This window comes from Hafnia sp. (assembly GCF_036648275.1).
Lineage (GTDB): Bacteria > Pseudomonadota > Gammaproteobacteria > Enterobacterales > Enterobacteriaceae > Hafnia > Hafnia alvei.
In genome coordinates, this window is sequence record NZ_JAVXIQ010000025.1 from 1 (window position 1) to 54381 (window position 54381).

Here is a 54381-nt window from a genome sequence, read left to right on the forward strand (position 1 = left end):
GTCTCTCTTTTGTGGTTTTAATCGCTCTCAATACCCTTATGATTTAGGGTAAATATCTGGACGTAGCTCAGTCTTAGAAACTCCGCCGTGGGTTTCTTTTTCTAGATGCAACCGTCCCACTGTAAGACTTCTAGTTTTGATAGAACTGCTAAAGAGACGTATTACTTAGGCTGCTAGCAGATTTTGTTTACTAATGTCTAAAATTTCAGATGCGCTGTACTTACCACCTGAAATGCTTTCAATTTGCTGTGCGTATTTGGTCTTTCCAAAAAACTCAGTCTTGGGGAGGAAGCCATTTTTAAGCCATTTATAAACAGCTCTTTCACTAACTCCACAAGCCTTAGCTACTTCAGGAATACCAATACTTTTGATTGGTTCGTCTAGGGTTTGCATAGGCCATCCTTTTTCGTACTTTCAGTTCGAATTATGATTGAACTGAAAGTTTTTGCAAGTGGTTTACTATCGTACTCATGGTACAAGTCGAGAAAGTGCGTGAAGAGTTTGCCCAGCGGCTAGCGCAGGCCTGTAAAGATGCTGGATTAGATGAACATGGCCGCGGGATTGCTATCGCTCGAGCATTGGGTGTTTCATCTAAGGGGGTAAGTAAGTGGTTTAATGCTGAATCTCTACCCCGCCAAGCGAAAATGAATGAACTTGCCAAGTTCTTGCGAGTAGATGTCATGTGGTTGCAACACGGAAATCAGGCACTCGATCGCAATGTAACAAACCCCATCCCTTACTCTCGCGGGAACTTGTATCCAGTGATTAGCTGGGTGAGTGCTGGAGCATGGGCTGATGCATGCGAACCGTACACGATTGATCAAATAGATGAATGGTACGAGTCCGATGCGAAAGTTTCTGGTTCTGGCTTTTGGTTGCGGGTCCAAGGCGATTCAATGACTGCCCCTACAGGACTTAGCATTCCAGAGGGAACGCTTGTCCTCATCGATACAGGTAGAGAACCAGGCAATGGGAGCTTAGTTATAGCTAAGTTAACCGATGCAAATGAAGCTACGTTTAAGAAATTGATTCTTGATGGCGGGTGTAAGTACTTGAAGGGATTGAATCCTGCATGGCCTCTCATACCAATTAATGGTAACTGCAAAATCATTGGCGTAGCTATAGAGACAAAACTTCGACTGGTTTAGCCCAATGGACTGAGGATACGTTCTAGGTGGTTGGAATTAAAACCTTGCTGAAAAAACTATGATTAAAAATGGTAACTATATGAATATAGCAGACAAAAATAACTTCAAAGAAATACAACCAGCTAAAGATTATATTAATGCCTACGCTGAAGTTGCAGGTTGTACCATTTTCCGCATAAATGATACCGATAGAATGGCTAATTTTATGTTCATAGTAAATGAACCAGTCCCCTATGTAGACATTCGTGGAGAAATCAGCAAGCAGGACTACGAAAAGAAGAAAGTAGCCTCAATAACAATGACATATAAACAGGCGGAGGCCTTCTATTTATCCCTGAAAAAACAGTTTGAAGGTAACTAATTATGGCCTATCCGGCTGATAATAGTGTTGGAAAACCTTTTTTTGGGTATATGACTAGTAGTGGACCAGTGATAGTATCCCATCCTGAACTTACATCTTTAGATGTTTTCCAAGTCATAGAAGGCTCTTATACTTCTAGTGGAGGAAAAACTACCAATAATGGGGGTGGAGGAATGGAAAAACGTCTAGCAGTTCTCGAGGCTGAAGTTTCTCACATCAAAACAGATGTTGCTGATATTAAATCTGATCTGAAAAAAGTGCAGACTGAAACCTCAAATCTGAGTAGAGATGTTGCTGTTATTCTGCAGAAAGTAGTTGATATCGATTCAAATATATCAAAAAAACCCAGTTCAAGTGAAATGACAGCAGCGATAGCATCAGCCACAAATAAGCAAATAATTTGGACTATTGGCATAGCAATGGCCATCTTAGGATTTGCAAAGTACATTTTCTAACCCCGCCGCTGAGTGGGAGTGGGGTTTTATTGCACTCACTCCTTCATTACCTCCGCAGCCATTAGATACGTCGCTCTTCTCTTTTCGTCATACTCCATCTGTGCGTAAGATTCCAACATCGAAATGATGTACTCCTTCTTCACTTCTTGCTCGTAAGACACCAGATTCAGCGTAGCCTTTCCCACAGCTTCGCATAAGTCGTTGTAGCCAATCGCATTCTTATCCATACGTCCTCCTATTTTGATTACTTTATCATCTGCTAGCCAAAATATTCGCTAAATAAAAAAATAAATACCATTAACTTTCAAACACTTTACCCAAAAGTACACAAACAGAATATATTGCGTACTTATGGTACTTGAAATTTATGTACTATTAGTTCAATATGATTCCATCTACACGACATGAAGCATTAACTAACAGGAAAGTTAGGCGCACAACTAAAAGAGCGCTGGCATGAAAAACATATCTCGCAGCCATTAAAACGAAAGCCGGGACGGATGGCAGAAACGCGGTAGTGCTCTTTTAGTTGTGGTGTAGCTCAGTTGGTAGAGCGTCGCAAGCGTTCATAGCGTAGCGGGTACGCGCTGGTTCAAGTCCAGCCACCACAGCTCATTTGTGTGGAGAATTATTAGAGATCCTATCTGTTTGTGTGAATTTTCATTAATTCGCACCGGGGAAACTCATATCTAAAAAACGTGTGGAGAAATAATCGTGAGCGTATTTAACCTAAAGAATTTAATCATTTACCGCGTAAGTCGTGACTTTCGCTTTAGCCCAGAGAATATGGCCACTCAGTTGCAGCCGATGGCATATTCCCCCTGTGGCAGCCAAGACATGGCAAAAACAGGCTGGGTTTCACCAATGGGGAATTTTAGCGATAGCCTTATTCATTCAATCTCCGGCCAGCTAGTTCTATTCATGCGTCGAGAGGAGAAAATATTACCGGGTACCGTTATTAAACAGCACCTGCAATCCAAGATTGAAAAATTGGAGGGAGAGCAAAATCGCAAATTAAAGAAAACAGAGAAAGACTCTTTGCGGGACGAAGTTCTTCACACCCTTCTACCTCGAGCATTCAGCCGCTTCACAACCACCGTTATGTGGATCGATACAAATAGTGGTTTGGTGATCGTTGACTCTAACAGCTTCAAGCGAGCAGAAGATGCCTTAGCTCTATTGCGTAAAAGCCTTGGTTCACTACCTGTAGTACCTCTCACTATGGAATCGCCTGTTGAGTTAACACTCACTGAATGGGTTCGATCTGGCAGCTTACCTGCTGGCTTTGCTCTCCAAGATGAAGCTGAGCTTAAAGCTATTTTGGAAGAAGGCGGCGTAATCCACTGCAAGAAACAAGACCTCATCTCGGATGAGATTAGCAGCCATGTTGAAGCCGGAAAATTAGTTACCAAGCTCGCACTTAATTGGCAAGAACGCGTCCAGTTTGTGCTTACTGATGATTGCACCATCAAGCGAGTGAAATTCACTGATTCAATTCTTGACCAGAATGACGACATTGATCGTGAGGACTATGCCCAGCGCTTTGATGCAGACGTCATGTTACTTACTAGTGAACTCGGAGAGCTGATTAAGAACGTGATTAATTCGCTCGGCGGCGAAAGCACAAAGTAACCCAATTAAGACGTTGTTTTAGTGTGTGGAGAAATAATCGTGAAACTAAATGAATTACCCCCAAAGACGCTAATTAAGCAAGCGCATGCATCGATTCGATCTAGTGACTTGGCCCGGCTATCTGTCTGTTTCCGGTGATATGGGGGAATGGGTATTCACACGCATACATGACATGTTCGACTTCTTTGTAGGTCGTGATGCGGGCATAAATCCTCGCTATTGGTCCGAAAAACTTGCAATGGGTGCCGGTGGCAGTGGTCTAGATAAGCACTGTCTTGAGTTCGACGATGATGCATTTGCCAAAGAATTGGATGAATGGCACGAATCATGGCTTGAGGATGAGGAACACGACGCCAGCGAAATCGAAGATGTGAAGCAAGGTATATCAGAACTGAAAGGAGAGCATTTCAGTGATTCGCAAGCAGCTTATAACGCCGTGTTCGAGTCCGATATTCCCGGCTTATATGCCTATGAGCTATTTGAAGGCAACTCATGCGAGCGCTACTCACATCACTACTTATGGATTTGTTATGCCGTTGCATGGGGTATTGAGCGATACAAAGGCCAAAAGCTGGCGAATAAAGCCATGAATAAATTTTTATCCATTCGCGGGGTATAGAGCAATGTCTGAATTAACAACAGAACGTTTAGAAAAAAGAATCAAAAACTGTATCGAAGTCGGGAACGGCTGCGTGATGTTGCCTGTCAGCGTGGCAGAGGAGCTATTGGCGTTCAGGAAAGCAGCTGAGAAGCTTGTTCGTTGTAAAGGCCGCTATCACTCCGAACAGAATTACCGCGCCCTAGCTGCATTGTTTGGCATGACTGTTCCTGACTTGCCTCCATTACCAAGCGATGAAGCCTCAATAATACCTGTAAGCGAGCATAAGTGGATAAGCGTGGATGATGGTATGCCTGAGAATTGCAACACCGTTTTGGTTTGTAGTAATCGCGGGATCATTTGGTGTGCGGAAGTTGAAGATGGTGATTTTTATCCCGATGAGTTTCCAAATCTTCCCCGAGAAGGCTTTGAAATTACCCACTGGATGCCATTACCCGCAGCACCAGTACAGGAGCAGAACAATGGATAACACAACTCTTCAAGCACCAGAAATAGAAGAATGTTCGAGCTGTGGCAACGAAGCGCCAACCTATACAAAAGACTGCCCACATTGCGGGATGGAGAAATGCGACCAATGCGATGCGGGTGACGATACGAGCTGCATAAATTGTGAGGGTGAATAATATGATTAACACTATCGTGATCGATACCGAAACTATGGATGTGCGCCCTTCTGCTCTCATCCTATCCATCGGCGCTTTTGCTTTTGATGTTGCCGATCTGGAAGGTACTCGCGAATCTATACTGGCTGTAAGCCGCGATCCTGAGCTTTCTGACTATTCAGCTAATGCGTTCTACTGCCTGCTTGATGCTAACGACCAGCTGATGCTGGGGCGCTCTGTTTCGAAAGATACACAGCATTGGTGGATAAATCAGAACCAAGACGCGCAGGAAGCATTATCCGGCGATCGTGAGTCGTTAGCTGACCAGCTGCTTAATCTGAATAGTTGGATTGCTCAACATACTGGCGCCACGATTTACTTTCGCGGTACCGACTTTGATGGCTCGATTCTAGAAAGCGCATACCGTTCCTGTCGCATGGAATGCCCGTGGAAGTACAACGGAAAGCGCGACGTTCGGACGTACATCGATGCGCTCACTGGTGGCAAAAAAGGTTATGTTCCTGACCACCAGCCATACTTCCAGATGATTAAGCACAACGCGCTTCATGACGCGATGAATGATGCCGAGCAGATGGCAATCGCTAAAAACTGTTTTGCCGCCGTAGTTAAGGTTGCATAGGCATATAGGAGGAGTTAATGCAGGAACTCACCAAGCAGCAACGTGCCGTGCTAGACGTTATAACCAATTACATTAATCGAAATGGGATATCACCAACGGTTAGTGAAATTTCGGAGGCTATGGGGTTCAAATCCCCAAACTCCGCCACTTTGCATCTTAAGGCATTAAAGAAAAAAGGTGCTATAGCAATCCGAGATAGGACGTCACGAAGCATTACAGTGATTGACAGAGAAAATAGCCCGCTGAGCATTCCAAGTGTTAACGACAGTAACTATTGGTTTGATGGAGTATTCCAGCATAGACGCTATGAGCGTGATGTGTATAGAAGCCTAGAATTAGCTGGAGTAATCGTGGATGTAAAAGCTAGCCGTGTGGAGAATAAAACGTGAATACAATCTTTTTACTAATGGCTGAATATGAAACAGCCTCAATCCCACTTTCCATGATTGCTGACAAATATCTTGGGATGAAACCAGAAACAGCGGCGGTCAGAGCAAACGAAGGCGCATTACCAATACCAACCTTCCGTTTGGCTGATTCAAATAAAGCACCTCGAATGATTCACTTACAGGATTTAGCTGAATTCATCGACCACCAGCGAGCCATAGCACGCCAAGAATTGAAAAAGTGCCAAGTAAAGTGATGGGATAAGGCGGCTATTATTGGATATTCAGGGGTGCTTTTTGGAAACATCAGCACCCCAATAGCACACCATAATAATGTAACTCATTGTTTATATTAAATGCTTTATCCGGTGGCAAGTCGGGGCGGTATTATCCGGTATCTTTCAACAGATTGGAATTGATTAAAGACAAAAAGAACGCATTCAGCGCAAACGATTACCCTTACCCACTCATTTATAGGCATTTAGTGACGTTTAGGTTTTGCGATAGCGGCAAGATATCCGATTACCTATATAAAATTTTTGAACTTAAAAGAATAAAAAGAAATTTTTAATAACTTATTTTGCCTGTTAGGGTGAAATGGAATTTAAATTTAACATTCCATTTACGCTTATCTGGAGCCTTCTATGGTTATTGTTTCTCTGGCTGGCAGCCCAAAACAGCCATCACGTTCTTCCGCACTACTGGCGGTTGCTCACCGCTGGCTCGCTCGTCATAACGTAGAAATCGTGCATTTTAGCCTGCAAGATTTCGTGGCCGAAGATCTCTTATTCGCCAATTTTAATAGCCCACAAATACTGGCGTTGAACCACGCCTTGAGCCGAGCAGACGGTCTTCTGGTCGCGACACCGGTTTATAAGGCGGCTTATTCTGGAGCCTTGAAAAGTATTCTAGACCTGCTTCCCGAACGTGCGCTTGAACACAAAGTGGTGCTTCCGCTTGCTACCGCAGGCTCGTCTAATCACTTTTTAGCCTTGGACTACGCACTCAAACCCGTCCTCAGTGCGTTAAAAGCGCAAGAAGTATTACATGGTGTTTTTGCGACCGACGTACAGATTGATTACGCCTCGCGGGAAGCCACGCTGGAGGCGGCTCTGGCAGAACGCTTAGAAGAGTCACTCAGCACATTTTATGCCGCCATTCAGCGCAGGGGGCTATCTCTAACCGCAAAAGAACACGTGACCAGCCATGAATAAAAAAAGCCCCGCGATAGATGCTGCGGGGCTTCAGTTTAGTGCTTTAGGTCAATCGTTATGCATTGAGCGCTTTGGTGATTTTCTCAAACAGATCGCCAGACAGATTTTCCAATCCTTTCAGCTCTTCCAACGATTTACGCATCAGAGCCTGACGGCTTTCATCATAGCGTTTCAAGCGGATCAGCGGTTCGATCATGCGCGCTGCCACCTGTGGGTTGCGGGTATTCAGATCTTTTAAGATCTCGGTTAAGAACGCATAGCCCGAACCGTCTGCCGCGTGGAATGCTGACGGATTAGCCTGTGCAAATGCGCCCACCAGCGAGCGAATGCGGTTTGGATTGCTCAGCGTAAATGAACGGTGTTTAAGCAGCGCTTTTACATTGTCCAAAACTAACGCTGACGGACTGGTCGCTTGCAGCATGAACCACTTGTCCATCACCAAACCATCTTGATGCCAGCGTTCGTCAAATTCAGCCATCAGGCGGTCGCGGCACGGTAGTTCAGCGCCAACGGCAGCCGACAGTGCGGCTAACGAGTCGGTCATGTTGTTCGCATTTTCATACTGACGTACCACTAATTCATCGGCCAGCACCACGTCTTCGCCAAAGGCTAAATAGCGCAGGCAGACGTTACGCAGCGAACGTTTGGCAATATCAGCATGGTCGATGCGATATTCAGGCGTACGGTTATTGTTGTAAACCGCTAGCCATTCGTCCGCCATTTCTTTCGCCAGCAGACGCGTGATTGCCGCATGCACCGCACCGATCGCTTCAGGATCGATGATGCTAAACAGCTCGGCCATTTCATTTTCAGATGGCAGCGTCAGAATTTGGGCCGCCAGTGCCGGATCCAAGGTTTCATCCAATAGCACCGCGCGGAACGCATCAACAACATGCATTGGCAGCGACAAAGGCTGATTCTGTTGGAATTTCGCAACGTTGAGGCGCACATATTTTGCCAACAGCATTTGCGCCGCATCCCAACGCGAGAAATCATTGCGCGCATGCTGCATCAAGAAACTTAGCTGCTGATCGCTATACGGATACTCTAATTTTACCGGCGCCGAGAATTCACGTAATAAAGAAGGGATTGGCTTGTGCGGAACGTTATCAAACGCGAAGCTTTGCTCCGATTCCGTCACGTTGAGCACGTTACTCACCGACTCACCGTCAATCATCAACGGGATCACATTACCCTGCGGATCGTAAAGCTCGATATCCAGCGGAATATGCAACGGTAACTTATCGGCCTGTTCGGAAGTCGGTGGGGTTTGCTGCGTGACGTAGAGACGATATTGTTGATGCTCGGCATCATACTCATCGCGCACGCTAAGCTCTGGTGTGCCCGCTTGGCTATACCAACGACGGAACAATGTCAGATCAACACCCGAAGCATCTTCCATCGCCTGAACAAAATCATCACAGGTCGCCGCACTTCCATCATGACGTTCAAAATAGAGCTTCATGCCTTTCTGGAAGTTTTCTTCACCTAATAGCGTATGCATCATACGAATAACTTCAGAACCTTTTTCATATACGGTTAGCGTATAGAAGTTATTCATCTCGATGACTTTATCAGGACGAATCGGATGCGCCATTGGGCTGGCATCTTCTGCAAACTGCGCACCGCGCATCACGCGGACGTTATCAATGCGGTTTACCGCACGTGAACCTAAATCTGAGCTGAATTCTTGATCGCGGAAGACGGTTAAACCTTCTTTCAAACTCAGTTGGAACCAATCACGACAGGTGACACGGTTACCGGTCCAGTTATGGAAATATTCATGTCCAATAACCGCTTCAATGCCCAGATAATCTTTGTCAGTCGCGGTTTCCGCTTTAGCCAGAACATACTTGGAGTTGAAAATGTTCAGGCCTTTGTTTTCCATCGCGCCCATATTAAAGAAGTCGACGGCAACAACCATATAGATGTCGAGATCGTACTCTAGGCCAAAGCGGGTTTCGTCCCACTTCATTGCATTTTTTAGCGATGTCATCGCCCAACCAGCACGATCTAAATTACCGCGGTCAACGTAGAGCTCTAATGCAACGTCACGGCCGCTTTGTGTGGTAAAGCTATCGCGCAGAACGTCAAAATCACCGGCAACCAAAGCAAACAAGTAGCTTGGTTTTGGGAATGGGTCTTCCCATTGCACCCAGTGACGCCCATCCTGCAACTCACCTTGCGCAATGCGATTACCGTTAGACAGCAGGAACGGATAGCGTGCTTTATCCGCCACGATACGCGTGCGGAAGCGAGCCAGAACATCTGGGCGATCGAGATAATAGGTAATATGGCGGAAACCTTCGGCTTCGCACTGGGTACACAGCGCATCGCCAGAAAGATAAAGGCCTTCCAATGCGCTGTTTTTGGCCGGATGAATCTCATTCACAATCGTCAACGTGAATGCTTCCGGTAGATTTTCAAGAATGAGCTGATTCTCTGATTCGCGGTAATGCTCCCAAGGAGCATCATTCACGCTGACACTTTTTAGGGTGAGATCTTCACCGTTGAGAATAAGAGGTGCCTGCGCGGCACCCTGACGTTTAACCTGACTGACTGCGGTAACCGTGGTTACCTCTGCGTCCAAATCAAAATCCAGAGCTAGATCGGTGATCGTATAATCTGGCGCTTGATAGTCGTGACGATACTTGGCTTGAGGTTGTTGTGTCATAAATACCCTTGTAGGCTTCGCCGATGATATACCCAAATAATTTCAGATGACGGTATCGCGGTAGACCGCGTCATTGCTGGGTAGCCACTGACTAAAAATCAGCACCCTAACCAACCATTAACTAAACTGTATCACACCGATCAAAAAATCGAAGCTCTGCCTAGAAACTCCGGTGCGTTTGCCTGTTATTCACGCAAGTGTCATCAGAAGCGCCCCATGAGAAACCAAGCGTCGTGCCGCTTTTAGACCGTAAGCAATAAAGGCTAGCTAAACATTGGGCATAATGGAGCAAGATTATTCTCAGTCCTAAATACTTACTCTGAGTAGCGATATTCTGACATAATGATCAGAGTTACCGTTTAAAGTTTCTTGTTCATTACGCCCGCCTTAGCGGCCAGTGAGACATTCAATGAGCTCCTCGAAGTTCTAAACCAGAAAACAGCGTGCATGAAGCTAAAAAACCTTATCTACATTTTCACCACGGCCTTGGTGTTCTTTTTTGGTATTTTTATCTATAGCTCATTGCATAAAGCACATGTCGATTTCGCACAAAACCAGCAAAACCTCTATAAAGTTAAACGGCTACGCGACCTAACTGAAGTTTTTCAATCTGCACTTTTAGTTCATCGATTAAAGCGCATCAGCTTCATGAGCGATGCAATTACACAAAGTGAAATCCTTGATGCAGAAAAACAGGTCAGATTGCATGCCGATGCACTGGTTTTGCCTCCTTCAGACAAATCCGCAACAGAATTAGAAAAACAAACCCATGAGATGTTTAATCGAGCAAAATTCTTCGTCTATCGGCTAACCGCCAATGATAATCAGGAATTATCCGCTGTCGGCCATTTGATGCAGGCACAGCTTGATTTGAAGAGCTCCTATTATATAACCGAGCTCAATAAGCTTTATTTTTTGTACGTCTATAACACCACTCTATCCGATACGCATTCGTATAAATTTATTGAAAGCGTTCGCTTGAATAATCGTTTAACACTCACCGCAACCGAACTTATCGATCAGTTAGTCGATATCAAAACGGATGAAGTAAAACGTAATCAGTCTTACTTACGCTCGATAGAATTAATTGGTGTATTGGACTCACTGCGCTCGCGGGTCGATTTTATTATTGCTACAGCGCCAGATGAAGCGCAGCCCTCAGCAAATATTGATGAACTATTAAACAAACTCAGCAAAGAGAGCATGCAGCATCTCACCGCAGATCTCACTAGCGTAATGCAAAGCCGTTCATCTAATGCGTTCGATGGTTTCTATCGCTATATCATCGGTATTGATAAAGCCTCTGCTATCTTTGTGAATAACAGCTATGACCTTGAGTTACATGAGTTAGAAAAGAAAATAAGCGTTAGCCGAGTACAACTTTACGGCATGATTTCATTATGCTGGCTACTTGCTCTGTTCATCGTTATGCCGATATTGGTTTTTTCATCCAAAATAAGCCTATGGCTGACGCTCACCAATAAAAATATCATGAAGTTATCTCGGGGCGATCTCGACATATCTCCAGATAATTCGATCATGACCGGAGAGCTATCGGCCATATCCGATGCCATCAATCAGCTACGCCAGAATCAAATAGAAAAGCGCCTGCTAGAAACTGAAAAGCAGGAACTTATCAATGAGCTACTCGAAGCATCTTCAACCGATCCGTTGACCAATATTTATAATCGCCGCAAATTCTTCAATCAGTGCAGTCAGATCACCGAAGATGACTATCCTCTCGCGTTCTGTCTTATTGATATCGATAATTTTAAAAGATTGAATGACCGTTATGGTCATGACGTTGGCGATTTGGCACTCATCGCCTTTAGCCAAATGCTGGAACAATCGCTGCCAAAAAGTACGGTTTATTGCCGCTACGGTGGAGAAGAATTCGCTATCTTAATTAAATATGAAAATATGCAGCAATCGATGAGAATTATTGATGTCGTGCGCCATCGCACCGAAATGCTGAGTATTGCCATCCCAAATAAGCCTAGCGTTGGCTTTACCATTAGCTGTGGATTAGCCCGTCTTGATGACTATCAAAATATTAACCACTCTATAAAGCAAGCCGATGAAGCACTCTATTACTCTAAGAAACGTGGAAAAAACCAAGTGAGTTTTTATTCGCCAAATGGATTCATTAGCTTTGATGCTAACGATAAAAATGGCTGATATTTGTGCAGGAAACGAGACTAAGATCAAGGTATGAATATTGTACAATTGCACAGCAACTTAATCGGTGCTACTGCAAATGGCACGTTTAATCCTCGACCTATCACATGCCATATGGTGTTATGAGGCTTCAATCTCGGGATAAACTAGGTATACTCCTCCGACTTTGCCGACTATCCCGAACGTGGAATATCCCTGACGAGGATGCAGTAACGCGCCATGACTCAACATGCTTCCCCGATATTAACTTCATTATTGGATACTGACGCCTATAAGTTGCATATGCAGCAGGCCGTGTATCATCGTTACCGCAATCTCTCCGTAGCGGCTGAATTCCGTTGCCGTGGCGACGAGTTACTGGGCAGTTATGCCAACGAAATTATTCAGCAGGTTGCTCTAATGGGCAATCTTGCGCTGACAGATGAAGAATATAACTATCTCAGCACCTTACCTTTCTTCAAAAAAGATTATCTGGACTGGTTGCGCGATTTTCGCTTTAACCCGCAACAGGTCGATATCCGTGACGAAGACGGCCATCTCAATATCCGCATCACTGGCCCTTGGCGTGAAGTGATTATGTGGGAAGTGCCGCTGCTCGCTGTTATCAGTGAAGTGGTACATCGCGATCGCTCACCGCAGGCAACGGCAGAAATGGCCGTGGCACAGCTGCGTAAAAAGCTCGATTCATTTAAACAGCTGAGCGCAGATATCGATCTTTCTGGCTTTAAGCTGATGGATTTCGGCACACGCCGCCGTTTCTCACACGACGTCCAACGAGCCATTATTGAAACGTTGAAAACGGATTTCCCACATTTAGTGGGAACCAGCAACTATAAGTTTGCCCAGTTGCTGAATCTGGCACCGATGGGAACTCAGGCTCATGAATGGTTCCAAGCCCACCAGCAGATTTGCCCGATATTAGCGAACAGCCAGCGAGCAGCCCTGCAAGCGTGGTTAGATGAATATCCCGATCAGCTTGGCATTGCCCTGACCGATTGCATCACGATGGATGCTTTCCTACGCGATTTTGGCCCACAGTTTGCCAACCGCTACCAAGGGCTACGCCATGACTCCGGTGAACCGGTTGAATGGGGCGAGAAAGCCATCGCGCATTACCAGAAGCTGGGTATTGATCCGATGACAAAAACGCTGGTGTTCTCCGATAATCTCGATCTTGAAAAAGCCTTGGAGCTCTATCGTCATTTCCATAACCGCATCAATCTTGGTTTCGGTATCGGTACACGTTTAACCTGTGATATTCCAGAGGTTAAACCGCTAAATATTGTGATTAAGCTAGTTGAGTGCAACGGTAAGCCCGTCGCCAAGCTGTCTGATAGCCCAGGCAAAACTATTTGCCACGACAAAGCTTTCGTTAAAGCGTTGCGCAAAGCATTTGATTTACCGCTGGTAAAAAAAGCCAGTTAAATTACTTAGCTTAATCGTTAACGTAACCAATATTATGAGGGCGTATGCAACGCCCTCTTTTTTTGCCTAAAAAACGCCAATTCTGACTGATAAAATCGATTATTCTTCTTTTTTTCATTCAATCCCCCAATATCTCATCAAGTTCTTGCGATTTGGCTGCGATTTCTTCTTGTGTCTGTTTGCATGACAAGTAACATAGCAACATGCCCGTATTATCTGGGCTGTAGGTTATTTATCATCCAAGATCAATAAAAGAGAGAAATCTATGAGCGTAGTGCCTGTAGTCGACGTACTGCAAGGTCGTGCCGCGGTAGACACTGAAGTCACCGTGCGCGGTTGGGTACGTACCCGGAGAGATTCTAAAGCTGGTATCTCCTTCCTCGCCGTTTATGACGGCTCCTGCTTTAATCCGTTACAGGCCGTCGTTAATAATTCTCTGCCGAATTATGAAAGTGATGTTTTACGCCTGACCACGGGTTGTTCGCTGGAAGTCACCGGTAAAGTCGTTGCATCACCGGGTGAAGGTCAGAGCTTCGAAATTCAAGCCACCGAAGTGAAAGTCGTGGGTTGGGTTGAAGATCCAGACACATACCCAATGGCGGCAAAGCGCCACAGCATCGAATATCTGCGCGAAGTTGCTCACCTACGCCCACGCACCAACCTTATTGGTGCGGTTGCTCGCGTTCGTCATACGCTGGCGCAGGCTATTCACCGTTACTTCCACGAAAACGGTTATTTCTGGGTTTCTACCCCACTGATTACCGCGTCTGATACCGAAGGCGCTGGCGAAATGTTCCGCGTTTCCACGTTGGATATGGAAAACCTGCCGCGCACTGACGAAGGTAAAGTCGATTTCGGTGAAGACTTCTTTGGTCGTGAAGCATTTCTGACCGTATCCGGCCAGCTAAACGGCGAGACCTACGCCTGTGCACTGTCTAAGGTATATACCTTTGGCCCAACGTTCCGTGCAGAAAACTCCAACACCAGCCGCCATCTGGCTGAATTCTGGATGGTTGAGCCTGAAGTTGCATTTGCGGATCTCGACGATATCGCAGGGGTTGCCGAAGGAATGTTGAAATACGTCTTCCAAGCCGTACTTGATGAGCGTGCCGATGACATGGAATTCTTCGCTCAGCGCGTAGATAAAGACGCCATCGATCGCCTGAAGCGTTTTGTCACCTCCGACTTTGCTCAGGTGGATTACACCGACGCAGTAGATATTCTGCTTAAATGCGGCAAGACCTTCGAAAACCCTGTCTACTGGGGCGTTGACCTGTCTTCGGAGCATGAGCGTTATTTGGCTGAACAGCACTTTAAAGCGCCGGTGGTAGTGAAAAACTATCCAAAAGACATCAAAGCGTTCTATATGCGTATGAACGAAGATGGCAAAACCGTTGCTGCAATGGATGTGTTGGCACCAGGCATTGGTGAAATCATCGGTGGTTCTCAGCGTGAAGAGCGTTTAGACGTTCTGGATGCACGTTTAGAAGAAATGGGCCTGAATAAAGAAGATTATTGGTGGTATCGCGATCTTCGTCGTTACGGCACCGTGCCTCACTCTGGTTTTGGCCTTGGATTTGAGCGTTTAATCGCCTATGTGACCGGCGTTCAAAACGTTCGTGACGTGATTCCATTCCCACGCACACCAAGAAACGCAACCTTCTAATTAAGTAATAAAACAACATTTCAACGTTTTGATCACAAAAAAGGGGCCAGCAATGCTGGCCCCTCTCTTTTTTAAACTTAGACCCCTGTCACAAAGTTCCCAAACTTTTACATTTTGAAACACATTCTTGCGTTCTGTTACTCGAATTATAGTTTTGTATCATTTTCGATGTAGATTATCGCTCTAGTGAATGGAACACTGCGATGCAGACACAGGAAGACACCATACTTTCTCTTTTAGTTCCGTAAGTGATGAAATAGTTCCGCGCAGAATTAAATTAGGCAGTGGCAGGTGTCAAAAAAAAATAACTCCTTTAGAGGGTAACAATGATGAAACGCAATATTCTTGCAGTAGTGATCCCAGCGCTGTTAGCAGCCGGTGCAGCAAACGCAGCTGAAATCTATAACAAAGACGGTAACAAGCTGGATCTGTACGGTAAGATGGTAGGCCTGCATTATTTCTCCGATAACAATGGCGACAACGGCGACAAATCTTACGCTCGTCTGGGCTTTAAAGGCGAAACTCAGATCAACGACCAGCTGGCTGGTTACGGTCAGTGGGAATACGAATTCAAAGCAAACCGTGCTGAAGGCGCAGGCGCAACCTCTGGTGACAAAACCCGTCTGGGCTTTGCTGGTCTGAAATTCGGTGACTACGGTTCATTCGATTATGGTCGTAACTACGGCGTATTATATGACGTAGAAGCATGGACCGATATGCTGCCAGAATTCGGTGGCGATACCTACACCAACTCTGACAACTTCATGGCTCAGCGTGCAACTGGTGTTGCAACCTACCGTAACAACAACTTCTTCGGTCTGGTAGATGGCTGGAACTTTGCTGTTCAGTATCAGGGCAAGAACGACAACAATACTGCAAATGGCCGTACTACCACCCAAGCACAGAATGGTGACGGCTACGGCCTGTCAACCTCTTATGACTTCGGTATGGGCATCAGCGCAGCTGCAGCATATGCGTCTTCTGACCGTACTACTCAGCAAGTTAATGCAGGCAAAACTGTTAATGGCAACGTAGCTGGCGGCGATAAAGCTGACGCATGGACTACTGGTCTGAAATACGACGCTAACAACGTATACCTGGCGGCTATGTATGCGGAAACTCGCAACATGACTCCGTACGGTAACAATGGTATTGCAAACAAAACTCAGAACTTCGAAGTTGTTGCACAGTACCAGTTCGACTTCGGCCTGCGCCCATCCGTTGCTTACCTGCAGTCTAAAGGTAAGGACCTGAACACTAACGTAGATGGCAACAAAGATCTGGTTAAATATGTTGATGTCGGCGCGACTTACTACTTCAACAAAAACATGTCTACCTATGTTGATTACAAGATCAACCTGCTGGATGACAACGATTTCACCAAAGCTAACGGCATCGCAACTGACGATATCGTAGCTCTGGGTCTGGTATACCAGTTCTAATCTGACGGCAACCTCGCGGTTGTAGCAGAAGATAATCAAAGGCAGAGCTTCGGCTCTGCTTTTTGTTGTCTAGGATTTGACTCCACTCATCACTGATGATTTATACCCCGTTTTTTAGTCCGTGTTCTACTGCCCTATTTCCTGCCTAATTTTCTGGTTTTCTTCTTATTTTTGGTGCTTTTATCGGCATTGAAGCATTCAGGTAACAACTTTGTATTCTTTTTGTGGCAAACGGTTGGCAAGCTCGCGGCGTAGCGGTAACCTGATGGTTCTCTGGCTCAATCCCACACATGGAAGCTCTTACATGTTTGAAAATATCCCAGCCGCACCAGCGGATCCGATTTTAGGTCTTGCCGATTTATTCCGTGCCGATGCCCGTACCAACAAAATCAACTTAGGTATTGGTGTCTATAAAGATGAAACAGGTAAAACACCGGTTCTGACCAGCGTTAAAAAAGCTGAGCAGTATCTGCTGGAAAACGAAACCACGAAAAACTATCTGAGCATCGATGGTATTCCTGCTTTCGCGACCTGCACGCTGGAATTACTGTTTGGTAAAGAAAGCCCAATCATTCAGGACAAACGTGCTCATGCAGCTCAAACCCCAGGTGGGACTGGTGCTCTGCGTGTGGCCGCTGATTTTATTGCCAATAAAACCTCAGCTAAGCGTGTATGGGTGAGCAACCCTAGTTGGCCTAACCATAAAAGCGTATTTAACGCCGCAGGGCTGAAAGTACGCGAATATGATTACTACGATGCGGCAAATCATCAGTTAGACTTTGCAGCGCTCCAGAATAGCTTAGAGCAAGCAGAAGCCGGTGATGTGGTTCTATTCCACGGTTGCTGCCATAACCCAACCGGTATTGACCCTACGCTAGAGCAATGGGAAGCACTGGCTGAAATGTCTGTTGCGAAAGGCTGGTTGCCGCTGTTTGACTTCGCTTACCAAGGATTTGCCAACGGTTTAGAAGAAGATGCTCAAGGCCTGCGTATTTTTGCGGCTAAGCATGATGAATTGCTGGTTGCGAGTTCCTATTCCAAAAACTTCGGTCTTTACAACGAGCGCGTTGGTGCTTGCACGTTAGTTGCCGCTGACAGTGAAACCGCCGATAAAGCATTTAGCCAGATTAAAGCGACTATCCGCGCTAACTACTCCAACCCACCAGCGCACGGTGGTTCTGTGGTAGCCACTATTCTGGGTAATGAAGCCCTGCGTACTATTTGGGAACAAGAGCTCACTGACATGCGTCAACGCATTCAACGCATGCGTCAGCTGTTCGTTAACACCCTGCAGGAAAAAGGTGCTGAGCAAGACTTCAGCTTCATCATTAAGCAGAATGGCATGTTCTCATTCAGTGGACTGACCAAAGATCAGGTGATTCGCCTGCGTGATGAGTTTGGCGTTTATGCCGTGAACTCTGGCCGCGTCAACGTTGCAGGAATGACCCCAGACAATATGGCACCGCTGTGTGAAGCCATTGTCGCCGTATTGAAATAGCACGCATACTGAAATGACAAAAGGAGCCGAAAGGCTCCTTTTTTGTGCTGCAAATAGCATTCACAACGACGCTACCAAACAGCAGGCTCATCGCGAACAAACGGATTAGTCTGGCGCTCTTGGCCAAAAGTCGACATGGGTCCGTGCCCTGGAATAAATGCAACATCATTGCCCAGTGGCCACAGCTTAGTTTTAATTGAGTTAATCAATGCCTGATGGTCGCCACGGGGAAAATCACTACGTCCGACACCACCGCTGAATAACACATCGCCGACCTGCGCTAAGCGTGATTTCTCATTAAAGAAAATCACATGACCTGGAGTATGACCTGGACAATGGAAAACCTGCAAAGTCTCATTACCCACCTGCAAAGTATCGCCGTCATTTAACCAACGGGTAGGCACTAAGGGTTCACAATCACTGAGGCCAAACATTTTGCTCTGAGCAGGCAGCCCTTCTAGCCAAAACTGGTCTTCTTCCTGCGGGCCATAGATCGGCACATTTAGGCTTTTCGCCAAGTTGCCAGCGGCTCCCACGTGGTCTAAATGCCCGTGGGTCAGCAGAATTTGAGTTACCGTGAATCCCAGCGCTTCAACTTCACGCTGAATTTTTGCTGCCTCACCACCCGGATCGACGATCGCGGCCTGAAGCGTGTCCTCGCACCATAAAACAGTACAATTCTGCTGGAATGCAGTAACGGGAATGATTTTATATTTCATGTTTGCCCCAATATAAAAAACGCCGGCAAAGGCCGACGTTTAGGATCTCTTTGACTACCTAATAATACCGTCTTAAAGCGTCATTACCAATTTCTAACGGGGCCGGTGTCAATATGTACGAAATTACTGCGCGGATAATATCCAACGCCACCCGCTCGCATTTTCAATGCGGCTTTACGAATATTGGCTAGCTGAACACCTTCAATATGGAAATCCATCGCCTGACCAAGCGTATGGTAACTGTGTTTCGCCACGCCGCTGCCACGCTCGCGTAATTCATTATTGGTGCGTGGAGAACGATAGCCGGAAATAAGCTGAATCGGTTTACGCGTGCCAATCATCGCCTGCAAACGAAAAATTTGATCGAATAAGCGAGGATCAATACTTTTTACTTTATTCGCACGATAGTCGCGGAACAAATGGTTCAGGCGAACTAATTCTTCCTGAATATAGTTTTTACCGTCGAAGAACTCAGCCTTAAGTTGTTCGCCGGTATTTAAATTATTGAGTAATAAAATACGAGGACGTGGTGTAGAAAGCGTTGCGAACGCTTGCCCTGGTAGCATTGCCATTCCCATAGCAGCGCCACCTAAAGCCAACCACTTGCGACGATGAATATTAATTGGATCCATGAGATAAGTTGTACTCGGCAAAATGTCTGAAAATCACGCACCAAAGCGCACCGTCAGGCACCATAACCGTCATGGAAGATCGAGTCAACCCGCTACCCGCCAAGGTTGGCGGGTTATCACAGATTTTTATGGCTATCATTTACAACATTACAAAAACTATGGTTTTGCTAACTGCTTGCTAGAGTTGAAAAAGGCGCTCGGCTTGCGCGGCGATTTTTGCCCCTGAACGTACAGTGTCATCATAATTGTAAATATCTGTGCGGAACTGCGGCTTACCATCTTCCGAAACCCATGCGGTCAGATAATAGAGGCGAACAGGAATGCGGTGACGTATCGGCACATATTTCGTATTCCCCTCTTTCAGAGCAGACGAAACTCGCGCGTCATTCCAACCAGCATCTTGAAGAAGCATATTTGCCAGCGTCGAAGCTTTATTAACGCGGACACAACCTGAACTCAGCGCACGAATATCTTTTTCAAATAATCCGTGGTTTGGCGTGTCATGCAGATAAATAGCATCTTGGCTTGGCATATTAAATTTATAACGACCTAGCGAATTATTCGCCCCCGGCGCTTGCTGAATTCGATACGGGAAATTACGCGGCGACACCGACGCCCAGTCGATCATATAAGGATTAACCACTTCGGCATCGTTACTCCATCCAGAAAACAGGCGATAGCCGTGACGCTCGAAATAGCCTGGATCGTGCATAGCTTTCGGTATGATATCTTCACGAATGAGCGTTGTTGGCACGTTCCACGGTGGATTCACCACCACGTTATTCAGTTCGCTATTCATCAGCGGCGTTTTACGCGTTGGTCGCCCTACAATCACTCGCGATGAAAGTACTTCTGCGCCATTCTGGTAATAAATCAACGAGTAGTTAGGAATATTGACCATGATGCCAGTATTCACTTCTCCCGGCAAAATGCGTAAACGTTGAATATTCAAAGCCAGCAATGTGGCTCGCGTTTGTGGAGATACATTCAGCCACTCACGTGTGCGCTTGCCAATCACCCCGTCGCTGGCTAACCCCTGCCACTGCTGGAAGCGCTTCACGGCTTCTACGAGCTCAGGCGTATAGCGGTTATCGATCACTGAAACGGATGACGCTTTCGCTGGCTCAGCCTCTGGTGATGGCTGTTGCTTAGTCAAATCAGTCACTGCGGTGGTTGATGGGCTGATCACCGCATTAGGATCCTGACTCGCCGGAGATTGCAACGGCTGTGCATCAGGCACCGGCGTTGGTTTCGCGCTAGCATCGCCTTCCAACATTCCAGTACGCTGTAACACTTCACGCAGCGCAGGCATATCCGCGCTCAGGTCACCCGGTTTTAAACTCGGCCCGTCGCTGACCACAGGCCAAGGGCGCGCATCCGCTAACAGGTTTTTTAACGCTTTATGCATCGCAGCGTACTGAGGATGTGCAGGTTCTAGCGATTTAACGAAGGTATTCAAACGGCCATCACGAATCGACAACTGCCAGTTGTTTACCAGCGTTGTCGGCGGCTCTGCCATTGCATAAGGCACCGAGCTGTATAGCCAACTGCCTTTGGTTGCGCTCACGCCGGAGACAAATTGCAGATAGCCCAGCATCGCATCAGATAAGACGGCATCACGCGCCATGCCACTGACATCGGGATTAGTCAGCGCCTGAACCCATTGGGTGAACTGAGGCTGAACACCAGAGAGTGCAACTTCAGCCAGCTGCTGTTGAAATTGTTGAACCGCCGTACGATCTTGCCACATTGGCTGCATGTGATTCGCAGCGTAGAGTGAAGAAAGTTGGTTCAAATAACGCAGTGAAACGCCCTGTGGAAGCTGCGACAACAGCGCCGAACGCGATTGAGGTACACTCATGGTCGCCACTGAAACCACGGGTTGTTTAGCAACGTCTGCATAGGCTGGCATTATGCTCAGCGCCAATGCACTCATTGCTATTGAACCACCGACAACCATATGGCTTAGACGGAATCTGTTATTCAGCACCATCCCTTGCTCCCTAGTTAGCTCATAGACACCGAATTTCGGAGCCTTAGCTTAATTATACAAATAGAAATGACATTTTGCCGTTTCACTGTCGGTTGGTGCGTTAACAACCCAGACATTGCACGTTAATTATATGATGATACGTCACTGGCTATATTCTGCCAAAAAAAACGGCCTTATATGAAGGCCGTTTGCGTTAATAATGATTTCAGTATGCGGAATTTACAAGAAATTATGTCTCAGATTCTTCTTGAGCCACTGATTCTATAGGATTTTTCTCAGGAGCAAAGCCTCTCAACCCCACAACATGAACATGTTCAGTGTTATTGAACACTTTACGCACCAGTTTATAGGTAGTGCCTTTTTCTGGGCTGATGTTTTCTGGCGCCGCAATAATTAACTGCATTTCCAGACGTTCACACAGCTCGAACAACGTCGCAATGGATTTCGCATCCAGACGCGCTGCTTCATCAAGGAATAGCAGTCGGCATGGCGAAATATCTTTACCACGCAGGCGGCGAGACTCTTCTTCCCAACTCTGAACCACCATGACCAGAATGGACATACCGGTACCGATAGCTTCGCCCGTTGACAGCGCGCCACTTTCAGCACGCAGCCAACCGTCTGAGCCACGGTTAACCTCTACTTCCATTTCTAGGTAATTACGATAATCCAGCAGTTCTTCACCGATAGTTTGCGGCGTACGCTGTCCCATATCGATCTGTGGATTAAGACGTTGATACAGTTTTGCTAGCGCCTCAGAGAACGTCAGTCGATTACTGTTAAACAGATCCTGATGCTGCTCTTGCTGCTCCGACAATACCGTTAGCAGCGTTGAATGCGCTTCACGCACGTTAACATTCAAACGCACGCTATTCACCTGCCCAAAGGCCACCGTCTGTAGGCCTTGGTTGAGCATACGAATACGATTTTGTTCACGCTGAATGGTCTTGCGAATAATGTTCGCCACGCTCTTCGAACTGATCGCCAGTTTTTGTTCGCGTGATGTCAGCTCTTCGGTCAAACGGGCCAGCTCAATTTCCATCTGTTCGATGGCATCGACAGGATCGTCGCTGCGGATAATATCCTGACGAATACGCTCGCGCAGATGCTGGTAAACAGCAATGTAGAACTGAATTTTACGTTCTGGGCGTTTAGGATCTTCTGACAGACGCAGCACATCACGCAGATGTTCGTTGTCTGCCACGGCCAGTCGCAACGCACCCAATGCCTTATCCGACATAGAGCGCAATTCATCCGCATCCATATAGGCAAGCTCACGACGATGCAGACGACGTTCAACGCCGTTGTCTTTCACCAAACGCATCACCGCACACCAGCCCGCTTTCGCGGTGGTGACTTGTTCGCGGATCTGATGGTAATCGCGTTCAACCTTACGCAGGCGTTTTTGCAGATTATCCATTTCAGATTCACAGAACATGATCTGTTTTTCGAGCTGATTGCGACGCGCACGGTTGTTACTCAGCGCGGTATGCAGCTCATCACGACGGATACGTGCACGCTCTTCCGCATTAGGATCGGCCTGAACCCCGATATCTTGTAACTCTTGCGACAGCTCTTTGAGCATGTCACGTTTAGCTTCAAACGAGCTTTTTAGCGAAGCTAAAACCTGATGATACTGGGCTAGCTGTGACTGTTGTTGACGAAGCTGCTCACGCGTACGGCTACGATCGGCTTCGGCATGCTCTAAACGCTGACGCAGTTTGTCATTGAGGTCAGAGTTTTCAGTCAGCATACCGGCAGAATCGCTATAGCTAAAGTGTGCACGACGCTGCACCACTTCCGTTAGCGCGAACGCCTGTTGCTTGGCTGTACGCTGATTCTGCTGAGCCTGCTGATAATCTTGACGTAGCTGTTCATGCTGTTCTGGATCGCTTTGCAATACGGAAAGCATAGGTTCTAGCTTAGCCAGATTGGTGCCGTGCTGTTGCAGATAACGCGCAGCTTCCTGCGCCTCTTCGAGCTCTTCACGGATCTCTTCGACACGATCTTGCAGGGTTTCATCAGCCAACAAACCGATATGCGGCGTGAGCTTATGCAACAGTGCGACGCTCTCTTTGGCCTGCGACAGCTGCTGGCGCTGCTGCTGCGTCACGTTGTCCTGATTATTGAACTCACGTTCAATCTCAGTACGACGACTGTTGATTTGACGTAATTCAGCTTCTGGGTCCTGCTCAAAGGCCACCGCTAAGTGATTGCCAATGAAACGGCTGAACGCTTGATGTAAACGCTGCGTTTTTTGCACATCAAATGACAGATTCGCATAACGCTCTGCCAGCTCATCGCGCTGTGCATACAGCGTTTCTAAGCGGCTTTCACGCGCGGCGCGACCAAACAGCGGCACCTCAGGGAAACGAGAGTAACGCCATTGACGATCGGCAGTTTTCACCACCACGGCGCGTTCCAGTTCATCGGCGGCAAATACGCTGTCATCAAACGACTGCGGATCCCCTTCGATCAGATAGAGATCTTCTGGACAGTCTTCTAATCCCGCCAGATGCTCACGCACCAAGGAAAGATCGGGAACAACAATCGCGTGTCGTGCTGGGCCATATAGCGCCGAGAAATATGGCGCATCGTCGATGGTGACGTCATCGTAGATTTCAGACAGCAACACGCCGCCAAAACGTTCGGCCAAAGCAATCAGGCGCCCATCTTCGGCACCGCTTGGCTGACTTAAACGCTCGATTTGGCTTTCAATTTCACGTTTTTGATGAGCAACTTCGTCGCGTTCAACGGTCGATTCACGTTCACGCTCCAGCAATTGCTGCATCTGCTCAGTGACCTGACGACTGTCTGATAGCTCTTCGCCGCATTGTTCGCTCAGTTGGCTCAGCGCTTCCTGCGCGGCAAGCCACACTGGGGCCTTCGTCGTCAAATCTTTCGCTTTCGCCGTGATTTGCTCAAGCTCTTGGCGCAGCACCATACGGCGCTCGCTGGCTTCAGCCACATCAATCGTCAGCGTTTCAATACGCTCTTCCATCTCACGCTGCGCATCATCCAGTTCTTCTGGCTGATACTGCTGCCCGGTGCGTTTGCAGAAGTCTTGCAACAGACGCTCGGCATCTTGTTGCGAACGCAAACGCTGCTCCAGTTCGGCCAAACGCATGCGTAACGGCTGCACGCGCTCCGACTGATGCTGAAGCGAAGACCAGTCACGCAATAAATCACGCCCCGCCTGCCATGCTTCGCTACGGCTAACTTCGCCCACCAGCTTAACCACCAGCTGATAAGCATTTTCGAACTGTGAATGTGCCGCGCTAGCCACATTCATTTTCTGCTCAAGCTGCATCAGGACTTCAGTCGCTTCCTGCTCACGCGCACTGAACGTTTCTAGCCACTCTTCGCTATTATCCGCATTGAGATCGGGCAACTGACACACTTGGCGTGCGCGTTCTAGCGCCTGTAGCGCCTGCTGGTATTGAATTGCGCGGGTTTGCTGAACGTCCAAGGCTTGCTGATAATCAGCCAACTGGCTTTTTAGTTCATCAACTTCGGCTTCCGCGGCTTCTGAACGGGCTTCATAATCTGCATGCAGATCGCTCGCTTCAGCCACTACTTCATTCTGTTCTTCTAAACGGTAAGTCAGCTCTTCCAGATCGCTCTGATAGCGCTCGATCTTTTCCTGCTGGCGCATTGCGGTTTGCACCAGATTTAAATGATCGCTTGCCGCCTGATAATCGGTTTCGAGATCGGATTCCGACCCGCTTTGCTCAGCTAGCTCACGCGACATCTCCACGTGGCGATACTGCTCCGCCAGCAGCTGTTTGCGACCCCCCAGCAGTTCACGGCGCAGTAGCAATGCCTGATCGAGGTGTATGCGTCGCTCATTGGCATGGCGCATATAGTCAGCAGATACATAAGACGTTGCTTCGGTGATCAGATGTTTGAACAAATCACGGTCAGACTGCGTAACGCGAATCGCTTCCAGCGTCATGCGGTTTTCACGTAAAGCCGCTTCCATATCTTGGAAAGCTTTACGTACGCCGCTATTTTCTGGCAGCAAATAGTCACGCAGGGAGCGGGTAATCGCACTAGAAATACCGCCGTAAAGCGACGCTTCAATCAGGCGATAAAACTTGCTGCGATCTGATGCCGATCGTAAACGGCGCGGGATCACACCCAAATCAAACATCAGGGAGTGATAGTCGGTAATCGAGTTAAACTGTTTGAACTGCACGCCTTCAATAGCTTCCACGCGCTCTTTCAGTTCGTTCAACGGCAGCACACGAGCCTGACGCTCACCCACGGTTTGCGTTAGGATTTCCGTTGGCTGGAATGACGTTGGCAAGCCTTGAATGGTGAACGGTTTGATATCCACTTTTCGATCGCGCCCAGCAACCTGTTGCAGGCGAACGCCGACTAACACACGCTGATGGCGGGAGTTAACCACGTCAAGAGTGGCATAACAGACACCAGCGCGTAACTTTCCGTGCAAGCCTTTGTCGCGTGACCCTGACGTTGCACCAGCTTCCGTGGTATTACGAAAATGCAGCAGCGTTAAGTCAGGGATCAGCGCCGTGACAAACGCCGCCATAGTTGTGGATTTACCCGCACCGTTCCCGCCGGACAGCGTTGTCACCAATTCATCCAGATCAAAAGTTCGGGCAAAGAAACCGTTCCAGTTAACCAATGTCAGCGAGCGAAACTTTCCGCGTTCAATCATTCCTGTTCATCCTCCGCGTTGTCCGCGCTACCGTCTGCACTGGATTCGTTTTCTTCGTTTTCATCATTCAGTGATAACGTGTTTTCTAACGGCATGGCTTCACCGTCACGGATCATTCTCAACTGGGATTCACGTGGATCATCACCGCTACGCACATCTGCACCAAAGCGGAACACGGCTTCGGTGATGCGGAATTTTGTGCTGTCGTTACCCATAAAATAGACCATGCCCAAACGGCGTAGACGATTTAATGAGGTACGCACTTTCTCCTGCAGTTTCTGGCGGTCGAGATCCGAACCGGTTGAACGCTGGTTAACGTATTTCAGCAGCTTGTTTTCATCGGCCAAAGACAGTAACTCGTCATAGAGTTCCTGCTGGCTGAAAATGCCTTCATGCGCCAAACGCTCAGGGCTAAGGTAGAGATAACACAGGATTTTTCCGACCATCATATCCAGTTCAGACAGCACCGAACGCGGGATTAACGTGGTCGAACGCGGCCTGAGGTAGAAGAAACCCTCAGGGGCGCGGATGAGCTCAACGTTGTAACGGCTATAAAATAATTCAAGCTCGTCCTGAAAATCCATCAGGAAAGCGTGGTTATCTAGCTCATCAATGCCGATGTGGCGGCCGGATCGCAGTTGGCTATCCAGTGCAGGGAATAGCGGGTTAAACACCGCTAGCGCCAGTTTAGCTGGCATCATATTTTCAGTATTTGTCGATGACATGGGCCTGTACCTTGGCTCCGTAATCATTGATTGCCTGCCATTGAGCAGGTAATCCGGTGAAATCAGCTTCAGCCACACCTAAGCGAACCGCTTGGTCGACCAAAATTCTTGCCAAATCGAAATGACGTTGGCGCGGATACTGGGTTAGGTATTCGCGCAAAACCGCGCCTAAATCCAATGGACGCTGTTCTTTTTGATAAATCTTCAGCTCTTGTTCAATCATTGCAGCCAGCTGTTCACGGATCTCAGAGAACTCTTCGTACTCCATATCCGGAGGCAGTTCGCCGGTGACCTCTTCGTTCAGCAAGGCCAGCTCTTCATCACGCATGTCGAACAGACGATCGGCATTGGCGATGGTCAGAGCCCACGGGTTATCAAAGTAGTTCTGAACTGACTGGCGTAAGCGCTGGGCAAAGACGCGGTTTTTATCCATATCAATCGCGGTACGGATAAATTTATGCACGTGTCTGTCGTAACCAATCCACAGATCGATAGTCAACTGGCCCCAACTGATAATGCGGTCTAGCTTGTTTTGCAGATCAAACACCAGTTTATCAACAAACGTCAAATCAGGATTATTCAGGTTGGCATCTTGGATACGCAGCAGGTTTGCCTGCAGCTTATCACCCGCCGCTTCCAGCGTATCTTGCAATTCACGCAAGGTGCCCGAGGTTTCCGAGAGCAAGACTTCACAGCTTGAGATGGCAGCACGCCAATCTTTATTCAGCAACGCCGCGATATCCGCTTTAACGCCTTGCTGCTGCTCATCCATAATGCGCTGGGTTAAGTCAATACTGTCGAAGATCTCAGCAACAGAGTATTTCAGCGGGGCAAACACATTACGATGCCAATGATACTCATCACCGCCCTCTTCTGCCGCTTCGGCTGCGCTACGTAGCTCTTGCGCCACGATTGACAGCTGCATAGACAGGCGCAGCGTTGAGAACTCTCGCTGACGAATATAGTAATCCGTAATACCAATGCCTAACGGCGTTAAACGATAGATCGCATTTCCGTCGGCTAATTCGCTGGTGAAGCGGTTGAGCAGACGCTGCTTAACGAGATCGTTAATCGCATTGTTGGCACGGATTGCTACCGTTTCATGTGTTTGTTCAAAAGCTTTGCTGACGTGTCGGAATGCATCGATCAGTTCACCTTCACTCATCTCACCGTCTAGTCGTTCGCTATTCAAAGTGGCAATAGCCAAAATGAACGCCAAACGTTCGGTTGGAAGTGAAATTGAAAAGTCATTTTTCCGCGCCCAGGCAACCAGCTCCGGTACAGTCTGGGAGAAATCACTCATAGTTGGTCCTTCGTGTCGGGTTTGTGCGCCATCACGTGGATGTAGCGTCCCAAACTCACAAAAGGCTCCTGACGACAATAACGCTGCTCCAGCGCTAATAGATCATCAAAAGCCTCAATTTGTTGCGTTTTATCTCGTAGGTAATCATGGAATACCCGCACGCCCGTTTTACCGGAAATTGTCAGCCCAATGTCTTCAAGCCAGCCGTACACCTTTTGTGGATCCAACGGGTGGTCGGGTGACAACGTACGTGTCTTGCGTTTTTGCATCCCTTGATTGACGTATGCCGTATTGCCAATGATCACGTTTCGCATTAATAGACCATTGTAGTTATAGAACATTAACGACAAAGCGCCGCCCGGCGTTAAACACTTCATCAAAGATGCTAGCGTTTCTTGAGGTTCAGCGACCCATTCCAAAACCGCATGGAACAATATCAGATCAACCGGCTGTTCTAAATGCTGATGCATCTCTTGCGCAGGACTTTGCACAAAACGCATGTGTTGGATCACACCTTTTTCTTCAGCATAGGCCTGCGCCCGCTTTAGCATCTCACCCGAGATGTCACACAGCGTGATCTGATGACCGCGTGCGGCAAGCTCACAGGATACCTGCCCAAGCCCACCACCTGCATCAAGAATGTGTAAGGATCTTTGCGGGAGCTGCTTGAGCAACTGTTCCAGATCCTGCCACAAGACTGCCTGACGGATTTTTCCTTTGGTCGTGCCGTAAATGTTGCGCGCAAATTTTTCAGCGATATTGTCAAAATTACGATCTTGCGTACCTCGACTCATGAATATGTCGGCTCCTGAATATTTGCACAGCGCACCACCAGAAAAATCTCCCCGTGAGGGACGCTTTAAACCTGCTATTTTGACACAGGCTGGCTTAGAATGAATCTTATCGGCCACATATTCTATCTAGATGTCGTTTTTTCATTCAGAAAGGCACCTGATTCATGCTGTTTACGCTAAAAAAGTTTATCGGCGGGCTACTTTTGCCCCTGCCACTGTTGCTGCTGATCGTCGCGGTAGGCCTGATTTTTATCTGCTGGACGCGCTGGTCACGACTAGGAAAAATCTGTATTTCACTCGGTTGGCTTGGGATCTTGCTGCTAAGTCTGCAACCTGTCGCCGATCGATTATTGGCTCCGCTTGAAAACGGCTATCCTACATTAAACCAAACTAGCAACGCAGATTACATCGTGGTACTCGGTGGCGGTTATACTTTTAACCCTGATTGGGCACCCAGCTCGAACCTGATCAGCAACAGTTTGCCGCGCGTCACCGAAGGGATCCGCCAGCTTGGAATGAATCCCAATGCCAAAATTATTTTCACCGGCGCAACAGCCATTGGCAATCCGGTGAGCAGCGCGCGCGTTGCCGCCAACGTAGCCGAAAGTTTAGGCGTTCCTGCTGATAAAATTATTGTGCTTGATAAACCGCGCGATACACAGCAAGAGGCAAAAGAGGTGGCAAAGATTACCGACAAGCAGAAAATATTGCTGGTCACGTCGGCAAACCATTTGGCGCGTGCACTACGCTTCTTTAAGGCCGAGGGGCTTAATCCGATCCCGGTTCCAGCCAATCAATTAGCTATTTCGTCACCGTTAAATCCTTGGGAACGCTGGTTACCTTCATCGCTTTATCTTGGCCATAGCGAACGGGCATGGTATGAGACGTTGGGGAGTTGGTGGCAGGCAATCATCACGACAAAGGGTGAAAAATGAGACTTCGACTGATCAGCCTTTTTACGGCGATTATCGTATTTGAAATGCAGGTGGTTTTACTCGACTTGCTTTCTAAAGCTGAAAATATGCCGGTCAGCTTTAATCCGCTTAATGCTATCAGCGCTGTGGGATTTGTCCTCGGATGGACGACAGGGCTAAACACCGTGATGGCGCTGATCACAGCGGCAGTTGCTCTTTTACTTATCCCCGTCGGCGTCTATTGTCTTTGCCATGCTTGGCTTCGACAAAGACGCCGCTAAAGGTGATAGCAATTACAGCCGATGCCTATTCACTAATAAGCATGCTAAACGATTGTGATGTTGCACGACCGAAGGTAAGTCAATGGTCTGCAATGTCCCTTCACGGATGACAACTTGCCCATTAATCACGCTGAAAGCCACGTTCCCTGGTGTACAGAAAACTAACGCCGCCAGCTGATCGTGTTTAGCCCCCGCAAGATTCAACGTATTGAGATCAAACGCAACAAAATCGGCCGCCATACCCGTGGCTAAATAGCCAATATCGTCGCGGTTGAGTACTTTCGCTCCACCGCGCGTCGCAATTTCTAAAGCCTGTCTTGCCGTCATCGCATCAGGGCCGAAGCCAACCCGCTGCAATAGCAGCGCCTGCCGCGCTTCTGCAATCATGTTTCCTGCATCGTTAGATGCTGAACCATCAACGCCAAGGCCAACAGAAACACCTTCATCAAGCATTGTCCGAATCGGCGCTATACCAGACGCCAACCTCATATTTGAACATGGGCAGTGCGCCACACCGGTGCCAGTTCTAGCAAACAACGAAATACCTGCGCGATCCAGTTTGACGCAGTGTGCATGCCAAACGTCGGTTCCAACCCATCCTAAATCTTCGGCGTACTGCGCTGGCGTCATGCCAAAATGCGTCTGGCTGTAGCTCACATCGCTGTCATTTTCTGCTAGATGGGTATGAAGTGACACACCATGTTCACGCGCCATCTGCGCGGTTTTCACCATTAACTCGCGGCTAACGGAGAAAGGCGAACAAGGAGCCAATGCGATACGCAACATGCTATAGCGCTGGGCATCGTGATAGCTATAAATTAAGCGCAACGAATCTTCTAAAATAGCCTGCTCATTTTCGACCAACTCATCGGGCGGTAACCCTCCCTTGCTGCGCCCTACGCTCATACTTCCTCGGCAAGCATGGAAACGCATACCTATTTCGCGAGCGCCATCGATGCTGTCGTCTAAACGACAACCGTTTGGATAAACGTAGAGATGATCGCTGGAAGTGGTACACCCCGAAAGCATCAGTTCTGCCATCGCGGTTTGAGTCGAAACTCGGATCATCTCTGGGGTAAGTCCAACCCAAATGGGATAGAGATTATTTAGCCAGTCAAAAAGCTCACCGTCCTGCGCTTCAGGTATCACGCGCGTCAAAGACTGAAACATATGGTGATGTGTGTTGATCAGTCCTGGAATAACGATATGTCCACGCAGGTCTATTTCTTCATCTGCCGGTGCAGCACAAAGCTCGTCACCACCAACGGCAACGATGCGATTTCCCTCCACCAGCAGGCAACCACCTCTAATTTCTCGTCGTTCGTCATCCATCGTGACGAGTAATTCCGCGTTCTTAAAGAGCAGCGTTCTTTTGTGCATTTTGTCTCTTCCTCCGCATAGCGATATATTCGCGCGTCGTGCTAAAGACCTCTCGAGCGGCCGTACTGTTTTCATTGACCTCTTGCAGCTCGCACTCTTTGCACCCAGGGATTTTTGCTTGTCTATCGCGGCCATTCAGGATCAAATTAGCGCCTATTGCCACAACGGTACCAATGGTAATCCCGCTGTGTAAGAACATCTCTGCGGCCTGTGGCATTTGTTGAAATAACTGCGGCACCATCACCGGTAACATGCCAAGGCCGAGCGTTAACGCTACCACCATCCCATTATTGTTATTGCGATAATCAACCTGTCCTAGCGTTCGAATTCCTGAAACGGCAACCATGCCAAACATGACGATCCCCGCACCGCCAAGCACTGGCTTTGGCACAGCGACCACAAAAGCCGCGAGTTTAGGAAACAGACCAAGGGTGATAAGAATGCAGCCAGCCACTCCAACAATGAAACGGCTACGGACACCGGTCATGCTGACGAGTCCTACGTTTTGGGCAAAGGCCGCATAGGGGAACATATTGAAAAAACCGCCAAACAGCGTTGCTGAACCGCAGGCATAAAGGCCGCGCTTCAATGTTTTTTGGTCGGCGGGACGGTCAACGATTTCCCCCATAGCCATCATCGATGACATGGTTTCTACCATCACAACCACCATCACCATACACATCAACACCGCGGGGAAAAGATGAAATTCAGGAACTGCAAAACGCATCGGATAAGGGAAGGTCATCCAACTGGTCGATGCCACTTGGGAAAGATCGAGTTTCCCCATGAAGTAATATCCCAACGTGCCAATGATGATTCCCACCAGCACGGCCACATTCTTCAGCATCCCCTTACCAAAGGTGTAAATTAGCATCACGACGCCCAGCGTGAATAAGGCCATCAACAGCGAACCGTAGCTGCCAAAACTCACAGCGTCCAAATCTCCACCACCGATCCATCCTCCCGCCACCGGTAGGATCGACAGGCCAATGAGCGTCACTATCGTGCCCATAACGGCTTTAGGGAAAAAGCGGACAAGCTTACACACGAAGGGAGCGCACAGTAGCGTAAACATCCCGGCGACAATAACGGCGCCCGAGATCCCCCCGATACCATACTGCTGGCCGATAAGCGTCATCGGAATAAGCGCAGCAAAAGTGCATCCCTGAACAATCGGCAGTTTGCTGCCAATAATATTAAATAAGCCGATTGACTGTAGGATCGTGCCGCAGCCACATATAAAGAGATCGGTACTGATTAAAAATATAATTTGCTCGGGCGTAAACCCAACGGCTTTACCAATAATTAAAGGAACGGCAATGGCACCGGCATACATCACCAATACGTGCTGAAAACCGTAAACTAACATTTGTCCAAGCGGCAATATTTCATCGACAGGATCGACATCTGCTTTTTTTTGAGGGGAGGTTTGACTCTCCTGTAAATAATTTTCTATATGATTAATCGCTTTCACAATAACTCCCTCTATCTGCGAGTATTATTTATATATTTCATTTGATGGTATGTAGAAAATGGCCCCTCTCCACGATCTACATCCCCGTTAAATTTATTGATTCAGCTGTTTATTCGGCAACTTCCTCTACAATTTCATTTTCACCGTTATCGTTCTCTAACGCTTTATCGGGATGATAACCATTGAAATAGAGATTAAGACTTACCGCACACACGGTAGCTAATAAAATACCGCTATGAAGCAACGGCTGAATTGCTGCTGGCAACTGGCTAAAAAAATCATGTGACACCGTAGGTATCATGCCAATACCAATACTGATGGCGACGATGTAAAGGTTGTAGCGATTGGTGCTGTAGTTAGCGCGTGAAAGAATACGAATCCCCGTTGCTAGAACCATTCCAAACATCACAATACCGGCACCGCCCAACACAAACTGCGGAATAGAAGCAACGATAAGCGCCATCTTAGGGATCAAACCGAACAGAATTAAAATTCCGCCCGACATAACACAAACCCAACGGCTGGAAATACCGGTTACGCTGACCAAACCCACGTTTTGTGAAAAAGAAGTATGTGGAAAACTATTAAACAGCCCACCAATAACGGTGCCAATTCCATCAACCCGTAAACCACGAATAATATCGGCTTGCTTAGTTGGCCTTCCTACAATATCGCCAAGGGCGAGAAACATCCCCATCGATTCAATGAAGGTGATCAACATAATAATAGTGAGCGTAAGAATACTGATAGGTTCAAACGTAGGCATACCAAATGCAAATGGCTTTATCGGAGCAAACCATGCAGCGTTATCTAAACCCGCGAAATTTACTTTTCCCATAGAATAAGCAATGGCAAAACCAAAAAGAATACCGAGCAGCACGGAAATATTAGACAGGAAACCTTTGGCAAAACGAGTGACTAGCAGAATAAAAACCAGCACTAATAGCGAAGTTCCAATATATATTGGGCTGCCGTAATCAGGATTCCCTTTTCCACCCGCGGCCCAATCAATACCCACCTGCATAATGCTAATGCCGATAGAGGTGATAACCACGCCGGTAACCACCGTCGGAAACAGCGGCATAAGCCGCCCGATGACGGGAACGAGTAATGTTGCAATAATACCAGACGCTATTGTGGCACCGAATATCCCCGTCAGCCCGATATTAGGGTCTGCGCCAATCGCTAGCATTGGCGTTACCGCAGCAAATGTGACAGACATAATAACGGGAAGCCGGATACCGGCGAAACGACCAATCCCCAAACACTGTAACAGCGTTACTACGCCACAACAGAAAAGGTCTGAGCTAATTAAAAAAGCGATTTGGTCTTTGGGTAAACCTAAGCTGCCTCCGATAACCAGAGGCACGGCAACGGCACCAGCATACATAACAAGAACATGCTGTAACCCTAACGTGAATAGCTGTGCAATCGGTAGCCTGCGCTCGACGGCATCGTCTAACGGTATACTTTTACTGTGTTCTATTTTTAGGTGCGGATTTATGACGCTCATGGACACATCACTCCTTACGGCTCGGCTAAATGGTGGGTTAACCAGCTACGATTCGAGAGCCCTTGCTCCCCTATTTACGGATGTACAGCGTTTTCGTCAGCGCAAATAGTTTTTAGAGTTGATAGAACACATCAGTTATTTGCGCACATGCCAACTATGCACAGAGCATGCGAACTTTTATTTATTGGAGGCAAAATAGGGAGATAAACGAAATAATTGCGGGCGGTATCACATTTGATACTTAATAAGACGTTATATTTCAGCGAAATTAGCGGGCGAAAGCATCGTCGAGGAATGAAACAGGGAGTTTATTGGATCACCGAAAATATCAAAGTGGTAGCAGTTTGTATCATTATCAGATTATCACCTCTCATAGTGATTGATAATTAACCAGCAACCCAATATGGCTTGCTGGTTCTGATACTCAAATTCAGTCCAGAGTTAACCCAACCAAGGGAGCAGTTGCTGGGCCGCACGCTCAACGACCGGACGATCTACCACGCCAGTATGTAAATAGCGGCCAATTGACTCCCAAAGCACATACAGCCAGCGACGTATCATAAAATCATCGCTCACGGGGGCTTTCTGCAAATAGGAGTGAAGCAACTCCGTGGCCATCCCATCTTCGCTCAAACGGAATAGATCATACTCACGCGGTGCCCAGAGCATCATTCCGGGATTCAGCATGGCAAGCAGTTGATCGCTCTTGGGATCTTTTAACATGCTTCTTAGCGTTAAGTTGCCATGAACCAGCACGCAGCTATCGTCGAAGCCCGCAAACAGCTCAGGCAATTGTTCTTTACTACGAAACAAAATACGGCGAGCTTCAATACTTAAATCAGGCGTTTGCATATTGCCAAGTGTGGCCCAGATAACTTCCAAGCGCTGTGCATACCAATGCTGCCAGCGATTTTCCTGCACGCTGTCAACGTTACCGACACAACCGTGGCTATCAATGCGGTGCCAAGAAAGGATCCCTTCTGCGATTTGGTCTTTTAAGCACGACCAGCGCTGTGGCGTTCGTGTTGGCGCTTCAACCGAAACACCGCGCAATCGCTCAATCAATAGAACTTCTTTGAATGGAGACTGATGGGTTGTCAGAACGCCATAAACCGTCGGTAAACGGATATCGCCCTGTCGTGCAAGCATCGACAGTTTGTAAGCTTCCTGTTGGGCAATTCCTTGGCATAAAAAAGTTTTTGCCACCAAAGGTAAAGGCGTGCCCTGCTGATTATAAAGGGCAAAAAGGCTGGCATACGGCTGTTCACTGATCTGCTCTAAGCGGCCAATTGACTCACCAAGAACAACGCTAAGTTCGGCTTTTAAATGATCCATGTTGTGATACAGGTTTTGCTGCATTGCACGGTACCTTTTTTCACCAGATAGAGAGCCATCATGGCGGATTTATCAAGGTATTGTATTCGACTAGATCAAAAGAGCGTGCACTTGCACGCTCTTAATTTAAACCGAAATGTCTGGCGATAAATCAGCCTATTGAGCCGCCGCAAAAATAGCGCGAACGGTTTCCAAATCTTCAATGGTGTCAACGCCCGGGCTTGGCGCGGTTTGCGCAACATCCACATGAATTTTTTCACCGTACCAAAGCACTCGTAGCTGCTCAAGCATTTCAATCTGCTCAAGGTCGCTAGGTGCCCAAGTAACATAGCGGCGAATAAAACCAGCACGATAAGCGTAAATGCCAATGTGACGCAGGAAAACATTGCCTATTTCATCACGAGATACCGCAAAACGATCGCGATCCCAAGGAATTGTCGCGCGTGAGAAATAGAGCGCATAGCCATTTTTATCACAAACAACTTTTACCGCATTTGGATTAAACGCTTCTTCGCTAGTCGTAATCGGTACCGCCAACGTGGCCATACCCGCTTCGCTACCGGCCAAATTCTGCGCCACCTGACGGATAATGGCTGGCGGGATCAGCGGCTCATCGCCTTGAATGTTGACAATAATTTCATCGTCTGCAAAGCCACACTTCTCAATCACTTCAGCTAAACGCTCGGTGCCAGAATGATGATCGGCTCGCGTCATGCAAACTTCACCACCCGCCGCTTCCACGGCTTGTTTAACATCAGCATGATCGGTAGCCACAATGACGCGTGCAGCACCAGACTCCAGCGCTCTTTCCATAACATGCACCACCATCGGTTTGCCGCCAATATCAGCTAAAGGCTTACCAGGTAGGCGTGTCGACGAGTAGCGAGCAGGAATAATAGCAATAAAACTCATCAGATTATTTCTCATCCACTGGAAGTTGGCGAGCTTCATTCTCGAGTAATACCGGAATACCGTCACGTAACGGATAACCTAAGCGATCCGCTTTGCACACTAATTCCTGATTTTCTTTATTAAAGTAAAGTTTTCCATTACAGACGGGGCAAGCAATAATTTCGAGTAAACGATGATCCATGATTATTCCTAAACGAGTTCTTGTATCAGCGAAAAAGCATGATGTAAGGATAACTCGCAACAGCAAAATTATCACGGCTTGTATGTCCATCCGGTTAAAAACCGTTGAATGAGCCGCTCTATCTATCAGATTGATAACAGAACATCTCATTATGACGTTTGTTTGGGTTTCAGCCATTTCCCTCTAGAAACACAGAATTCCAAACTGGTCAAAAACCATACCAACTCACCGCTATCATGCCTCTGTTATGCGAGACAAATCACATATTAAACGCACCGATGGTCCGTTTTTCCGTTATGGCACAAGTGTTGAATCTAATCCTATCAGCCATGGATAGCGTCGAGTATTCCCCCCTCAAACTCGCCACTTTTCATTACTTTTAATCACTGTTAACTCTGATGACCAGCCATAACAACCTGGTTCGTAATAGCGTTACGTAATACGTAAGGAGATACCCATGAGTGCGCCAAGCACCTCATCATCAATCCGTCGCGTCGATGGACTGGCAAAAGTCACTGGAACAGCCGTCTACGGCAATGACATAACCTTACCCGGAATGTTGTATGGCGTGTGCCGCTATGCCGATGTTGCCGCAGGTAAAATTGATAGACTCGATCTTAGCGAAGCATTAGCGATTCCAGGCGTCGTCAAGATCGCAACGTATCAAGATATCCCCGGCGAGCCCGTCGTTGGCATCATGGTAAAAGACTATCTTCCTATTATTAAAGATGAAGTTGTTTTTCACGGTGACGTAATTGCGGTTATCGCCGCAGAAACTTATGAAGCCGCCTGTCTGGCGGCAGATAAAATTCATATTTCTTATACGCCTTATACTCCCATTACCGACGTTGAGCATGCGCTAGAACCCGATGCGCGGCTTATTCATCCGGAAAGAGGGAATAATATTGCGGCACATCACCACACGATTAAAGGCGATATCGATGCCGGATTTTCAGCCAGCGCACATATTCTCGAGCGCGAATATGAAGTCGGTTTTCAAGAGCATGCTTACATTGAACCTGAAGTAGTGCTCACCTGGCTCGATCCCACTGAACGCCATTTGATTATCTCTGGTTCAATCCAAAACCCACACCGCGTACGTAGCTTTGTCGCAAGATTTATGGGTTGTCCACAGGGGCATATCAATATTAAACGCGCGGTGATGGGCGGCTCATTCGGCGGTAAAGACGATATTATCGATCATCTTGCCTGCCGCTCTGCGCTACTGACAACGTTAACCGGCAGGCCAGTCAAATTTTGTTATACCCGCGAGCACTCAATTTTAGAAAGCTGTAAGCGCCATCCCTATAAAATGAAATATAAGGTCGGACTGGATGATTCAGGCCAGATCTTAGCCATGAAGGTCGACATCCTCGCCGACAGCGGAGGGTATGCGGCTTCAACGCCTTTCGTTACCTGGCGAAGCTCAGTTCAGGCTGCGGGGCCTTACCGTATCCCCAATATCCGCATCGACGTGACGGGCGTATACACCAACAACAGCTATACCTCTGCCATGAGAGGTTTTGGCTCACCACAGGTGGTATATGCCAACGAATCATTAATGGACGAAATCGCCGAGTATTTAAAGATATCCCCCGTCGAAATTCGCCAGATTAACGCATTAAAACAAGGTGATGCGTCGATCACTGGACAAGTTTTTGACAAGCATACCGTATCCGCCCTTGAGGTTTTAAGCAAAGCGGTCACCTCTGCTGAATTTGATAGCAAGCGCCAGCATTATGCTCAGCTCAATCAACAAGGCGGCGTTTATCGCTATGGCATTGGACTGGCCCTCAGCTACCGCGGATGCTCTATTGGAGCCGAAGGTGTCGATACTTCAACCGCGCTGGTGCAGGTGAACGAAGACGGCAGCGTAAACATCGCGACTTCCGTATCTGAGAATGGCCAAGGGCTACAGACCACCATGTCGCTCATCGCCGCAGAAGCTTTCGGCATCCCACTGTCCGAAATAATGTTTAGCGAACCACCAACCTCCGTGATTGGTGACGGCGGTTCTACCGCCGCAACACGTGGAACGCTCGTCGGCGGCGGCGCGATCCTTGACGCTGCGGTTAAGATTAAGCAACGCATTTTAGGCGTTGTGTGCGACGTGCTCGGCACGAAAGAATTAGATAATACGCTGTGGCAAAACGGGTTTATCAGCAACAAAAATAACCCATCACAAACGATAGATTTCAAAACAGCCGTCAACAAAACCAAATGGGCTAGCGTGAGCCTGACCGAATATGGCTGGTTTGTACCACCGCCAATTCACTGGGACGAGGAAAAAGGAACCGGCAGCCCTTATTTCACATGGGTTTATGGCTGCCAAATTGCCGAGGTGCGCGTCAACACCAGCACAGGGAAAACGGATCTTCTCCACGTGACCGCTGCACACGATGTGGGTCATATTATTAATCCAGTGGGTTTCAATGGGCAGGTCAGCGGCGGAATAGCTCAAGGGTTTGGCTATGCGCTGCTTGAAGATTTCAACATTGAAAACGGACAGGTAAAGTCAGAAAACTTCGATACCTATCTACTACCAACGATTAAAGATATCCCTGAAATTACTATTATCGGCGTAGAAAACCCCGATCAAGCTGGCCCTCTCGGCGCTAAAGGCATCGGAGAACCCGCCACTGAATTAGCCGCAGCGGCAATTAACAACGCCCTTAGCTTTGCCTTGAACGCGCGCTTCAACAAACTGCCGCTGACCCTTGAGCAGGTTATTTTAGGTTATAACCTCAAAAAACCTGCCAGACAAAGCGAGTTAATGGTTGAAACCGATAACAAAAAACAGGTTTTACGTTTAACTGATGTCACAGTTACACGAGCCAAAACGCTGCCAGAAGCCCTAACGTTGCTGGCTCAGGATGACGTTAGCATTATTGCTGGCGGCACCGATGTCATCGTTCAAGGGCGTTTGCAGACCAAGGCCATGAACCTCATTGATATATCGCGTATACCTGAATTGACGCAGATTACCGAAGATAACGGCGCTGTCGTCATTGGTGCAGCGGTGACATTTAACCGTATCGTCGAGCACGAATTGATTCGAGAACGCTATCCCCTGCTCGCACAAGCATGCAAAACGGTTGGTTCAAACCAAATTCGTAACCGCGCCACTATCGGCGGCAATATGGTTAACGCCGCGCCCTGTGGTGACTCACTGCCCCCATCAATTATCTATGATGCCCAAATTGAGCTGCAGTCACTTGATGGTGCACGCCGAATGCCGCTGTGTGAGTTCCTACAGTCAGGATATAAAACACAGCGTAAGCCTAATGAGCTGATGACGAAGGTCATATTGCCACCGCCGCCAAACCCAATGCCACACGCGTTCTATCATCAGTTGGGGCGTAGAAATGCACTGAACATCACGCGTCAGAGCCTAACCTGCCTAATTGCTTGTGACGCAGATGGAATAGTGAACTATTGCCGTTTAGTCGATGGCGCGTTGTTTAGCAAACCTCAGCGGCTTCTCGATATTGAACGCTGTTTACTGGGTCACCGGCTCACACAGGAAACAATCGATCTCGCCAGCCAGCTGTTAGAAAAGCTGATTTATGCCGCTATCGGTAAGCGCTGGTCAGCCGCCTATAAACAACCTGTGTTTATTAATATGTTCCGCGACATGATGGTGGAAGCCACCGATTCTCTCTATCAATCAGAGCTGGCATAAGGAGTTGATGATGAGCAATATCAAAGTGAAGGTAAACGGCAAGCTGATTGATGCACAGGTAACAGGGCAAATGCGCCTGCTCGATTTCGTGCGAGATAAACTGAATTTAACGGCAACAAAGGAAGGATGTGCCGTCGGGGAGTGTGGCGCTTGCACCGTTATCATGGATGGAAACGCCGTTTGCTCTTGTTTAGTTTTAGCTGAGCAATGCGACGGGGCTGACATTACCACGCTCGAAGGATTGCGTGACGATCCTATGACCCAAAAGCTTCAAAATGCATTTATTGAGCATGGCGGCGTACAGTGTGGTTTCTGTACTCCTGGCGTTCTTGTCAGCACATCGGCATTGCTGGCTAAACACCCCAACCCCAGCGATGAGCAACTCATGGATGCGCTTGAAGGCAATATTTGCCGCTGCACGGGTTATCAACCAATCATCCAATCAATTCATGCCGCGCTGAAAAGCTAAAGATCGTCTTGATTTGCCACATTAAAAATCGGCCTAGCGCCGATTTTTCTTTTTATTAACATCAAACACACTTAAACAAAACATGTTGCAGTTGGTTTTGCAGAGGAGTAAATTATCAAACGTGATATACATCACAATTTCCTGCAAAAACTAGAAAGTAAGATACATATGAAACTGCTGCATAAAATCATCGCGATGTTCGCCAATTACAGTAACTGATTGGCTAAAGGGCAATGGAAACAACCATTGCCCTTTTTGGTATTTAGGCCTGTTGTAATACACTATCCAACAACCAGCCATCACTCCAATAATGGCGCCAATCATCTGGCTGATGCTGGATTTTAACTTCAGTCGCCTGCTGCCAAGTCGCAAAAAGAGTAATAGCAGCTTTCAGCTCAGCCCTCTTTTTCTCCGTAAACCGTACCTCTTTTTCTTGATGGAGTGATTTAAGTTCCAGCACCTTTTCCTTGCGATGCATTTTGGCATCGACCCGGCCAACTAAAGCGCCACGCTGAAGTATCGGTAGCGAAAAATAGCCAAAGGTTCTTTTAGCTTCAGGGGTATAACATTCTAAGCGGTAATCAAAACCAAATAATTCAGATGCACGCCTTCGATCCCAAACAACAGGATCAAAAGGAGAAAGCAACGTGGTATGCGTTGCCTTTATTTCATTGTTTTGTGCTTTTGCTAATAAATGCGCCAAGCTGTGATGAATGTAGTAGTACTCTTGGGTTTCCAGTTCACGCACTGCGATTATCTCTTGGCTGTCCAACAGATTATTTATCGTCTTTTTAATATCAATTTTCTTCAGGCGATAATAATCGGCAAGCCATTGCGCTTTAAATGCACCTAAGCTACGTGCACTATTTGCCATCATTTGTTGCTGAGCAAGCACAGAGCTAATACCGTGCACATCGTCATCCCACTCTGGCATAACGCGTTCAGGTAAATCGTATACGCGGTGGAAATTAACTCGCTCTTTCACCATCAGTTGGCCACAGGAAAACAGCGTTTCCAGATGTCGTTTCTCTGGCTTCCACTCCCACCACCCACTGGTCTTTTTATTCTTCGCATTAAAGTCTGTAGCTTTAACAGGGCCATTCTGGCGGATCTGTGCCAGAAGCTCGCTAATGTCATCTTGATGCTTCAAATGCCACTCTGGGGAATATTTCCATCCCAAATTTTCCGGTGCCATCATCTGCGGGCGAACTAGCCGATAATCCTCTTTTGGGATAAAGCATGCCTCATGCGCCCAATATTCAAAGATATCACCGTTGCGTAAAGCCTCATCCAGCCACTGCTCGGAATACAAACCCAGACGCGAAAACAACACCAGATAGGGACTACGAGCGACAACGTTGATCGTATCAATTTGCAGCAAACTCATTTGACGTATGCACGCGATCGCATCAAGGGGCGTTGCTTTTTTTCTGCGCGGTTTATCTAAACCTTGAGCATGAAGATGCAGGTTTCTAAGCGCACTTAAAGGTAGGGATATTTCAGCCATCGTAGCCAGACGAACCTCATGATGAGAAAGCCGGAAAGATGATTATACGCAAAGCTTATCGAGTTGCAGCAAGGAAGGGAAAACAGTTCAGCCAGCGTGAAGATGCGTAGGGAATAACGCTGGCTGATACGATGTCATCAGTAGGCGATGACGTCTTCTGCGGTGAGACCGCGACTACCTAGGTAAGTTGAGAATTCAACGCGCTGACCTTCTGTCAGTAATTTTTTGCGTGAATTAGCAATGCCTGAACGATTAACGTAGATATCATTTCCACCATCCAGTGGAGAGATAATACCGAAGCCTTCAGACTGGCTGTACCATTTTACGAGACCCATTTTCAGTGTCATATTTTTTTACCTTATATTTACATCCCTCTAAATTCTAGTTCAGATTAGGATGTGTAGCTCATATTCAAGTTATCGTTAAGAACCTCTTCGAGCGGATTATTAAAAACAAAAGCCCGCCAGTGGCGGGCTTTCTGGTCTTGTTACTGACTCCGCAGAACGTGCTAACACCCTTGGGGCTAGCTTACTGCGATAACGATCAGTTCAGTATCAAAACAAGTTCTCTGTAATCTTACAGAGCAACAACATTCGCAGCAGCCGGCCCGCGCGGGCTGTCCTGAATGGTGTATTCTACACGCTGGCCTTCGGCCAGAGTTTTGAAACCTTCGCTAGCGATAGCAGAGAAATGTACGAATACATCTTTACCGCCGTCGTGCTGTTCGATGAAACCGAAGCCTTTGCTTTCGTTAAACCATTTTACCTGACCGGTCTTCTTAGTCATTTGTATTACCTTTATAACTGATATCACTTAAAAAATTTGCCCTAAGGCGTAGGGGCCGAGCTCAGAAAGATTACTTATGGATGGCACTAAGAAGGTGGTTCGTCTAACAAGCGGAATCGGAAGATAACGTCTTAAGGAGGAACTGCTTTATCTCATGTCGTGCATAAATAGGTCTATATCACAGGCCGCAGTCATTTACTCATAAAGGTGATTGATGAGCAAGCCTTTCTTTTAAAAAAAATGACGCTGCGGAAGTATTTAAACGTAAAACTATATGCATTCGAAGATAAAAGCAGCAGATTTATTTATTAGCATTTGAAAAATAACGATTAGTTTTAATCAAACTCGTAATTTTTGCTAACAATTCATTCCCTTGTTCAGCCGGGATTTCTGCATTAACGGGCAGATACCACCAATTAGGCTGAGCAAATTTACGACATTTTACTGCGTCTTTTTCAGTCATTAACAACGGCTGCCCTTTCGGTGTCAACGTACTTAATGTCTTCAGATCATATTCTTTGTGATCGGAAAACGCGACTGTGTTGACTACTTGCGTACCCAATTGACTCAGCGTGGCAAAAAAACGAGGGGGATGCCCTATTCCCGCCATTGCAACAGCCGGAGCTAAACTATCGGCAGCACAGCGTTCACCAGTATGTATATTCACTAAAATACGTCCAGCCAGCGTCATGGGTATTTCACCCGTTGCTGCCTTTCCACCATTAGTGATAACGGCATCAACACGACGTAAACGCCCTGCTCGCTCCCGCATAGGGCCAGCAGGTAACCACCAGCCATTGCCAAAACGACGAATGCCATCCACGACAACCAGTTCAACATCACGCGCAAGCGCGTAATGCTGTAGGCCGTCATCGGTGATGATGACGTCTACTGGAGCATGCTGAAGTAAAGCTTTTACTGCATCGCTACGCTTAGGCGCAACGGCAACTGAAGCCCCTGTTCGTTGATAAATGAGAACGGGTTCGTCTCCCGCTTGCGCAGTTGACGTTTCACTATTCAATAATAGAGGGTAATGATCCGAACGCCCACCATAGCCACGCGACACTACACCCACACGAAAACCACGCGTCTGTAATTGTTCAACCAGCCAAATAACCACGGGTGTTTTACCATTGCCACCCGCAGTTAAGTTACCGACCACAATCACGGGGCAAGGCGCTTTCCAGCTTTTTAACCAACCCATGCGATAAAAAAATTGGCGGATACCGCTCACTAGGCCATACAGCCAAGAGAGCGGTAACAGGAGCAGGTATAAAGGCGATTGCCCAGACCAGATGCGCTCAATCATTGCCCGAATTGCAACCTATGCAGCTGAGCATACGCCCCATTCTTCGCCAATAGCGTTGCATGATCGCCACGCTCAGCGATGTAGCCATCTTCAACCACGATAATTTCATCGGCTTTTTCGATAGTTGATAAACGGTGAGCAATAACCAACGAAGTACGGTTTTTCTGTAATTCATCTAGCGCGGACTGAATCGCACGTTCAGACTCGGTATCTAGCGCGGATGTAGCTTCATCCAAAATAAGAACCGGACTATCACGCAGCAACGCACGGGCAATAGCGATACGCTGGCGCTGTCCACCCGACAGCAATACGCCGTTTTCGCCAATGACGGTATCTAAACCGTTGTCCATTTTATCAATGAAGTCCATCGCATATGCCATGCGAGCCGCTTCTTCAATTTGTTCACGGGTATAAACTTCATTACGCGCATAGGCGATGTTGTTCGCAATAGTATCGTTGAAGAGATGAACATTTTGCGAGACCAAACCTACCTGATTACGTAGAGAACTCAGTGTATATTCACGTAGGTCATGCCCATCCAGCAGGATCTCGCCCTCTTGGATGTCATAAAAACGCGTCAACAGATTCGCAATCGTTGATTTGCCGGAACCTGAACGCCCCACTAAGGCCACGGTTTTATTCGCAGGAATTTTAAAGCTCACGTTTTTCAGCGCAGGGGCGCCTTTATTGTTATAGCTGAAGGTCACATCACGAAACTCAACATCACCTTTAGCACGCTTAACTTCCAGCTTACCGGTATCTTTTTCCTGTTCGAGATCCAAAATCGCAAACAGCGTTTGACATGCCGCCATACCGCGTTGGAATTTAGCGTTGACGTTCGTCAGGGATTTCAGTGGACGCATTAATGCAATCATCGAAGAGAACACCACGGTAATAGTACCCGCCGATAGCGTTTCCATCACCGATGGAATGCTTGCTGCATACAGCACGAAAGCAAGGGCAAAAGAGGCAATCAACTGAATAACCGGGTCTGAAACAGAAGACGCAGCGACCATCTTCATATTCTGCTGACGCATCCAGTTACTGGTTTTGTCAAAACGCTTGCTCTCTACTTCCTGACCACCAAAGATCAGCACTTCTTTATGACCCTTTAGCATCTGTTCAGCGCTAGTGGTCAATGTGCCCATCGTGTTTTGCATATTCTTACTGATGTTACGAAAACGCTTCGACACCATGCGAATCGCAATTGAAACCACAGGGGCAATAACAATCAGAATCAGAGATAACTGCCAGCTGTAATAAAACATCATACAGAACAATGCAATAATCGATGCGCCTTCACGCACAACCGTAATCAATGCATCCGATGACGAAGAGGCAACCTGCTCAGAGTCATAGGTGATTCGCGATAGCAGCGTCCCCGTCGACTGCTGGTCAAAGAAGGAAACAGGCATCCCCATCATATGGCTGAACAAGCGACGACGCATATTCATCACCACCTTGCCGGCCACCCAAGAGACGCAGTAGCTAGAGATGAAACCAGAAATCCCGCGTACGATCATCAATCCAATAACGACGAATGGCATCCATTTCAGAATATCGGACCCTGTCTTGCCAAAACCATCATCCAATAATGGCTTTAACAAGGAGAGCATGTAGGCATCACTACCCGCGTTAATTACGAGGGCAACTGACGCAACAATCAGGCCTGCCTTGAAAGGAGAGATCGATGGCCATAAGCGACGAAATGTTTGCCAGGTCGAAAGATCTTTGTCATTCAGCATTTAGTTAACCAGCTTAGGATGAAATAGCGGATCATTTTACTCATTATGGCTCCTTACGCCAAACCAACCGTGATACCAACGTGGATTTAATTGCGTTTTTAGTTCATTTATTCGCCAATTATCTGTTTTTGCCGTCATTATGACCTCTCCAGCATGTGCAGTATCATGCCAATGAATATTTTGTGCGCGATAACGCGCAGTCACTTTGGGTGAAGGAAAATGCCACTGAGAAAATCGAGCCGAGGAACTTATTGCCTCGTTTGGCTCAACCGTGCGCAGAAGTAGGCTACTCGACGAGGTATTGCTGCCATGATGTGGAACCTGCAAGATATCTGCCTTAAGCTGCTTTCTCCAGTGCTGTACCAATTGAGTTTCAGCTTCCGTTTCTATATCTCCAGTAAGCAGCATTTTACGCTCTCCCAATGCAACCATGACGACACAAGAATCATTATTTTTCGGGACAGCAATCTGACGTGGTGGCCAAAGCACCGTAAAACGTACACCTTGCCAGACCCAATCACTGCCAATGTGGCAAGAGAAATCGCGAGGATCGGGGCTTCGAACCCAAGCTAATGGAAACGCATGACTGAGAGAATATCGCCCACCACTATGGTCTGAGTCGCTATGGCTAATAACCATGCCATCCAGATTCAGCCCATGCCAATTTAAGTAAGGAATAATTTCACTGGTGGCAATATCTCCACCATCCCATTTATTGCCCGTATCATACAAAATTGCATTACCGCGACGTTCGATAAGCACCGCCAGTCCGTGCCCCACATCCAGCATATGAACACGCAGCTCAATATCATCACTCTTTTTAGCACCAAATATCCAAAGATAAGACACGGCTTGAATCGCACACCAAAGCGGCAAGCCTGCTTTAGAAAAAGAAAAATTCATAACAAACAGGGTTAGGAAGCTCAGGCTTATCCAGAGCCCGCCGGTGCTACTATCTGTCCAGAACGTAGGCACATGCGTTAATCCCCATTGCATCACATATAGCAGATACCCTGCCGCGTGCCATGCGCCTAACGGGTCATTCCACCAACAGGAGCCTATACCCACTAAAATCAACGGCACAACAAGATAAGTGACCAAGGGCACGGCAAAAAAATTAGCCCACAGCGCACTCCCGCTGACGCCATGAAACAAATAAATTTGTACAGGCATCAAGCACAAAGCGATGCCAAACTGCAGATGTAATAGCCTCAACCAAAAGAATCGTTTCTGCATTTGTAACGATGAGGGCAATGGCGCCAGCCAATACCAAAACAAAAGGCTGGAAACTGCCATCACAGATAGCCAAAAACTGTCAGACAGCAATACCAGCGGATCCCAAACAACCATGAGACAGACCACATTCAGCAGATATTTTTTGGGCGGGATAAACTTTCCCCAAACGCCATAGCCAGAGATAAGCATCATCGCAACGCCAACGCGAATGGCCGGAGGATTTGCTCCTGCAAGCCACACATAAACCCAGCCAACGCCCATCATCATTGCCATTGGAAAATAGGGATTGATCCAGCGAAGAGGAAAACACAGCTGTATCGCCCTAGCTACACACCATCCCAGCATCGCCGCTAAAGCGATGTGTAAACCAGAAATGGCGAGCAAATGAGACAAACCATTTAAGCGAAAAAGTGAATTCTGCTCGCGCGTAAGTAGCGCTCTTTCACCAAACGCCAATGCGACAATAATGGCCTTAGAAGATGTATCCGGTATCGCTTTTACCGATCTGCTTACAATTTGTTGTCGCCAACCACACCCAATAGACAGCCGTTGGTAAGCCGTCGGCATGCCTTGCAAAACAATATGATGCCCGACTGATGTTCGTTGTGCGTCATACCCGCCTTGGTTGAGACGTCCATGAACAGGCCGCAAGCGCACGGTTATCGCCCACCGCTGCCCAGCGCAAAATGGATAGCGTTCTGAGTTCCAATATAAGGTGATATCGAACCTCTCTTTCACATCTATGCCATTCACCGTAGAAACGCGAAACGTTACCTTGTCCTGTGGCGATAAAACGCCAAGCGCTGCGCTTATAGCGTTTCCCGTCAAATTGACAGGCCGAGAAATATCATAGTCCAAAGGTGCTAATACGTTCTCTGCGCAAGCGATCCCCCATGCCAGCCCCAGTATTACAAATGCAATTTTTCGAAAGCGCCCAGAACAAATACAAAAAAACAGCAACGCAACAGGCAAGGCCCCATAGGCATAATATTTTGCGGGCAAGCTAGGAAAAAATATTAACGGCAGGCAGCCTAGCGCAGCACAATGAATACTTTCATCCCATGTCATTCTCACCGGTAATGCCTCTCATTAAGCAGATACGGCATGTTGGCTGAAGTGAGTGAAAGTAAAAATGGCCTGCATTGAGTAATGCATAAGAGATTGAAAGGAATCGTAGTAACAGAGTTTGGCTGAACTTTTTATTGCGAATAGCATCGCAATTTTCGTCAGAAAGCGTTAATTGTGCAGAGGTTTACGAATGAATTTTAGATATGAAAACGGCACCCGAAGGTGCCGTTTTAGACTCTAAGCAAGTTGCTTAAGCGTAGATGTTCGCCCGGTCACGTAGTTCTTTACCAGGTTTAAAATGGGGAACGTATTTACCTTCCAGTTCCACTTTATCGCCAGTTTTAGGATTACGACCGACGCGAGGCGCACGGTAGTGAAGTGAAAAACTGCCGAATCCACGGATCTCAATGCGTTCACCGTCAGCAAGCGTTGTTGCCATATGCTCAAGCATTTCTTTCACTGCATCCTCAACCGCCTTCGCAGGCAGGTGTGGTTGCTGGCTAGCAAGTCTTTCAATAAGTTCGGACTTGGTCATATTTCCTCCAAGCTATTTCCCCTCATAGGGGAACGCACTTTGCAGCTTAACTACCGTTACAGGACGGCCGAAACCGCCCTCATCATTATTCGCCTTTAGCTGCTTTGAATGCTTCAGCCATAGCGTTAGAGAAGTTTGGTGCATCTTCCTGTTTGTTGCTGTTAACAGTTGCGATTGCATCTTTCTCATCAGCTTCGTCTTTAGCACGAACAGACAGGCTGATTGCACGGTTCTTACGATCAACGCCGGTGAATTTAGCTTCAACGTCGTCGCCTACGCTCAGAACCAGAGTTGCATCTTCAACGCGGTCACGTGAAGCTTCAGAAGCGCGCAGGTAACCTTCAACGCCGTCAGCCAGTTCTACGGTTGCGCCTTTAGCGTCAACTGCAGTTACTTTACCGTTTACGATTGCGCCTTTCTTGTTCAGTGCAACCCAGTTGTTGAACGGATCTTCTGCGAGCTGTTTAACGCCCAGAGAGATACGCTCACGTTCTGCGTCAACCTGCAGAACAACTGCTGCGATTTCGTCGCCTTTTTTGTATTCACGAACTGCTTCTTCGCCTGCAACGTTCCAGGAGATGTCAGACAGGTGAACCAGGCCGTCGATGCCGCCGTCCAGGCCAATGAAGATACCGAAGTCAGTGATAGACTTGATTTTACCTTCAACACGGTCACCCTTGTTGTGGGTTTCCGCGAACTGCTGCCATGGGTTGTTTTTGCACTGCTTCAGACCCAGGGAGATACGACGACGTTCTTCGTCGATATCCAGAACCATAACTTCCACTACATCGCCAACGTTAACAACTTTGGACGGGTGGATGTTTTTGTTGGTCCAATCCATTTCGGAAACGTGAACCAGGCCTTCAACGCCTTCTTCGATTTCAACGAAGCAGCCGTAATCGGTCAGGTTGGTCACGCGACCAGTCAGTTTGGTACCTTCCGGATAACGCTTAGCGATAGCTACCCATGGATCTTCGCCCAGCTGTTTCAGGCCCAGAGATACACGAGTACGCTCGCGGTCGAACTTCAGCACTTTAACAGTGATTTCGTCGCCAACGTTTACGATTTCGCTCGGATGCTTAACGCGTTTCCATGCCATGTCGGTGATGTGCAGCAGGCCGTCAACGCCACCCAGATCAACGAATGCACCGTAGTCAGTGAGGTTCTTAACGATACCTTTAACTTCCATGCCTTCCTGCAGGTTTTCCAGCAGCTGATCGCGTTCTGCGCTGTTTTCGGATTCGATAACGGCACGACGGGAAACAACAACGTTGTTACGCTTCTGATCCAGCTTGATTACTTTGAATTCAAGCTCTTTGCCTTCCAGGTGCAGTGTGTCGCGGACCGGACGAACGTCTACCAGGGAACCCGGCAGGAACGCGCGAATACCATTCAGCTCAACAGTGAAGCCACCCTTGACTTTGCCATTGATAACACCAGTAACGGTCGCAGCTTCTTCGTAAGCTTTTTCCAGCGTGATCCAAGCTTCGTGACGTTTAGCTTTTTCACGGGACAGCAGAGTTTCACCGAAGCCGTCTTCTACTGCATCCAGAGCAACGTCAACTTCGTCACCAACCTGGATTTCCAGCTCGCCCTGGGCGTTTTTGAACTGCTCTGCCGGAATGGCAGACTCAGATTTCAGACCGGCGTCAACCAGTACGATATCTTTGTCGATAGCAACAACAACGCCACGAACGATGGAACCCGGGCGGGTTTCGATTGTTTTTAAGGATTCTTCAAAGAGTTGAGCAAAAGATTCAGTCATATTGATAATCTTCAGGGTTCTTTATTTTAACGTCCATCAGGCATCCTGCTAGATGGGGTTGTTTAACATGCCCCGCGACAATCCATAGCGGCAGGGAGGGTAATATTATACATCGTTCAGCAATATTAGCTGAACAAATTTATCAATAACAACAATAGCCATAATGTAGTTTAACATTATGGCTATCGGCTTATCCTTATCGGCAAGCTTTGCTTCCCGCCCTACTCGGCAGAAAGTTGTAATGTCTGCTTGGCATAAGCCAGTGCTTTTTCAATCACTTGTTCGATAGACATCTGGGTTGAATCAAGCATCAGCGCGTCCTGCGCAGGAACAAGCGGTGCCACTGAACGATTACGATCGCGATAGTCGCGTTCTTTTATTTCGTCCAAAAGGCGTTCAAAGTTAACACTAAAGCCCTTCTCCTGCAACTGAAGCATGCGTCGACGAGCACGCTCTTCAGAGCTCGCATCAAGAAAAATCTTAACTGGCGCATCAGGGAAAACCACGGTGCCCATATCACGACCGTCGGCGATAAGACCGGGGAACTCCCGGAACGCACGCTGACGACGCAGCAACGCTTCTCTTACACGCGGAAATGCAGCAGCCTGAGATGCCGTACTGCCCACTGATTCAGTGCGAATTTCATTACTCACATCTTCGCCTTCAAGGATGACCTGTAACTGTCCATCCTGCGCTACGAAGCGTACGTCAAGATGTGCAGCCAATGGCACCAGAGCCTCTTCAGACGTAATATCGACTTGATGATGCAACGCAGCCAGGGCAAGAACGCGATAGATCGCGCCGGAGTCTAAAAGACACCAACCCAAAGATTCAGCCAACGCTTTACACAAAGTCCCTTTACCCGCACCACTCGGCCCGTCAACGGTAATTACCGGAGCTATTGCCGTCATTTTTCTCTCCTTTCTGGGGGAAACAACTGCCCGCATAGACTTTGCCTACGAAGACTTGGGTGTGCTCTGCTATGGCGCAACGATATGTTTGTTGGCAGATTCACCATAGCAGGACACACACATCGAACGGCGCGCATTATACGCCGATCAACGCCTCACTGTTACCCTCAACGGTGCTGGTTGCTGGAAAAACTCGCACCCACAGACACACATGTGTTCCATAGTTTAGGCGAAAGCGATGCAATGAGACGCGAAAAATCCTAGTTAATCGGTTGCGAGGGCTTTATGTGACAAAGTACAAAAAAGAGAGGGTCTGAATGAACAGACCCTTTTTAGGATTTGGACTACTGGCTTAGCCGAGCAAACTGCTGGAAATAGTCTGGGAAAGTTTTCGCCGTACATTTAGGATCGAGGATCGTCACCGGCGTATCCGACAACGCGACCAGCGAGAAGCACATCGCCATACGGTGATCGTTATAGGTGCCAATCTCAGCGGCTTTCAGATGTGCAGGAGGTACTACGCGGATAAAATCATCGCCCTCTTCAACTTCGGCCCCCACTTTGCGCAACTCAGTGGCCATCGCGGATAAGCGGTCGGTCTCTTTTACACGCCAGTTATAGATGTTACGGATAGTGGTTGGCGCATCGGCAAACAGCGCAGTGGTGGCAATAGTCATGGCCGCATCAGGAATATGGTTCATATCCATATCAATGCCATGCAGGTCACCGCGCGAGCATTCGATAAAATCATCACCCCAGGTGATTTTTGCCCCCATCGTTTCCAACACATCTGCAAAGCGAATATCACCTTGCACGCTGTTTTTACCAATTCCGGTTACACGCACCGTGCCGCCTTTAATCGCAGCCGCGGCTAGGAAATAGGATGCAGACGACGCATCTCCTTCAACGAGATAATCTCCTGGTGAAACATAGTGTTGTCCACCAGCAATACGGAAGACCTGATAGTTATCGTTCTCAACACTGACGCCAAAACTGCGCATCAACGCCAAGGTAATATCAATATAAGGTTTCGAAACCAAATCACCCTTAATGGAGATAACGGTGTTTTGCGTGGCCAACGGTGCCATCATCAATAACGCAGTCAAAAACTGGCTGGAAACCGAACCATCAACCTCAATGTCACCGCCGGTATATCCACCGCGTAGGCGCAGAGGCGGATAGTTTTCTTGCTCCAGATAATCGATCTGGGCGCCACCTTGACGTAACGCATCAACCAGATGCCCAATTGGGCGCTCTTTCATACGCGGTTCGCCGGTGAGGATCACATCCCCATCACCCAAACATAGCGCAGCAGCAAGTGGGCGCATGGCCGTACCTGCGTTACCTAAAAATAGTTCAAGCGCGCTATGCGCTTTTAGCGCACCCGCGTTGCCCGTAATTTCGCAGCGGGTATGCCCGTCGGATAATTGGAAATGAATGCCCAGTTGCTTTAACGCAGTTAGCATATGACGAACATCATCGCTATCAAGCAAATTATGTAAACATGTCGTTCCACTTGCTAGAGCCGATAGCAATAATGCACGGTTAGAGACGCTCTTAGAGCCAGGTAAATTTATCTCACCGGAAAAGCGCGCAATAGGTTGTAAAGTCAGGGAATCCAGCATCAAACTCACTCCAAATTTTCAGTTAATGCAGCGAATCCCATCACTGCAAATAAATCATTACATTGTTGTACCGTTTTTCGTGACGGCTGTCATCTTTCTTATACACAAACAAAAAACCCCGGCATGCCGGGGCAGGCAATATGGTTTATTCATTGTTTTTAAAGGGATTTAAATACACTCCATCCACATTACATCCACATGTAACCTTCACCAATGAAGCCAGCTTTAAATTTTTTAAAGCTGGCCTTCCATAAACATACCGTATTGATAGCTTTATTGTGCTCAATTTTTTGCATTTTGGGCTGGAATGTACTTGTAAATCGTTTTGACACAAACACCCAGTACATCAGCTGTTTGCTGGCGCGTTGCCCCATTTGCTAAAATTCGTCGAGCCCGCTCTACTGTTTCTGGCGTCATTATTCGCCGCCGTCCTCCAATCCTGCCCTCCGCTCTTGCAGCTTCAATCCCTGCTATAGTGCGCTCCACAATTAGCTCGCGTTCCATTTCAGCAAGCGCACTCATAACATGAAAGAAAAAACGCCCCATCGCGGTTCCTGTGTCAATACTGTCCGTGAGGCTTAAAAACTGAACTTCTCGCTCGCGCAGCTCCGAAATCAACTCAACTAAATTTTTTACACTCCGCCCCAGCCGATCTAGTTTCCAAACGACAAGACAATCACCCGCTTTCAACTGTTTTAAGCATTTCTTTAATCCCGGTCTAACCGCCTTTGTTCCGCTCATTTTATCTACAAAAATATGCTCACAATTTGCACTAACTAATGCATTTCGCTGTAAATCGACGTTTTGGTCATTTGTTGACACCCTCATATAGCCAATTTTGCTCATTTTTCGCCCCTGCGACTTTTTAAAATGAGCCATTCTTGCTATGCGACACCCTCTGTCAAACGTCGGTATAAAAGAAAACCTAGTTTTGCGTAGGGAAGCAGCATCAACAACGGATGG

46 protein-coding genes and 1 tRNA gene are annotated in these 54381 nt (G+C 47.5%); 20 read left to right on the forward strand and 27 right to left on the reverse strand.

Features of this window, described 5'->3' with window-relative positions; translation table 11 throughout:
- Nucleotides 1-165: 165 nt before the first annotated feature.
- Complete coding sequence (locus tag RSC70_RS17195; protein ID WP_332543067.1) at nt 166-393, reverse strand: helix-turn-helix transcriptional regulator; 228 nt, start codon at nt 391-393, stop codon at nt 166-168.
- A 77-nt stretch (nt 394-470) separates the two neighbouring features.
- On the opposite strand from RSC70_RS17195, the gene RSC70_RS17200 reads away from it, so the two are divergent.
- From RSC70_RS17200 to RSC70_RS17210, 3 genes are all read left to right on the forward strand, one after another.
- Nucleotides 471-1148: a LexA family protein gene (locus tag RSC70_RS17200; protein WP_332543068.1), complete on the forward strand. Its 678-nt coding sequence runs from the start codon at nt 471-473 to the stop codon at nt 1146-1148.
- A gap of 79 nt (nt 1149-1227) precedes the next feature.
- The gene (locus RSC70_RS17205) at nt 1228-1509 is read left to right on the forward strand and encodes a hypothetical protein (protein WP_332543069.1); all 282 of its coding nucleotides are present in this window, start codon (nt 1228-1230) and stop codon (nt 1507-1509) included.
- Nucleotides 1510-1511: 2 nt separating this feature from the next.
- Entirely contained in the window at nt 1512-1964 is a 453-nt protein-coding gene (locus RSC70_RS17210; RefSeq protein WP_332543070.1) for a hypothetical protein, read from the forward strand.
- Nucleotides 1965-1999: 35 nt separating this feature from the next.
- Here the strand turns inward: RSC70_RS17210 and RSC70_RS17215 are convergent, their stop codons facing one another.
- Nucleotides 2000-2191 (reverse strand): hypothetical protein, encoded by a 192-nt coding sequence (locus RSC70_RS17215; protein WP_332543071.1) that lies wholly within the window; start codon nt 2189-2191, stop codon nt 2000-2002.
- 303 nt (nt 2192-2494) lie between these two features.
- Here RSC70_RS17215 and RSC70_RS17220 point away from each other — a divergent pair.
- From RSC70_RS17220 to ssuE, 8 genes are all read left to right on the forward strand, one after another.
- Nucleotides 2495-2575 (forward strand) — tRNA-Met (locus tag RSC70_RS17220).
- Between the two features lie 103 nt (nt 2576-2678).
- Nucleotides 2679-3596 carry a recombination-associated protein RdgC gene (gene rdgC / locus RSC70_RS17225; RefSeq protein ID WP_332543072.1) on the forward strand — a complete coding sequence of 306 codons (918 nt, stop codon included), beginning with the start codon at nt 2679-2681 and terminating at the stop codon, nt 3594-3596.
- 85 nt (nt 3597-3681) lie between these two features.
- Complete coding sequence (locus RSC70_RS17230) at nt 3682-4215, forward strand: hypothetical protein (protein WP_332543073.1); 534 nt, start codon at nt 3682-3684, stop codon at nt 4213-4215.
- Between the two features lie 4 nt (nt 4216-4219).
- Nucleotides 4220-4684 (forward strand): DUF551 domain-containing protein, encoded by a 465-nt coding sequence (locus tag RSC70_RS21065; protein ID WP_442904324.1) that lies wholly within the window; start codon nt 4220-4222, stop codon nt 4682-4684.
- A gap of 155 nt (nt 4685-4839) precedes the next feature.
- Entirely contained in the window at nt 4840-5457 is a 618-nt protein-coding gene (locus tag RSC70_RS17245) for a 3'-5' exonuclease (RefSeq protein WP_332543074.1), read from the forward strand.
- Between the two features lie 17 nt (nt 5458-5474).
- Complete coding sequence (locus RSC70_RS17250; protein WP_072309944.1) at nt 5475-5846, forward strand: LexA family transcriptional regulator; 372 nt, start codon at nt 5475-5477, stop codon at nt 5844-5846.
- Nucleotides 5843-6100, forward strand: a complete 258-nt coding sequence (locus tag RSC70_RS17255; protein ID WP_072309943.1) for a pyocin activator PrtN family protein — start codon at nt 5843-5845, stop codon at nt 6098-6100. The genes RSC70_RS17250 and RSC70_RS17255 overlap by 4 nt, the downstream gene beginning before the upstream one ends.
- Before the next feature lie 387 nt (nt 6101-6487).
- Nucleotides 6488-7057: an NADPH-dependent FMN reductase gene (gene ssuE, locus RSC70_RS17260; RefSeq protein ID WP_130997762.1), complete on the forward strand. Its 570-nt coding sequence runs from the start codon at nt 6488-6490 to the stop codon at nt 7055-7057.
- A gap of 55 nt (nt 7058-7112) precedes the next feature.
- Here ssuE and pepN read toward each other — a convergent pair whose 3' ends face one another.
- Nucleotides 7113-9731: an aminopeptidase N gene (pepN, locus tag RSC70_RS17265; protein WP_025800994.1), complete on the reverse strand. Its 2619-nt coding sequence runs from the start codon at nt 9729-9731 to the stop codon at nt 7113-7115.
- A gap of 447 nt (nt 9732-10178) precedes the next feature.
- On the opposite strand from pepN, the gene RSC70_RS17270 reads away from it, so the two are divergent.
- The 5 genes from RSC70_RS17270 (at nt 10179) to RSC70_RS17290 (ending at nt 17940) form a co-directional block, all read left to right on the forward strand.
- Nucleotides 10179-11909, forward strand: coding sequence for a GGDEF domain-containing protein (locus RSC70_RS17270; protein ID WP_282806738.1), 1731 nt, complete (start codon nt 10179-10181; stop codon nt 11907-11909).
- 219 nt (nt 11910-12128) lie between these two features.
- On the forward strand, nt 12129-13334 hold the full coding sequence (pncB, locus tag RSC70_RS17275) for a nicotinate phosphoribosyltransferase (protein ID WP_332543075.1): 1206 nt from the start codon (nt 12129-12131) through the stop codon (nt 13332-13334).
- Nucleotides 13335-13599: 265 nt separating this feature from the next.
- Entirely contained in the window at nt 13600-15000 is a 1401-nt protein-coding gene (gene asnS / locus RSC70_RS17280; protein WP_025800991.1) for an asparagine--tRNA ligase, read from the forward strand.
- Nucleotides 15001-15329: 329 nt separating this feature from the next.
- Nucleotides 15330-16442 (forward strand): porin OmpC, encoded by a 1113-nt coding sequence (gene ompC / locus RSC70_RS17285; RefSeq protein ID WP_025800990.1) that lies wholly within the window; start codon nt 15330-15332, stop codon nt 16440-16442.
- Between the two features lie 304 nt (nt 16443-16746).
- A complete protein-coding gene (locus RSC70_RS17290) occupies nt 16747-17940 on the forward strand; it encodes an amino acid aminotransferase (RefSeq protein WP_332543076.1) in 1194 nt (397 codons plus the stop codon).
- Between the two features lie 71 nt (nt 17941-18011).
- Here the strand turns inward: RSC70_RS17290 and RSC70_RS17295 are convergent, their stop codons facing one another.
- The 7 genes from RSC70_RS17295 to cmoM form a co-directional block, all read right to left on the reverse strand.
- Nucleotides 18012-18659, reverse strand: coding sequence for an MBL fold metallo-hydrolase (locus tag RSC70_RS17295; RefSeq protein WP_332543077.1), 648 nt, complete (start codon nt 18657-18659; stop codon nt 18012-18014).
- A gap of 83 nt (nt 18660-18742) precedes the next feature.
- On the reverse strand, nt 18743-19291 hold the full coding sequence (locus RSC70_RS17300) for a YcbK family protein (RefSeq protein ID WP_040045917.1): 549 nt from the start codon (nt 19289-19291) through the stop codon (nt 18743-18745).
- A gap of 178 nt (nt 19292-19469) precedes the next feature.
- The gene (gene ldtD / locus RSC70_RS17305) at nt 19470-21284 is read right to left on the reverse strand and encodes a L,D-transpeptidase (RefSeq protein ID WP_332543078.1); all 1815 of its coding nucleotides are present in this window, start codon (nt 21282-21284) and stop codon (nt 19470-19472) included.
- A 229-nt stretch (nt 21285-21513) separates the two neighbouring features.
- Nucleotides 21514-25968 carry a chromosome partition protein MukB gene (gene mukB, locus RSC70_RS17310; protein WP_332543079.1) on the reverse strand — a complete coding sequence of 1485 codons (4455 nt, stop codon included), beginning with the start codon at nt 25966-25968 and terminating at the stop codon, nt 21514-21516.
- Entirely contained in the window at nt 25965-26693 is a 729-nt protein-coding gene (mukE, locus tag RSC70_RS17315; protein ID WP_025800984.1) for a chromosome partition protein MukE, read from the reverse strand. The genes mukB and mukE overlap by 4 nt, the downstream gene beginning before the upstream one ends.
- Entirely contained in the window at nt 26674-27996 is a 1323-nt protein-coding gene (gene mukF, locus RSC70_RS17320; protein ID WP_332543080.1) for a chromosome partition protein MukF, read from the reverse strand. Before mukF ends, mukE begins: the two co-directional genes overlap by 20 nt.
- Entirely contained in the window at nt 27993-28790 is a 798-nt protein-coding gene (cmoM, locus tag RSC70_RS17325; RefSeq protein WP_043492361.1) for a tRNA uridine 5-oxyacetic acid(34) methyltransferase CmoM, read from the reverse strand. The genes mukF and cmoM overlap by 4 nt, the downstream gene beginning before the upstream one ends.
- A gap of 164 nt (nt 28791-28954) precedes the next feature.
- Here cmoM and elyC point away from each other — a divergent pair, with 164 nt between their 5' ends.
- Together elyC and RSC70_RS17335 are read left to right on the forward strand one after the other, a co-directional pair.
- On the forward strand, nt 28955-29725 hold the full coding sequence (gene elyC / locus RSC70_RS17330; protein WP_130997768.1) for an envelope biogenesis factor ElyC: 771 nt from the start codon (nt 28955-28957) through the stop codon (nt 29723-29725).
- Complete coding sequence (locus RSC70_RS17335) at nt 29722-29985, forward strand: hypothetical protein (protein WP_025800980.1); 264 nt, start codon at nt 29722-29724, stop codon at nt 29983-29985. The genes elyC and RSC70_RS17335 overlap by 4 nt, the downstream gene beginning before the upstream one ends.
- A gap of 12 nt (nt 29986-29997) precedes the next feature.
- Here RSC70_RS17335 and RSC70_RS17340 read toward each other — a convergent pair whose 3' ends face one another.
- The 6 genes from RSC70_RS17340 to RSC70_RS17365 all read right to left on the reverse strand — a co-directional run bounded on the left by RSC70_RS17340 (nt 29998) and on the right by RSC70_RS17365 (nt 36780).
- On the reverse strand, nt 29998-31365 hold the full coding sequence (locus RSC70_RS17340; RefSeq protein ID WP_332543081.1) for an 8-oxoguanine deaminase: 1368 nt from the start codon (nt 31363-31365) through the stop codon (nt 29998-30000).
- Nucleotides 31340-32821 carry a uracil-xanthine permease family protein gene (locus RSC70_RS17345; protein WP_181875419.1) on the reverse strand — a complete coding sequence of 494 codons (1482 nt, stop codon included), beginning with the start codon at nt 32819-32821 and terminating at the stop codon, nt 31340-31342. Before RSC70_RS17345 ends, RSC70_RS17340 begins: the two co-directional genes overlap by 26 nt.
- A gap of 127 nt (nt 32822-32948) precedes the next feature.
- Nucleotides 32949-34352 carry a nucleobase:cation symporter-2 family protein gene (locus tag RSC70_RS17350; protein WP_052439924.1) on the reverse strand — a complete coding sequence of 468 codons (1404 nt, stop codon included), beginning with the start codon at nt 34350-34352 and terminating at the stop codon, nt 32949-32951.
- A 441-nt stretch (nt 34353-34793) separates the two neighbouring features.
- A complete protein-coding gene (locus tag RSC70_RS17355; RefSeq protein WP_040046052.1) occupies nt 34794-35687 on the reverse strand; it encodes a YcbJ family phosphotransferase in 894 nt (297 codons plus the stop codon).
- Nucleotides 35688-35843: 156 nt separating this feature from the next.
- Complete coding sequence (kdsB, locus tag RSC70_RS17360) at nt 35844-36599, reverse strand: 3-deoxy-manno-octulosonate cytidylyltransferase (RefSeq protein WP_040045911.1); 756 nt, start codon at nt 36597-36599, stop codon at nt 35844-35846.
- A gap of 4 nt (nt 36600-36603) precedes the next feature.
- A complete protein-coding gene (locus tag RSC70_RS17365; RefSeq protein WP_071842620.1) occupies nt 36604-36780 on the reverse strand; it encodes a Trm112 family protein in 177 nt (58 codons plus the stop codon).
- Between the two features lie 457 nt (nt 36781-37237).
- On the opposite strand from RSC70_RS17365, the gene RSC70_RS17370 reads away from it, so the two are divergent.
- Together RSC70_RS17370 and RSC70_RS17375 are read left to right on the forward strand one after the other, a co-directional pair.
- Nucleotides 37238-40462, forward strand: coding sequence for a molybdopterin cofactor-binding domain-containing protein (locus tag RSC70_RS17370; RefSeq protein ID WP_282814867.1), 3225 nt, complete (start codon nt 37238-37240; stop codon nt 40460-40462).
- Nucleotides 40463-40472: 10 nt separating this feature from the next.
- The gene (locus RSC70_RS17375) at nt 40473-40931 is read left to right on the forward strand and encodes a (2Fe-2S)-binding protein (RefSeq protein ID WP_040045909.1); all 459 of its coding nucleotides are present in this window, start codon (nt 40473-40475) and stop codon (nt 40929-40931) included.
- A 262-nt stretch (nt 40932-41193) separates the two neighbouring features.
- On the opposite strand, the gene RSC70_RS17380 is transcribed toward RSC70_RS17375, so the two are convergent.
- The 11 genes from RSC70_RS17380 to RSC70_RS17430 form a co-directional block, all read right to left on the reverse strand.
- The gene (locus RSC70_RS17380) at nt 41194-42438 is read right to left on the reverse strand and encodes a winged helix-turn-helix domain-containing protein (RefSeq protein ID WP_282814868.1); all 1245 of its coding nucleotides are present in this window, start codon (nt 42436-42438) and stop codon (nt 41194-41196) included.
- Between the two features lie 137 nt (nt 42439-42575).
- A complete protein-coding gene (locus RSC70_RS17385) occupies nt 42576-42785 on the reverse strand; it encodes a cold-shock protein (RefSeq protein WP_004095731.1) in 210 nt (69 codons plus the stop codon).
- A gap of 229 nt (nt 42786-43014) precedes the next feature.
- Entirely contained in the window at nt 43015-43224 is a 210-nt protein-coding gene (gene cspE, locus RSC70_RS17390; RefSeq protein ID WP_004095733.1) for a transcription antiterminator/RNA stability regulator CspE, read from the reverse strand.
- 301 nt (nt 43225-43525) lie between these two features.
- A complete protein-coding gene (lpxK, locus tag RSC70_RS17395) occupies nt 43526-44533 on the reverse strand; it encodes a tetraacyldisaccharide 4'-kinase (RefSeq protein ID WP_332543083.1) in 1008 nt (335 codons plus the stop codon).
- Nucleotides 44530-46278 (reverse strand): lipid A ABC transporter ATP-binding protein/permease MsbA, encoded by a 1749-nt coding sequence (gene msbA / locus RSC70_RS17400; protein ID WP_040045906.1) that lies wholly within the window; start codon nt 46276-46278, stop codon nt 44530-44532. Before msbA ends, lpxK begins: the two co-directional genes overlap by 4 nt.
- A gap of 36 nt (nt 46279-46314) precedes the next feature.
- Entirely contained in the window at nt 46315-48582 is a 2268-nt protein-coding gene (locus RSC70_RS17405) for a DNA internalization-related competence protein ComEC/Rec2 (protein WP_332543084.1), read from the reverse strand.
- Nucleotides 48583-48832: 250 nt separating this feature from the next.
- Nucleotides 48833-49117 carry an integration host factor subunit beta gene (gene ihfB / locus RSC70_RS17410; protein ID WP_004095742.1) on the reverse strand — a complete coding sequence of 95 codons (285 nt, stop codon included), beginning with the start codon at nt 49115-49117 and terminating at the stop codon, nt 48833-48835.
- 85 nt (nt 49118-49202) lie between these two features.
- Nucleotides 49203-50882 carry a 30S ribosomal protein S1 gene (gene rpsA, locus RSC70_RS17415; protein WP_332543085.1) on the reverse strand — a complete coding sequence of 560 codons (1680 nt, stop codon included), beginning with the start codon at nt 50880-50882 and terminating at the stop codon, nt 49203-49205.
- A 221-nt stretch (nt 50883-51103) separates the two neighbouring features.
- Nucleotides 51104-51793, reverse strand: coding sequence for a (d)CMP kinase (gene cmk, locus RSC70_RS17420; RefSeq protein WP_025800967.1), 690 nt, complete (start codon nt 51791-51793; stop codon nt 51104-51106).
- Between the two features lie 344 nt (nt 51794-52137).
- Nucleotides 52138-53418 (reverse strand): 3-phosphoshikimate 1-carboxyvinyltransferase, encoded by a 1281-nt coding sequence (gene aroA / locus RSC70_RS17425; RefSeq protein ID WP_332543086.1) that lies wholly within the window; start codon nt 53416-53418, stop codon nt 52138-52140.
- Between the two features lie 282 nt (nt 53419-53700).
- A complete protein-coding gene (locus RSC70_RS17430) occupies nt 53701-54264 on the reverse strand; it encodes a recombinase family protein (protein WP_193065807.1) in 564 nt (187 codons plus the stop codon).
- Nucleotides 54265-54381 lie beyond the last annotated feature (117 nt).

Coding starts and splice junctions, on each gene's coding strand:
- RSC70_RS17230 (WP_332543073.1), top strand. CDS start 3,682: ATGCATCGATTCGATCTAGTGACTTGGCCCGGCTATCTGTCTGTTTCC.
- aroA (WP_332543086.1), bottom strand. CDS start 53,418: ATGCTGGATTCCCTGACTTTACAACCTATTGCGCGCTTTTCCGGTGAG.
- RSC70_RS17405 (WP_332543084.1), bottom strand. CDS start 48,582: ATGACATGGGATGAAAGTATTCATTGTGCTGCGCTAGGCTGCCTGCCG.
- RSC70_RS17335 (WP_025800980.1), top strand. CDS start 29,722: ATGAGACTTCGACTGATCAGCCTTTTTACGGCGATTATCGTATTTGAA.
- RSC70_RS17295 (WP_332543077.1), bottom strand. CDS start 18,659: ATGAAATATAAAATCATTCCCGTTACTGCATTCCAGCAGAATTGTACT.
- lpxK (WP_332543083.1), bottom strand. CDS start 44,533: ATGATTGAGCGCATCTGGTCTGGGCAATCGCCTTTATACCTGCTCCTG.
- RSC70_RS17375 (WP_040045909.1), top strand. CDS start 40,473: ATGAGCAATATCAAAGTGAAGGTAAACGGCAAGCTGATTGATGCACAG.
- RSC70_RS17195 (WP_332543067.1), bottom strand. CDS start 393: ATGCAAACCCTAGACGAACCAATCAAAAGTATTGGTATTCCTGAAGTA.
- msbA (WP_040045906.1), bottom strand. CDS start 46,278: ATGCTGAATGACAAAGATCTTTCGACCTGGCAAACATTTCGTCGCTTA.
- RSC70_RS17290 (WP_332543076.1), top strand. CDS start 16,747: ATGTTTGAAAATATCCCAGCCGCACCAGCGGATCCGATTTTAGGTCTT.
- cmk (WP_025800967.1), bottom strand. CDS start 51,793: ATGACGGCAATAGCTCCGGTAATTACCGTTGACGGGCCGAGTGGTGCG.
- RSC70_RS17250 (WP_072309944.1), top strand. CDS start 5,475: ATGCAGGAACTCACCAAGCAGCAACGTGCCGTGCTAGACGTTATAACC.
- cmoM (WP_043492361.1), bottom strand. CDS start 28,790: ATGAGTCGAGGTACGCAAGATCGTAATTTTGACAATATCGCTGAAAAA.
- ihfB (WP_004095742.1), bottom strand. CDS start 49,117: ATGACCAAGTCCGAACTTATTGAAAGACTTGCTAGCCAGCAACCACAC.
- RSC70_RS17340 (WP_332543081.1), bottom strand. CDS start 31,365: ATGCACAAAAGAACGCTGCTCTTTAAGAACGCGGAATTACTCGTCACG.
- pncB (WP_332543075.1), top strand. CDS start 12,129: ATGACTCAACATGCTTCCCCGATATTAACTTCATTATTGGATACTGAC.
- elyC (WP_130997768.1), top strand. CDS start 28,955: ATGCTGTTTACGCTAAAAAAGTTTATCGGCGGGCTACTTTTGCCCCTG.
- rpsA (WP_332543085.1), bottom strand. CDS start 50,882: ATGACTGAATCTTTTGCTCAACTCTTTGAAGAATCCTTAAAAACAATC.
- RSC70_RS17215 (WP_332543071.1), bottom strand. CDS start 2,191: ATGGATAAGAATGCGATTGGCTACAACGACTTATGCGAAGCTGTGGGA.
- RSC70_RS17430 (WP_193065807.1), bottom strand. CDS start 54,264: ATGAGCAAAATTGGCTATATGAGGGTGTCAACAAATGACCAAAACGTC.
- RSC70_RS17210 (WP_332543070.1), top strand. CDS start 1,512: ATGGCCTATCCGGCTGATAATAGTGTTGGAAAACCTTTTTTTGGGTAT.
- RSC70_RS17205 (WP_332543069.1), top strand. CDS start 1,228: ATGAATATAGCAGACAAAAATAACTTCAAAGAAATACAACCAGCTAAA.
- RSC70_RS17370 (WP_282814867.1), top strand. CDS start 37,238: ATGAGTGCGCCAAGCACCTCATCATCAATCCGTCGCGTCGATGGACTG.
- RSC70_RS17365 (WP_071842620.1), bottom strand. CDS start 36,780: ATGGATCATCGTTTACTCGAAATTATTGCTTGCCCCGTCTGTAATGGA.
- RSC70_RS17355 (WP_040046052.1), bottom strand. CDS start 35,687: ATGGATCATTTAAAAGCCGAACTTAGCGTTGTTCTTGGTGAGTCAATT.
- mukB (WP_332543079.1), bottom strand. CDS start 25,968: ATGATTGAACGCGGAAAGTTTCGCTCGCTGACATTGGTTAACTGGAAC.
- mukF (WP_332543080.1), bottom strand. CDS start 27,996: ATGAGTGATTTCTCCCAGACTGTACCGGAGCTGGTTGCCTGGGCGCGG.
- RSC70_RS17245 (WP_332543074.1), top strand. CDS start 4,840: ATGATTAACACTATCGTGATCGATACCGAAACTATGGATGTGCGCCCT.
- RSC70_RS17270 (WP_282806738.1), top strand. CDS start 10,179: ATGAAGCTAAAAAACCTTATCTACATTTTCACCACGGCCTTGGTGTTC.
- RSC70_RS17385 (WP_004095731.1), bottom strand. CDS start 42,785: ATGACACTGAAAATGGGTCTCGTAAAATGGTACAGCCAGTCTGAAGGC.
- RSC70_RS21065 (WP_442904324.1), top strand. CDS start 4,220: ATGTCTGAATTAACAACAGAACGTTTAGAAAAAAGAATCAAAAACTGT.
- mukE (WP_025800984.1), bottom strand. CDS start 26,693: ATGTCATCGACAAATACTGAAAATATGATGCCAGCTAAACTGGCGCTA.
- RSC70_RS17350 (WP_052439924.1), bottom strand. CDS start 34,352: ATGAGCGTCATAAATCCGCACCTAAAAATAGAACACAGTAAAAGTATA.
- ompC (WP_025800990.1), top strand. CDS start 15,330: ATGAAACGCAATATTCTTGCAGTAGTGATCCCAGCGCTGTTAGCAGCC.
- RSC70_RS17200 (WP_332543068.1), top strand. CDS start 471: ATGGTACAAGTCGAGAAAGTGCGTGAAGAGTTTGCCCAGCGGCTAGCG.
- cspE (WP_004095733.1), bottom strand. CDS start 43,224: ATGACTAAGAAGACCGGTCAGGTAAAATGGTTTAACGAAAGCAAAGGC.
- ldtD (WP_332543078.1), bottom strand. CDS start 21,284: ATGGTGCTGAATAACAGATTCCGTCTAAGCCATATGGTTGTCGGTGGT.
- pepN (WP_025800994.1), bottom strand. CDS start 9,731: ATGACACAACAACCTCAAGCCAAGTATCGTCACGACTATCAAGCGCCA.
- RSC70_RS17300 (WP_040045917.1), bottom strand. CDS start 19,291: ATGGATCCAATTAATATTCATCGTCGCAAGTGGTTGGCTTTAGGTGGC.
- ssuE (WP_130997762.1), top strand. CDS start 6,488: ATGGTTATTGTTTCTCTGGCTGGCAGCCCAAAACAGCCATCACGTTCT.
- RSC70_RS17380 (WP_282814868.1), bottom strand. CDS start 42,438: ATGGCTGAAATATCCCTACCTTTAAGTGCGCTTAGAAACCTGCATCTT.
- asnS (WP_025800991.1), top strand. CDS start 13,600: ATGAGCGTAGTGCCTGTAGTCGACGTACTGCAAGGTCGTGCCGCGGTA.
- kdsB (WP_040045911.1), bottom strand. CDS start 36,599: ATGAGTTTTATTGCTATTATTCCTGCTCGCTACTCGTCGACACGCCTA.